General features: G+C 64.9%; 48 protein-coding genes, 1 tRNA gene and 1 riboswitch (1 of these 50 cut by a window edge). Of the genes, 18 read left to right on the top strand and 31 right to left on the bottom strand.

The annotated features are described in order from the left end of the window. Positions 1–727, bottom strand: the 5' portion of a protein-coding gene (locus QUV25_RS09910; RefSeq protein ID WP_300863486.1) for a pseudouridine synthase. Its footprint begins 209 nt before the window's first position; only the first 727 of its 936 coding nucleotides appear in the window; the start codon lies at positions 725–727; its stop codon lies off the left edge, out of view. A 107-nt stretch (positions 728–834) separates the two neighbouring features. Between QUV25_RS09910 and QUV25_RS09905 the strand changes: the two genes are divergently transcribed. Continuing rightward, positions 835–1,101: a hypothetical protein gene (locus QUV25_RS09905; RefSeq protein ID WP_300863484.1), complete on the top strand. Its 267-nt coding sequence runs from the start codon at positions 835–837 to the stop codon at positions 1,099–1,101. Positions 1,102–1,126: 25 nt separating this feature from the next. Here QUV25_RS09905 and trmB read toward each other — a convergent pair whose 3' ends face one another. The 4 genes from trmB to QUV25_RS09885 all read right to left on the bottom strand — a co-directional run bounded on the left by trmB (position 1,127) and on the right by QUV25_RS09885 (position 5,084). Further along, positions 1,127–1,858: a tRNA (guanosine(46)-N7)-methyltransferase TrmB gene (trmB, locus tag QUV25_RS09900; protein WP_300863483.1), complete on the bottom strand. Its 732-nt coding sequence runs from the start codon at positions 1,856–1,858 to the stop codon at positions 1,127–1,129. Continuing rightward, positions 1,855–2,793: a tRNA glutamyl-Q(34) synthetase GluQRS gene (gene gluQRS / locus QUV25_RS09895; protein WP_300863482.1), complete on the bottom strand. Its 939-nt coding sequence runs from the start codon at positions 2,791–2,793 to the stop codon at positions 1,855–1,857. The genes trmB and gluQRS overlap by 4 nt, the downstream gene beginning before the upstream one ends. 125 nt (positions 2,794–2,918) lie before the next feature. After that, positions 2,919–3,971 carry an FAD-dependent oxidoreductase gene (locus tag QUV25_RS09890; protein WP_300863587.1) on the bottom strand — a complete coding sequence of 351 codons (1,053 nt, stop codon included), beginning with the start codon at positions 3,969–3,971 and terminating at the stop codon, positions 2,919–2,921. Between the two features lie 168 nt (positions 3,972–4,139). Further along, positions 4,140–5,084, bottom strand: coding sequence for a LysR family transcriptional regulator (locus QUV25_RS09885; protein WP_300863481.1), 945 nt, complete (start codon positions 5,082–5,084; stop codon positions 4,140–4,142). Positions 5,085–5,239: 155 nt separating this feature from the next. Between QUV25_RS09885 and QUV25_RS09880 the strand changes: the two genes are divergently transcribed. From QUV25_RS09880 to QUV25_RS09845, 8 genes are all read left to right on the top strand, one after another. Then, positions 5,240–5,941 carry a pirin family protein gene (locus tag QUV25_RS09880; RefSeq protein WP_300863480.1) on the top strand — a complete coding sequence of 234 codons (702 nt, stop codon included), beginning with the start codon at positions 5,240–5,242 and terminating at the stop codon, positions 5,939–5,941. 37 nt (positions 5,942–5,978) lie between these two features. Then, a complete protein-coding gene (locus tag QUV25_RS09875) occupies positions 5,979–6,386 on the top strand; it encodes a DoxX family protein (RefSeq protein ID WP_300863479.1) in 408 nt (135 codons plus the stop codon). A gap of 65 nt (positions 6,387–6,451) precedes the next feature. Continuing rightward, positions 6,452–7,006, top strand: coding sequence for a flavodoxin family protein (locus QUV25_RS09870; RefSeq protein WP_300863478.1), 555 nt, complete (start codon positions 6,452–6,454; stop codon positions 7,004–7,006). A gap of 252 nt (positions 7,007–7,258) precedes the next feature. After that, complete coding sequence (locus QUV25_RS09865) at positions 7,259–7,972, top strand: DUF599 domain-containing protein (RefSeq protein ID WP_300863477.1); 714 nt, start codon at positions 7,259–7,261, stop codon at positions 7,970–7,972. Positions 7,973–8,003: 31 nt separating this feature from the next. Continuing rightward, entirely contained in the window at positions 8,004–11,570 is a 3,567-nt protein-coding gene (gene dnaE / locus QUV25_RS09860; protein ID WP_300863476.1) for a DNA polymerase III subunit alpha, read from the top strand. Positions 11,571–11,694: 124 nt separating this feature from the next. Next, positions 11,695–13,959 carry an ATP-binding protein gene (locus QUV25_RS09855; protein ID WP_300863475.1) on the top strand — a complete coding sequence of 755 codons (2,265 nt, stop codon included), beginning with the start codon at positions 11,695–11,697 and terminating at the stop codon, positions 13,957–13,959. Between the two features lie 262 nt (positions 13,960–14,221). Then, positions 14,222–15,736, top strand: coding sequence for a SulP family inorganic anion transporter (locus QUV25_RS09850; protein ID WP_300863474.1), 1,515 nt, complete (start codon positions 14,222–14,224; stop codon positions 15,734–15,736). 12 nt (positions 15,737–15,748) lie between these two features. Next, the gene (locus QUV25_RS09845) at positions 15,749–16,600 is read left to right on the top strand and encodes a universal stress protein (protein WP_300863473.1); all 852 of its coding nucleotides are present in this window, start codon (positions 15,749–15,751) and stop codon (positions 16,598–16,600) included. Between the two features lie 11 nt (positions 16,601–16,611). Here QUV25_RS09845 and tolA read toward each other — a convergent pair whose 3' ends face one another. The 16 genes from tolA to QUV25_RS09765 form a co-directional block, all read right to left on the bottom strand. Next, positions 16,612–17,502: a cell envelope integrity protein TolA gene (gene tolA, locus QUV25_RS09840; RefSeq protein WP_300863472.1), complete on the bottom strand. Its 891-nt coding sequence runs from the start codon at positions 17,500–17,502 to the stop codon at positions 16,612–16,614. 7 nt (positions 17,503–17,509) lie between these two features. Then, positions 17,510–17,956, bottom strand: a complete 447-nt coding sequence (locus QUV25_RS09835; protein WP_300863471.1) for an ExbD/TolR family protein — start codon at positions 17,954–17,956, stop codon at positions 17,510–17,512. A 153-nt stretch (positions 17,957–18,109) separates the two neighbouring features. Further along, positions 18,110–18,802, bottom strand: a complete 693-nt coding sequence (tolQ, locus tag QUV25_RS09830; protein WP_300863469.1) for a protein TolQ — start codon at positions 18,800–18,802, stop codon at positions 18,110–18,112. Positions 18,803–18,843: 41 nt separating this feature from the next. Next, complete coding sequence (gene ybgC / locus QUV25_RS09825; RefSeq protein ID WP_300863585.1) at positions 18,844–19,314, bottom strand: tol-pal system-associated acyl-CoA thioesterase; 471 nt, start codon at positions 19,312–19,314, stop codon at positions 18,844–18,846. A gap of 173 nt (positions 19,315–19,487) precedes the next feature. Next, positions 19,488–20,708: a pyridoxal phosphate-dependent aminotransferase gene (locus QUV25_RS09820; RefSeq protein ID WP_300863468.1), complete on the bottom strand. Its 1,221-nt coding sequence runs from the start codon at positions 20,706–20,708 to the stop codon at positions 19,488–19,490. Beyond that, positions 20,705–21,217: a transcription antitermination factor NusB gene (gene nusB / locus QUV25_RS09815; RefSeq protein WP_366945651.1), complete on the bottom strand. Its 513-nt coding sequence runs from the start codon at positions 21,215–21,217 to the stop codon at positions 20,705–20,707. Before nusB ends, QUV25_RS09820 begins: the two co-directional genes overlap by 4 nt. Positions 21,218–21,219: 2 nt before the next feature. Further along, on the bottom strand, positions 21,220–21,684 hold the full coding sequence (gene ribH / locus QUV25_RS09810) for a 6,7-dimethyl-8-ribityllumazine synthase (RefSeq protein WP_300863467.1): 465 nt from the start codon (positions 21,682–21,684) through the stop codon (positions 21,220–21,222). A 30-nt stretch (positions 21,685–21,714) separates the two neighbouring features. After that, positions 21,715–22,845 carry a bifunctional 3,4-dihydroxy-2-butanone-4-phosphate synthase/GTP cyclohydrolase II gene (gene ribBA, locus QUV25_RS09805; RefSeq protein WP_300863465.1) on the bottom strand — a complete coding sequence of 377 codons (1,131 nt, stop codon included), beginning with the start codon at positions 22,843–22,845 and terminating at the stop codon, positions 21,715–21,717. Beyond that, positions 22,842–23,489, bottom strand: coding sequence for a riboflavin synthase (locus QUV25_RS09800; RefSeq protein ID WP_300863463.1), 648 nt, complete (start codon positions 23,487–23,489; stop codon positions 22,842–22,844). The genes ribBA and QUV25_RS09800 overlap by 4 nt, the downstream gene beginning before the upstream one ends. 77 nt (positions 23,490–23,566) lie before the next feature. Next, positions 23,567–24,721 carry a bifunctional diaminohydroxyphosphoribosylaminopyrimidine deaminase/5-amino-6-(5-phosphoribosylamino)uracil reductase RibD gene (ribD, locus tag QUV25_RS09795; RefSeq protein ID WP_300863584.1) on the bottom strand — a complete coding sequence of 385 codons (1,155 nt, stop codon included), beginning with the start codon at positions 24,719–24,721 and terminating at the stop codon, positions 23,567–23,569. A 2-nt stretch (positions 24,722–24,723) separates the two neighbouring features. Further along, a complete protein-coding gene (locus QUV25_RS09790) occupies positions 24,724–25,203 on the bottom strand; it encodes a type IV pilin protein (RefSeq protein WP_300863462.1) in 480 nt (159 codons plus the stop codon). 34 nt (positions 25,204–25,237) lie between these two features. Next, positions 25,238–29,497, bottom strand: coding sequence for a PilC/PilY family type IV pilus protein (locus tag QUV25_RS09785; protein ID WP_300863461.1), 4,260 nt, complete (start codon positions 29,495–29,497; stop codon positions 25,238–25,240). A gap of 58 nt (positions 29,498–29,555) precedes the next feature. Beyond that, on the bottom strand, positions 29,556–30,035 hold the full coding sequence (locus QUV25_RS09780; RefSeq protein WP_300863460.1) for a PilX N-terminal domain-containing pilus assembly protein: 480 nt from the start codon (positions 30,033–30,035) through the stop codon (positions 29,556–29,558). Positions 30,036–30,097: 62 nt separating this feature from the next. Next, positions 30,098–31,117, bottom strand: a complete 1,020-nt coding sequence (locus QUV25_RS09775; protein ID WP_300863459.1) for a PilW family protein — start codon at positions 31,115–31,117, stop codon at positions 30,098–30,100. Beyond that, positions 31,114–31,623 (bottom strand): type IV pilus modification protein PilV, encoded by a 510-nt coding sequence (pilV, locus tag QUV25_RS09770; protein WP_300863458.1) that lies wholly within the window; start codon positions 31,621–31,623, stop codon positions 31,114–31,116. Before pilV ends, QUV25_RS09775 begins: the two co-directional genes overlap by 4 nt. Continuing rightward, complete coding sequence (locus QUV25_RS09765; protein WP_300863456.1) at positions 31,605–32,228, bottom strand: GspH/FimT family pseudopilin; 624 nt, start codon at positions 32,226–32,228, stop codon at positions 31,605–31,607. The genes pilV and QUV25_RS09765 overlap by 19 nt, the downstream gene beginning before the upstream one ends. A gap of 108 nt (positions 32,229–32,336) precedes the next feature. Here QUV25_RS09765 and QUV25_RS09760 point away from each other — a divergent pair, with 108 nt between their 5' ends. Next, on the top strand, positions 32,337–32,951 hold the full coding sequence (locus tag QUV25_RS09760; protein WP_300863455.1) for a GspH/FimT family pseudopilin: 615 nt from the start codon (positions 32,337–32,339) through the stop codon (positions 32,949–32,951). Positions 32,952–32,960: 9 nt separating this feature from the next. On the opposite strand, the gene nrdR is transcribed toward QUV25_RS09760, so the two are convergent. The 3 genes from nrdR to QUV25_RS09745 all read right to left on the bottom strand — a co-directional run bounded on the left by nrdR (position 32,961) and on the right by QUV25_RS09745 (position 36,035). Continuing rightward, positions 32,961–33,410, bottom strand: coding sequence for a transcriptional regulator NrdR (gene nrdR / locus QUV25_RS09755; RefSeq protein ID WP_300863453.1), 450 nt, complete (start codon positions 33,408–33,410; stop codon positions 32,961–32,963). 160 nt (positions 33,411–33,570) lie between these two features. Beyond that, positions 33,571–34,815 (bottom strand): serine hydroxymethyltransferase, encoded by a 1,245-nt coding sequence (gene glyA / locus QUV25_RS09750; protein ID WP_300863451.1) that lies wholly within the window; start codon positions 34,813–34,815, stop codon positions 33,571–33,573. A 50-nt stretch (positions 34,816–34,865) separates the two neighbouring features. Continuing rightward, positions 34,866–35,039, bottom strand: a riboswitch (ZMP/ZTP riboswitch). A gap of 75 nt (positions 35,040–35,114) precedes the next feature. Then, a complete protein-coding gene (locus QUV25_RS09745) occupies positions 35,115–36,035 on the bottom strand; it encodes a lytic transglycosylase domain-containing protein (RefSeq protein WP_300863449.1) in 921 nt (306 codons plus the stop codon). A 680-nt stretch (positions 36,036–36,715) separates the two neighbouring features. Between QUV25_RS09745 and QUV25_RS09740 the strand changes: the two genes are divergently transcribed. Then, positions 36,716–40,417 carry a DUF748 domain-containing protein gene (locus tag QUV25_RS09740; RefSeq protein WP_300863448.1) on the top strand — a complete coding sequence of 1,234 codons (3,702 nt, stop codon included), beginning with the start codon at positions 36,716–36,718 and terminating at the stop codon, positions 40,415–40,417. A 90-nt stretch (positions 40,418–40,507) separates the two neighbouring features. Beyond that, the gene (locus QUV25_RS09735) at positions 40,508–43,258 is read left to right on the top strand and encodes a DUF349 domain-containing protein (RefSeq protein ID WP_300863447.1); all 2,751 of its coding nucleotides are present in this window, start codon (positions 40,508–40,510) and stop codon (positions 43,256–43,258) included. Between the two features lie 19 nt (positions 43,259–43,277). Here the strand turns inward: QUV25_RS09735 and QUV25_RS09730 are convergent, their stop codons facing one another. The 6 genes from QUV25_RS09730 to QUV25_RS09705 are packed head-to-tail and all read right to left on the bottom strand — an operon-like array spanning position 43,278 to position 48,665. Continuing rightward, positions 43,278–44,150 (bottom strand): M90 family metallopeptidase, encoded by an 873-nt coding sequence (locus tag QUV25_RS09730; RefSeq protein WP_300863446.1) that lies wholly within the window; start codon positions 44,148–44,150, stop codon positions 43,278–43,280. Between the two features lie 46 nt (positions 44,151–44,196). Continuing rightward, positions 44,197–45,036: a UDP-2,3-diacylglucosamine diphosphatase gene (locus tag QUV25_RS09725; RefSeq protein WP_300863444.1), complete on the bottom strand. Its 840-nt coding sequence runs from the start codon at positions 45,034–45,036 to the stop codon at positions 44,197–44,199. 21 nt (positions 45,037–45,057) lie between these two features. Next, positions 45,058–45,564 (bottom strand): peptidylprolyl isomerase, encoded by a 507-nt coding sequence (locus tag QUV25_RS09720; RefSeq protein WP_300863443.1) that lies wholly within the window; start codon positions 45,562–45,564, stop codon positions 45,058–45,060. 4 nt (positions 45,565–45,568) lie between these two features. After that, entirely contained in the window at positions 45,569–46,159 is a 591-nt protein-coding gene (locus QUV25_RS09715) for a peptidylprolyl isomerase (RefSeq protein WP_300863442.1), read from the bottom strand. After that, positions 46,159–47,619, bottom strand: coding sequence for a L,D-transpeptidase family protein (locus tag QUV25_RS09710; protein ID WP_300863441.1), 1,461 nt, complete (start codon positions 47,617–47,619; stop codon positions 46,159–46,161). Before QUV25_RS09710 ends, QUV25_RS09715 begins: the two co-directional genes overlap by 1 nt. After that, positions 47,619–48,665, bottom strand: a complete 1,047-nt coding sequence (locus QUV25_RS09705; protein WP_300863440.1) for a tetratricopeptide repeat protein — start codon at positions 48,663–48,665, stop codon at positions 47,619–47,621. Before QUV25_RS09705 ends, QUV25_RS09710 begins: the two co-directional genes overlap by 1 nt. A gap of 239 nt (positions 48,666–48,904) precedes the next feature. Between QUV25_RS09705 and cysS the strand changes: the two genes are divergently transcribed. The 6 genes from cysS (at position 48,905) to QUV25_RS09675 (ending at position 54,529) form a co-directional block, all read left to right on the top strand. Next, a complete protein-coding gene (cysS, locus tag QUV25_RS09700; RefSeq protein ID WP_300863439.1) occupies positions 48,905–50,281 on the top strand; it encodes a cysteine--tRNA ligase in 1,377 nt (458 codons plus the stop codon). Beyond that, a complete protein-coding gene (locus QUV25_RS09695; protein WP_300863438.1) occupies positions 50,281–50,931 on the top strand; it encodes a DNA-3-methyladenine glycosylase 2 family protein in 651 nt (216 codons plus the stop codon). Before cysS ends, QUV25_RS09695 begins: the two co-directional genes overlap by 1 nt. 109 nt (positions 50,932–51,040) lie before the next feature. After that, positions 51,041–52,030, top strand: coding sequence for an acetyl-CoA carboxylase carboxyltransferase subunit alpha (locus tag QUV25_RS09690; RefSeq protein ID WP_300863437.1), 990 nt, complete (start codon positions 51,041–51,043; stop codon positions 52,028–52,030). A gap of 43 nt (positions 52,031–52,073) precedes the next feature. Continuing rightward, positions 52,074–53,012: a tRNA lysidine(34) synthetase TilS gene (tilS, locus tag QUV25_RS09685; RefSeq protein ID WP_300863582.1), complete on the top strand. Its 939-nt coding sequence runs from the start codon at positions 52,074–52,076 to the stop codon at positions 53,010–53,012. Positions 53,013–53,102: 90 nt separating this feature from the next. Beyond that, on the top strand, positions 53,103–54,383 hold the full coding sequence (locus QUV25_RS09680; protein ID WP_300863435.1) for an aspartate kinase: 1,281 nt from the start codon (positions 53,103–53,105) through the stop codon (positions 54,381–54,383). A 53-nt stretch (positions 54,384–54,436) separates the two neighbouring features. Beyond that, positions 54,437–54,529, top strand: a tRNA-Ser gene (locus QUV25_RS09675). A 538-nt stretch (positions 54,530–55,067) separates the two neighbouring features. Here the strand turns inward: QUV25_RS09675 and selD are convergent. Further along, positions 55,068–57,350, bottom strand: coding sequence for a selenide, water dikinase SelD (selD, locus tag QUV25_RS09670; protein WP_300863434.1), 2,283 nt, complete (start codon positions 57,348–57,350; stop codon positions 55,068–55,070). Positions 57,351–57,671: the final 321 nt, after the last annotated feature.

Below are 57,671 nucleotides of genomic sequence, written 5' to 3'. Positions count from 1 at the left end.
GTTTGCCGGTGCGAGGCAACAGCCGGTAGCGCGCCCACGGTCCGTGACGCTCCAGCCAGTGAATGGTGGTTTCGCTGTTGGCCGCGCGATGTTCGTCCTCGCACATGCGAAAAAAATCGATGGGATGCTCGGTCAGGTGGCTGACCCGGGTGTGGGGCCAGACGCCGTGCTCGGCATGTGGGGCGATGGCTTCGTAGGTCTTCTCCACCGTGCGTCCGCTGAACAGCGCGTGGTAAGCGCCACGCTCGGCCGGTTGCACCGCCAGCAGCACCAGCCCGGCGGTTTCGCGGTCGATGCGGTGCAGGGGCGCGAGCTGGGGCAGGCCGAGGCGGCGTTGCAGACGCACCAGCAGCGACTGCTGCACGTAGCGCCCGCCCGGGGTGACCGGCAGGAAGTGCGGCTTGTCGGCCACCACCAGGTGCTCGTCCTGAAACAGCACCGTTTCCTCGAACGGGATGAGGGTCTCGTCGGGCACGTCCCGGTAGTAATAGACCCGGGTGCCGCCTGCGTAGGGCGCGTCTGGCGACAAGGGGTCGCCGCTTTCCGCCAGCACCTGGCCCTGCGCCAGCCGCAAGGCCCATTTCGAGCGGCTGATGGTGGGCATCCGCTGAGCCAGGAAGTCCAGCACCGTGGCCCAGGGCGGGGTCTTCAGGTGCGGCAACGCCACGCAGCTGGGCGATACACCGTGTCGCGGCGGCACCGAAGCAGAGCGAGGGGAGCGTGACATGGGTCTCGGTGTGTGGGGTCATGCAACTTGCGGAAGGATGTGGTTACAGGCCCGCTGCGCAAAACCGTTATTCTGCGCTGACGACCCCTTGCACCCTTTGACCCGTCATGAACCTGCCCCATCGACCCCCTTTGATCGCACCCACGCTGGCGAGCGGCAGACGCACGCTTGGCGCCCTGCTGTTGGTCTGCGTGCTGGTCCTGCCAGGCTGCACGGTACTGGCCGTGGCCGACGTGGCGGCCTCGGCCGTGGTCGGTGCCGCGGGTCTGGCCGTGGACGCCGCGGTGGGCACGGCCAGGATCGGAGGCAAGGTCATCGGCAAGACGGCCGATGTGGTGATGGGGTCGGACGAAGCGGCCGCTGCGGCTGACTGAGCTTTTGGGCCACCAGCCGCGTGGTTCAGGCGCGGCGAAACACCAGGTCCCACACCCCGTGGCCGAGCTTGAGGCCCCGGTTTTCGAACTTGGTCAGCGGTCGGTAGTCGGGCTTGGGCGCGCAGCCGTGCGGGCCTGGTTCGGCGGCGGTGTTGGTCAGCAGCGGCTCATCGCTCAATACGGCGTGCATCTGCTCGGCGTAGGGCTCCCAGTCGGTGGCCAGGTGCAGGTAGCCGCCCGGCTTGAGGTGGCGCGCCAGCCGGTTGACGAACGGGCCCTGGATCAGGCGGCGCTTGTGGTGGCGGCTCTTGTGCCAGGGGTCGGGAAAAAAGATGTGCACACCATCCAGGCTGGCTTCGGGCAGCATGTGGTCCAGCACTTCGACGGCGTCGTGGCGCAGGATGCGGATGTTCTCGATGCCACCCTCGCCGATCAGCTTGAGCAGCGCACCCACACCGGGCTCGTGCACCTCGCAGGCGAGGAAGTTGTCTTGGGGGCGCGCCTGCGCGATATGGGCTGTGGCCGTGCCCATGCCAAAACCGATTTCCAGGAACAGCGGCGCGATGCGACCAAAGGCCGCCTCGGCGTCCAGCCGTTGCGGCGCGTAGTCCAGCAGGTAGCGCGGCCCATACTGGTCGAACGCGCGCTGCTGGCCCGGACCGATTCGGCCAGCGCGCAGCACATAGCTCTTGGTCTGGCGCAGGTAGGTCCCGTCTTCGGGCTGGGCGCGGGGGGCTTGGTGGCGGGGGTCGGTCATGAAGGCGGTGCAGAGGGTGCGGAACGGGGCGGGGCGCCGATTGTAGAAGCCCATTGCGTGACCCAGCTTGCCAGCGCGGCGGGGACGCTGCCTTTGGCAGGAGCAAGCTCCAGCACCGCAGCGGCCCGATTCAGAGCGGTCAATGGGTCGGTCAAGTCCAGTGGCGCGGCACCGGTTTGTTTGCTCAGCTTCTCCCCGCTGGCAGTCAGCACCAGCGGCGTGTGGCGGTATCGCGGTGTGGGCAATGCCAGGGCCTGCTGCAACAAGATTTGCCGCGCCGTGTTGTCCGCCAGGTCCTCCCCGCGCACCACATGGGTGATGCCTTGGTCGGCGTCGTCCACCACCACCGCCAGTTGGTAGGCCCACAGCCCGTCGGCGCGTTTCAGCACGAAGTCGCCCACGGCGGCGGCGACGTCCTGGGTTTGCGGCCCCAGTCGCACGTCGGTCCAGTCCACGCGGGCGTCTTCCCCAAGGTGAAAGCGCCAGGCACGCGGCGCCTGGCCCTGCAAGCTGCCGCGCCCGGGTCGGCAGGTACCGGGGTAGACGGGCGCGTGGTGGCGCTCGCGAGCCAGACCCTGCGCATGCAAGGCGGCTTCGATGTCTTTGCGCGAACAGGCGCAGGGATAGGCCAGGCCGCTTGCAATCAGGCGGTCCAGCGCGACTTGATAGAGCGCGCCGCGCCGCGACTGCCACACCACGGGCTCGTCGCTCACCAGGCCGCAGGCAGCGAGCTGGTTCAGGATGACCTGATCAGTGCCTGGCACACAGCGCGGCCCATCCACGTCTTCCATGCGCACCAGCCAGGTGCCGCCGTGCGCGCGTGCGTCGAGCCAGCTGGCCAGCGCAGCGACCAGTGAACCGGCATGCAGAGGCCCTGTGGGAGAGGGTGCAAAACGCCCTCTGCAGAGCGGGTCAATCCAGGGCGTGTTGGACATCGCTTCCGCGCTGGGTGAGAGATTTCCAGGATGATGGCATGTTCAGCACCCACCTCGCCCCCGGCCTGGCCGGGCAGCCAGAGAGGCCAGCCTTTCGGCACGGCGCGAAGCGGCGCAGGGAGGCGTCAAACCATGGCCAGTGCCATCTCCAGGCCGGACACAAAAGCGTCTTCCACCCGATGCCCCAAACACCAGTCGCCGCACAGGCCGATGCCGAGTTCATCGTCGTAGATGAACGGGCGGCCCAGCGGCTGCTGGGTTTGCGCGAAGCGCCAGCGGTGAACCACCGCGTGGGCCGGCGTGACTCGGATCCCGGTGATTTCTGCGAAGCCCTTGAGTAGCTTGGCCTTGACGCGTTCGGCGTCGTCTTCCAGGTGTCTGATCGACCAGGCCGGGCTGGCCTGGATGGTCCAGCGCTCGACGCGCTCACGCCCGGGCTTGCTGTTTTCGCGGGCCAGCCAGCTGATGCGGTGGTGGGTGCTGCGCGCGGCGTTCCATTGCGGCCCGAAATGGCTCAGTCCAGGCTGCATCGCATTGGGGTAGGCCACCATCAGCGTCCAGCAAGGGGCGACCTGCACGGGTGCGAGGGCCTGGCGCAGGTGCGGTGCGTGGCCGGAGGCGAGCAGCAGGTCGTGCGCTTGCAGGTGGGGCTGCGCGAGCACCACGCGGTCGAAGCCGCCGAGCACCACCTGGCCGCCGGCGCTGTCCTCGGCGCGCAGCTGCCACTGAGCGGAGTTGAGCGCATCGCGCTCGATGTGGGTGACGCGCGTTTCGGTCAGGGCTCGGGCGCCGCTCACGCCGTGCAGTTCGGGTTTCAGCAGGGGCTGCGCCCAGTGCGTCACCAGGGCATTCATGCCGGGGGTGGCCACAAAGTGCGGCTCGGTGGGCGGCGGTGCGCTGGCCAGCACATGGCCGAGCTCATCGAGCACGCGCACCGTGCTCACGCTCCAGGCACGCACGATGGGTTGCGCCGTCAGCAGCGCCTTGGCAAAGCGCGCATCGCGCACAGTGAAATACTGTGAGCCGTGGTCGAAGCCGCCGAACTCGGTGCGGCGGGTCGACATGCGACCCCCAAAACCCCGGCTTTTCTCCAGCACGGTGACTCGGTGCCCCGCTTGCAGCAGGGTGCGGGCGCAGACGATGCCGGCCATGCCGCCACCCACCACCGCCACGTGCATCGGCGCGGCAGAAGCTGGCCGGGTCGATCTTGCTGGTTTGGAGGCCGCTGGTTTGCTGGCGGTGCCGCGTTTTTTGGTTTTGTTCATGGCGTGTGGCGGTTGCGGGCTGAGGATGTGGGTGCAGAGGTGGTTTGACTGTAGCAGCCCCTCGGCTGATCGCCGGAGGACTCAGGCCTGGTGGTGGTTGTTGAGCAGCGCGGCGCGCGTGGTCGGGCTTTGCAGGCGCGCCAGCCACCAGCGCAGCGCCCGCCCGCCATCGGCCTCGCGCGGCTGGCGCCAGGCGTAGTGCACACGCACCACGCGGTTGGGGTTCTGCACCGGCTTGACCACCAGCCGACCCGTGTCGATGTAGGGCTGCGCCAGCGGCAGCGGCAGGAAACCGACGCCCAGGCCGCGCAGCTGTGCTTCGAGCTTGTGCTGCATGGTGGGGACGGTGAGCAGGTCCTGGCCAGGGGCGAGGTTGTACGTCAGCCCTTGACCGCGCTGGGTCGAGTCCGACACCGCCACCGAGCGGTACTGGGCGCGCTCGGCGTCGCTGAGCTTGTGGGTGGTGGCGGCCAGCGGGTGGTGAGGCGCCACTGCAAATACGAAGGCCACCTCGCCCAGCGGTGCTTGCTGCAGCTCCCCCTGGCTGGGCAAGGGGACGACACCCAGGGCCAGGTCGGCCTGCCCGCGCTGCAGCGCCTCCAGCGTGCCCGAGAGGGTTTCGGCGCGCAGCTTGATGCGCGTGGGCACGCCTTCGGCGTAGAACGCCTCGCACAGCTCGAACAGAGTCGCGCGCGCGATGATGGCGTCGGCCGCGATGGTGAGCAAGGGCTCCCAGCCGGTGGCCACCCGCTTGACGCGCTGGGCCACGGCGTCGAGTTCGTCCAGCAGGTGCTGGCCCGAGCGCAGAAGCTCGGCGCCGGCGGGGGTGAGCCGGGCGCGGCGCGAACTGCGGTCGAACAGCAGCACGTCCAGCGCGTCTTCCACCTGGCGCACCCGGTAGGTCAGCGCGCTGGGCACCATGCCCAGTTCGCGCGCCGCTGCCGCCATGCTGCCCAGCCGGGCCACGGCTTCGATCAGCCCCAGGTTGTCGGGTGACAGCGCGCTTCGGGGATTCTGTTGAGTCATGGCTTTCGGCGGATGATCATTCAAAGGAATTGAATGATGCCATCAAAGGCCTGCGGCCGTGGCGCCGCTGGCCCGACCCACAATCAGGCCATGTTCAACGCCTTTGGGATCGCTGCAGGGCAGCGCCCCTGCCACCGGAAAAGGACCCTCTCACCATGATGCAAGTTCGCCGTTCAGAAGCCCGCGGTCATGCCGATCACGGCTGGCTCAAGAGCCAGCATTCTTTTTCTTTCGCCGAATACCACGATCCGGCCTGGATGGGCTGGGGCAATCTGCGCGTGATCAACGAAGACCGCATTGCGCCCGGCACCGGTTTTGGCACCCACGGCCACCGCGACATGGAGATCGTGAGTTACGTGTTGCAGGGCAACCTGGCCCACAAGGACAGCATGGGCAACGTCAAAGGCATTCCGCCAGGGGACGTGCAGCGCATGAGCGCCGGTACCGGTGTGCAGCACAGCGAGTTCAACCACGCGCCGCAGCAGACCACGCATTTTTTGCAGATCTGGATCGAGCCCAAGGTGCGCGGTATCGCGCCGGGCTATGAGCAGAAGACCTTTGCCGATGCCGACAAACGCGGCCAGCTCAGGCTCGTGGCCTCACCCGATGGTCGAGAGCAATCCGTCACGCTGCATGCCGATGCCGCGATCTACGCGGGTCTGCTCAACGGAGCGGAACAAGCTGAGCTGGCCACCGATCCGGCGCGCAAGGCCTATGTGCACCTGGTGCGCGGGCAGCTGAATGTGAATGGCGAAACCCTGCACACCGGCGACGCCCTGGCGATTGCGCAGGAGTCGCGCCTGGTGCTGAACCATGGTGTGGATGCCGAGGTGCTGGTGTTTGACCTCGCGTCCTGACCCATCGGTCAGCCGCATGTCTTTTCCTGACTCCGTTATGCAAAGCCTTCAGAATTCCTTCGCCCTGTTGTCTCGCCTGCTGCTGGCGGCGCTGTTTCTGCCCGCAGGCATCAGCAAGATCGGGGGATTCGAGGGCACGGTCGGCTACATCGCCTCGGTCGGTCTGCCGTTGCCAACGCTGGGCGCGGCGATGGCCATTGTGGTCGAGGTGCTCGGTGGCTTGGCGCTGATCTTGGGCCTGGGCACACGGTGGGCGGCACTGGTATTGGCCCTGTTCACGCTCGTGGCTTCGGTGTTCTTCCACAATTTTTGGTCCATGCCAGCCGATCAGCAGTTCATGCAGCAACTGATGTTCATGAAAAACATCGGCATCGCAGGAGGTCTGCTGGCCTTGACGGCCTTTGGCGCAGGTGCTTTCAGCCTGGACGCGCGCCGCGCAGCTTGATCTTCTTTTCTTTCTCGTCGTTTTCAACTCCGCGCGCAAGCGCCTCTTTTCAGGACAGCTTCAACATGACACACATCGTGGTTGTTTATCACTCGGGATATGGACATACCCAGCGCTTGGCGCAATCGGTGGCAGACGGCGCTGGCGCCGATCTGCTGGCGATTGATGCAGAGGGCAACCTGCCTGATGGCGGCTGGGAGACACTCGCCGCCGCCGACGCCATCATCATGGGCAGCCCGACCTACATGGGCACCGTGAGCTGGCAGTTCAAGAAATTCGCTGATGCCTCCAGCAAGCCCTGGTTCAGCCAGCAGTGGAAAGACAAGGTGTTTGCCGGTTTCACCAACAGCGCCAGCATGAACGGCGACAAGCTCTCGACGCTGCATTACCTGTTCACGCTGGCCATGCAGCACAGCGGCATCTGGGTCGGCACCGGCCTGATGCCCAGCAACAGCAAAGCAGCCCAGCGCAACGACGTCAACTACATCGCCTCGTTCAGCGGCGCCATGGCGCAAAGCCCGTCGGACGCTGGCGCCAACGAAATGTTGCCCGGCGATCTGGAAACCGCCCGCCTGTTCGGCGCCCGCGTGGCCGAAGTGACGACCAAGTTCAAAGGCTGATTGCCGCCGGCTCGTCCCCAAGGCAGGCTCAGCCTCCTCAGGGGGCAGCGACCCGCGGAGCGTGGGGGCCAGGGGGCCAGCCGCCGGGCCGCCCCAAGGCAGGCCCGGCCCCCTCGGGGGGCAGCGACCCGCGAAGCGATGGAGCGTGGGGGCCATGGGGCCAGCCGCCGGGCCGCCCCAAGGCAGGCCCAGCCCCCTCGGGGGGCAGCGACCCGCGAAGCGGTGGAGCGTGGGGGCCATTACCATCGCCGCATGACCATCATCAGCATGCTTCCCTGGGCGGACTGGCTCGCGCTGTTCTGCTTTCTTGCACTCTGGACCGGCTACGCCTGGTTTGCCCGCGTCTGGGGTGCGAGAAAGGGCTCGTTGATCCACACCACCAACCGCTACCGCGGCTACTGGATGCGCCAGGCGGCGATGCGCGACCCGCGCATGCTCGACGGGCTCATCACCCAGACGCTGTCGAACACACCGGCGTTTTTCTCCTCCACCTCCATCCTGGTGATCGGTGGTCTGTTTGCGCTGCTCGGCACCACCGACAAGGCGGCCGAGCTCATGAGCGAGATCCCGTTCGCCCAGACCACCACGCTGGTGGTGTTCGAATTCAAGGTGCTGGTGCTGGTGGGCATCTTTGTGTATGCATTTTTCCGATTCTCCTGGTGCATGCGTCAGTACACTTTTGTGGCGCTGGTGATCGGCGCCATGCCGCCGCCAGAGGACTTCGTGTCGGGCAAATTCGACCAGCGTCAGTACGCCGAGCGGGCAGCGGCCATGGTGGGCGCGGCGGCCGAGACCTTCAACGACGGTTTGCGTGCCTACTATTTTTCGTTTGCCGCCATCGCGTGGTTTTTTTCACCGCTGGCCATGGTGGTGGCCACTGGCCTGGTTGCCGCGATCTTGTATACGCGGGAGTTCCGCTCTGAGGTGTTGAAGATTCTTCGCGACGACGGCAGCGCGCCTCCCTGATCGCCTGGGCCTGGGCTTCTAGAATGAGCCCATGTTTGTTCACCTTCGCCTGCACTCCGAGTTCTCCGTCGTCGACGGCACCAATCGCATCGACGAGGTCGTGGCCGCCGCCGCCGCCAATGCCCAGCCCGCGCTGGCCCTCACCGACCTGAGCAACCTGTTTGGCGCGGTCAAGTTCTACAAGGCCGCGCGAGGCAGCGGGGTCAAGCCCTTGCTGGGGGCCGAGGTCATGTTGCAGGGTTTCAGTGTGGAGACGCCAGGGGCCATGCCCGGCAGCCACCAGCCGCCCGCGCCACGCATGGTGTTGCTGGTGCAGGACCGGCAGGGCTACCTCAACCTGTGTGAGCTGCTGGCCCGGGCCTGGACACGCAACGACGGCCGCGGGCAGGCCGTGGTGCAGCGCGAATGGCTGGAAGAACTCAACGCCGGGCTGATCCTGCTCGCCGGCGCCCAGGCCGGCCCGGTGGGGCAGGCGCTGATGCAGGGGGACGAGGCGCGCGCGACCGACATCGCCCTGCAGCTCTCCAGCCTGTTCACTCATCGCTTCTATATCGAGCTGCAGCGCGCTGGGCGCGCGGAAGACGAGCGCCACGTCGCCGCAGCAGTGCAACTGGCGGCCCGATTGCGGCTGCCGGTGGTGGCCACGCATCCGGTGCAGTTCCTGCAGGCCGACGACTACGAAGCGCACGAGGCGAGGGTCTGCATTGCCGACGGCGAGATCCTGAGCAACAACCGGCGCGTTCGCCGCTTCACGCGCGAGCAGTACTTCAAGAGCGCCGAGCAGATGGCAACGCTGTTTGCCGACCTGCCGTCCGCACTGACGAACACACTGGAAATCGCCAAGCGCTGCAACCTCTCGCTGGTGCTGGACAAGCCGCAGCTGCCCGACTTCCCGACTCCGCTGATCGACGGCGTGCCCATGGCCATGGAAGACTTCTTCCGCCAGTCGTCTTTTGAAGGTCTGGAGGAGCGCCTGTTGCAGCTCTACCCTGACGCGAGTGTTCGCGATGCTGAGCGGCCGCGTTATGTGAGCCGGCTGGAGTTCGAGATCAACACCATCCTGGAGATGGGCTTTCCCGGTTATTTCCTGATCGTGGGCGACTTCATCAACTGGGCCAAGAAGAACGGCTGCCCAGTGGGGCCGGGTCGCGGATCGGGCGCCGGCTCGCTGGTGGCGTATGCGCTCAAGATCACCGACCTGGACCCGCTGAAATACAACCTGCTGTTCGAGCGCTTCCTGAATCCCGAGCGGGTGTCCATGCCCGACTTCGACATCGATTTCTGCCAGAGCAATCGCGACCGGGTGATCGACTACGTCAAGGACAAGTACGGCAAGGACGCGGTAAGTCAGATCGCCACCTTCGGAACGCTGGCTGCGCGCGCCGCGATCCGCGACGTGGGTCGGGTGCTGGACTTCTCCTACGGCTTTTGCGACGGCATCTCCAAGCTGATCCCCAACAAGCCCGGCATGTCGGTCACGCTGCAGTACCCGCCGGTACCCAAAAAAGAGGGCGACAAGAACAACTACGCGATCGAGATGGAGCCGGTGCTGGCCGAGCGCATCGCCAAGGAAGACGATGTCAAGACCCTGATCGAACTGGCGCAAAAGCTCGAAGGCATGACGCGCAACGTCGGCATGCACGCCGGCGGCGTGCTGATCGCGCCGGGCAAGCTGACCGACTTTTGTCCGTTGTACGCGCAGCCCGGCAGTGCCTCGGCCGTGAGCCAGTACGACAAGGACGATGTTGAAGCCATCGGCCTGGTGAAGTTCGACTTCCTGGGCCTTGCCACACTGACCATCCTGGAGATCGCGCGCGAAATGATCCAGCGGCGCCATGCTGGTCAGGAGGAGTTCACGTTTGACCACGTGCCACTGGACGACCCCAAGGTGTATGCGCTGTTCACCCGCGGCCAGACCGAGTCGGTGTTCCAGTTTGAAAGCCGCGGCATGCAGGGCATGCTCAAGGACGCCAAGCCCAGCCGGCTGGAAGACCTGATCGCGCTCAACGCGCTGTACCGGCCCGGTCCGATGGACCTGATCCCCAGCTTCGTCGCGCGAAAACACGGTCGCGAGCCCATTGAGTACCCGCATCCGCTGGTGGCCGAGATGCTCTCCGAGACCTACGGCATCATGGTCTACCAGGAGCAGGTGATGCAGACTGCGCAGATCCTGGGCGGCTATTCGCTCGGTGGCGCCGACATGCTGCGCCGGGCCATGGGCAAGAAGAAGGCCGAGGAAATGGCCAAGCACCGCAGCATCTTTCGCGCTGGTGCAGCCAAGAATCACATCGACGAGCAAAAAGCCGACGAGATCTTCGACCTGATGGAGAAGTTCGCAGGCTACGGCTTCAACAAGTCGCATGCCGCGGCCTACTCGCTGCTGGCCTACCACACCGCCTGGCTCAAGGTTCACTACACGGCTGAGTTCTTCTGCGCCAACATGACGGTGGAGATGGACGACACCGACAAGCTGCGCGCGCTGTTCGAAGACGCGCAGCAGATGGGCGTGGTGTTCGAGGCGCCCGATGTCAACCGCGGCGTGTACCGGTTTGAGCCCATCACCGACCAGTCGATCCGCTATGGCCTGGGCGCCATCAAGGGCACGGGGCAGCAGGCGATCGAAGCCATCGTGGCCGCGCGCGAAGGTCGCGGTGAAGGCCCCAGCGGTGGCGAGGTGGGACCGTTCAAGAGCCTGTTCGATTTTTGCCGCCGCGTCGATCGGACCAAGCTGAACAAGCGCACGGTCGAGGCGCTGATCAAGGCCGGCGCATTTGACCGCCTGCACCTCAACCGCGCCGAGGTGCTGGCCTCGGTGGAGCGCGCCTTTGACTTCGCGTCAGCGCAGCAGGCCAATGCCAACCAGGGTGGCCTGTTCGACCTGCTGGGAGCCGACGACCATGGATCAAGCACGCAGGAGCCTGATCTGGTGGAGACCGTGCCCTGGGGCGTGAAGGAGCGGCTCACGCTGGAGAAGTCCGCCATGGGCTTCTACTTCTCTGGCCACCTGTTTGACGAGGTGGCGCGCGAGGTGCGGCAGTTTGCGCGCACCCCGCTGGCCGATGTTCATGAAAGCCGGGACCCCTTCATCGTCGCGGGCATCGTGAGCGATCTGCGCATCATCAATGGCCAGCGCGGACGGCTCGCCTTCTTCAAACTGGACGACAAAAGCGCATCGCTCGAACTGCGGGTCGATGAGCAGCTGATCAACCAGCACCGCGGTTTGCTGAAGGATGACGAGCTCATCATCGTGCAGGCCACCGCCCAGCCCGACCGTTTCTCCAGCGGGCTGCGCGTCAAGGTGCAGCACATCTGGGACCTGGCGGCGGCGCGTTGCCGCTTTGGCAAGTTCCTGCGCGTGGCGGTCAACGGACACGCGCCCTCGGTGGCCCAGCTGGTGCGCGAGTTTCCGCCCAAGCGGGAGGTGACCGAGCAGGGCGAGCTGCTGCGCGGCTTGCCGGTGCGCCTGGCGGTGCTACGTGAAGGCGCGCAGTGCGAGCTGCAGCTCGATGACCGGGCATTGTTCTTCCCTACCGATGCCGCGCTGGCGAGCTGGATGGCGCAGGCACACGAGCAGCGGGCCGAGATCGAGTTCGACTGAAGCCGTTGCTGCCCGGCCATTGCCGGGCCACCCCCGAAGAACAGCCAGTTGCGTGAAGAATGGCTTGTCGGGGTTGTCATTCTGGTGTTCAGGGCGCCTTGGAAGTGCCGATACTCCAGACATCATGAAACTTCAACACAAGGCCTGGGCCCTGGTCCTGATCGTCGTTGCGATCGGCGCGGGCAGTGCCATGTTGGGTACCCGCTACCTGGTTGGTCAATCCTTTGATCGCCTCGAAAGCGAGCGCGCCGTGCGCGAGGGAGAGCGGGCCCGCCGGGTGCTCCTTCAGCAGCTTCAGGCATTGGCCGCCAGCGCGCGCGATTATGCTTATTGGGCGGATACCGTCCAGTTCCTGGCGGGGACTCGCCCCAACTTTGTCGATGAAAACTTCGACGCTGAAAATCTGGGCTACCTGCGCGTTGCCGAGGTGTTGATTTTCGATTCCAGGGGCCAGGCGCATGCCACGGTGGCGCGCGAAGGAGAGGACGCGCTGCGCGAGGTGAGCGCCGATCGCGTGGCCGCTTTGCGCGAACTGGCCATGACGGTGGTGGCCACGGGGGATGCCAAGCATGTGTTGCGCACCTTGCGGGTGAAGGACGGGCAGCTCGAGCTGATCGTGGTGTCCGCGGTACACGACCCTGACGATGAGAGCGGGCGTGTTCACGGCACGATCATGATGGTGCGCCACTTTGATGCGCAGGAGCTCACAGGATTGACAGAGGTGTTGATGACGCCCACCCGGCTGTCTTTCGATGCCGCTGCTCCTTCCGGCGAAGACACCTATGTGGTCCCGGTTGATGCGGGCAACGACGAGCTTTACGCTGCGCTCAAAGATCACCGCGGCCAGCCCGTGGCCGCGCTGGTGCTCACGCTGGATCGGCAATTGCAACAAAAAGCGCAGGAACTGACCTGGCAAGGCATGGGTTTGGCTGGGCTGGCGGGGCTGTTGGGCAGCGCGCTGCTGGTCTGGTTGCTGGATCGCCTGATCCTGACGCGCTTGCAGCGGCTGCACAGCGACATTCAGCGCATCACCGCGGAGGGACCGATGCTGGCAGCAGCTGCATCCTCCGAGGGCAATGACGAGCTCGCTCATTTGGGCGACGGGATCAACCGCCTGTTGATGCGGGTTCGAGATGACGCGGCGGTGCAGCAGGCCGCCAGGGATCGACAAGAGGCGCTGCAACTTCAACTGATGCAAAGCCAGAAGACCGAGGCGCTGGGGCGTTTCACCAGCGGCATCGCCCACGACTTCAACAACTCGCTGGCGGCCATTGGCGGCTGGGTTCGTCTCGCTGACGAAGATCTCGATCCCCAGCACGCCAGTCACGAGGCGCTGCAGCAGGCACTCAAGGCCACCCGGTACGCCAACGGCTTGATGCGCCAGTTGCTCGCCTTCAGTCGGCAGTCAGTGCCCAAGCTGGAGCCCTTGCAGGTGTGCCGCCTGATTGAGGAGTCGCGCAGTCTTTTGTCCTCGGGACTGCTGCGCGAGTGTGAGCTGGTGGTCAATTGCCCGCCGCAGGTGGTCTGGGCAATGGCCGACCTCACGCAGATGCAGCAGGTGTTGGTGAACCTGATCATGAATGCGGTGGACGCCATGGGCGGCCGGGGCACCATTGAGCTGGGGGTGGAGCGTGTTGTGCTGCCCTCTTCAGACCCGGCCTCAGGCTTGGGAACCGCCGGCACATTACCGGCTGGAGCCTACATTCGCTTTTCGGTGAAAGACCAGGGGCCTGGCATCCCGGAAGAACATGTCTCCAAGGTATTCGACCCGTTCTTCACCACCAAAGGCGTGGGCAAGGGGACAGGGCTCGGCCTGTCGGTGGCGCAAGGCATCATGGCTCGCCATGGGGGCGCAATCGGCCTCACCACTGCGCCGGGCGCAGGCACCACCTTCCACCTCCACCTGCCTGAGTCGTTGCCGCCGGTCGCCGAAGCGCCTGATCAAGGCAACGAAGGCAAATCGGGCGCCAGGCAACTCTTGTTTGCCGAGGATGACCCATCGGTGCGCCACGCCTGGGCCACACTGCTGGAGCGGCAGGGCTGGGCCGTGACCACGGCACGGGACGGTGAGGAGGCCTGGACCCTTTTTCAGAGCGGTCCATCGCGCTTTGATCTGGTGGTGACCGATCTGGCCATGCCCAGGCTGGACGGTGCCAGCCTGGCCCAACGCATTCGGGCGACCCAGTCGCCTCCGCCCATCATCCTGATGAGTGGCAACGTGAGTGCAGAGGATGCCGAGCTCTTGACGCGCACCGACTTTGTGGCGGTGCTGCACAAACCTGTGGAGATCGACAGACTCAACCGGGCGCTGCTGGCCGCTGTCGGTCAGAGTGAAGAGCCGGCGACGAGCGTGGAGAGTCCATCTGGCCAGGAAACGGTCACCGTGTGAGGGTGTCGTTAAAATGCACGTGGCGCGTTGGTGATTCGCTGATCCCCTGACTCAGCGCAGCGGTTTGATCGGCCAGCCGCACGCAGCGCCACTGAGTTTCGATAGGCAAGACGCCTGGGCACCTGTCGAGCGATTTTGACGGCGCTCGGCGAAGAGCCCCTGAGCCTTCTCGTGTCGACGCCGCCTGGCGTGCGTGAGAAGCTCCCGGCCGTTTGATCCCGGCGCCCTTTCAACCCGATGACCGTGGGTATCGCACCGAGCGATGTCCCGGCTGGAGTATTCCCTTTTGTTTTCGAACCTCAAGCAGGACTGGTTGTCCAATGTCCGCAACGATGTGCTCGCCGGCCTGGTCGTGGCGCTGGCCCTGATCCCCGAGGCGATTGCGTTTTCCATCATCGCCGGCGTCGACCCGAAGGTCGGTCTGTACGCCTCGTTTTCCATTGCAACCATCATCGCTTTCATGGGTGGGCGCCCGGGCATGATCTCGGCCGCTACCGGTGCCATGGCGCTGGTGATGGTCTCGCTGGTCAAGAGCCACGGGCTGGACTACCTGCTGGCCGCCACGGTCCTCACCGGCGTGTTGCAGGTGTTTGCCGGCTGGCTCAGGCTGGGTGTGCTGATGCGCTTTGTCTCGCGCTCGGTGGTCACCGGGTTCGTGAACGCGCTCGCCATTCTGATCTTCATGGCACAACTGCCCGAACTGAACCCGCAGACCCTTGGCGTGACCTGGCACGTCTACGCCATGACCGCGGCCGGCCTGGCCATCATTTACGGTTTGCCCTACCTCACCAAGGCCGTGCCCTCGCCGCTGGTGACCATTGTGGTGCTGACAGCGGTGTCGATCGCGCTGGGGCTGGACATCCGCACCGTGGGTGACATGGGCGAACTGCCCAGCAGCCTGCCCAGCTTCCTGATTCCCGACGTGCCGTTCACGCTGGAGACGCTCGCCATCATCTTTCCCTATTCGCTCACCCTGATGGTGGTCGGCCTGCTCGAATCGCTGATGACGGCGACCATCGTCGATGACCTTACCGACACCCGCAGCAACAAGAACCGCGAATGCGTGGGACAGGGCGTCGCCAACGTGGCCACCGGCTTCATCGGCGGCATGGCGGGCTGCGCCATGATCGGCCAGAGTGTGATCAACGTGAAGTCGGGCGGGCGAGGTCGTTTGTCCACGCTGGTGGCCGGCGTGGTGCTGCTGATCCTGGTGGTGTTCCTGGGTGACTGGGTGAAGCAGATCCCCATGGCCGCGCTGGTGGCGGTGATGATCATGGTGTCCATCGGCACCTTAAGCTGGGCCTCCATTCGCAACCTGCGCGAGCATCCTAAGAGCTCCAGCGCGGTGATGCTCGCCACCGTCGCCGTGACGGTCGCCACGCACGATCTGGCCCAGGGCGTGCTGACCGGTGTGCTGCTCTCCGGCTTCTTTTTTGCACACAAGGTGGGACAGTTCTTGCGCATCACCTCACTCGCCGAAGACCAGGGTCGCCTGCGCACCTACCGCATCACCGGCCAGGTGTTTTTTGCCACGGCCGACCGCTTTGTCCAGTCCTTTGATTTCCAGGAGGTGATTGACCGGGTGAGCATCGACGTGAGCCGCGCGCACTTCTGGGACATCACGGCCGTCAGCGCGCTGGACAAGGTGGTGCTCCGGTTCCGGCGCGAAGGCACCGAGGTGGAGGTGATCGGTCTGAACGAAGCCAGCGCAACGATGGTGGACCGTTTCGCTGTGCACGACAAAGACGGTGCGCCCGACCTCATCACCGACCACTGAGAGGAGTCTGCCGTGTCCACCACACCCCGTGTCATCGCCTGCGTCGACCAGTCGCTCTTTGCCGAATCGGTCACCGACCACGCCGCCTGGGTCGCGAAGCGGCTGGATGCGCCGCTGGAGTTGCTCCATGTGATCGATCGCCATCCCGAAACCGCGACCAGCAGCGACCGCAGCGGCACCATCGGACCGAACGCGCAGGAACTCCTGTTGTCGCAACTCAGCAGCGAAGACGAAATGCGGGCGCGGTCCGCTCGCGAACGGGGACGGTTGTTTCTGGATGCACTGCGAGAGCGTGCGCTGGCCGCTGGTGTCTCGGTGGTCGATGTGCGCCAGCGTCTTGGTCACCTGGACGAGACCCTGCACGATTTGCAGGCCGGCGCGCGGCTGTTTGTGCTCGGGCGACGCGGCGATCAGGCCGCGGCGTCTGGCCTGGGCGGTCAGGTGGAAGCGGTCGTGCGGGCGCTGGAGCGCCCCATCCTCACGGTGACCGATCGATTTCAGGCGCCGCGTCGCGTCTTGATGGCTTTCGATGGCAGCCGCATCACGCGCCAAGGCGTGGAGATGCTGGCCCAGAGCCCCTTGCTGCAAGGCCTTGGCATTGAGCTCGTGATGGCCGGCGCCGCACGGGCCAGTGGTCTGCTGGATGCCGCTGCAGCGCGTCTGCAGGCTGCAGGGATGGAGGCCAGCGGCCGGGTGGTGCCCGGCGAGGCAGCGCAGGTCATCCCTCAAGCCTTGAAAGAAACGGGGGCCGACTGGCTGATCATGGGTGCTTACACCCATTCTCCCTGGCGTTCCCTGCTGCGCGGCAGCCACACCCGCGATTTGCTGCAGGCTTGCCGCGTGCCAGCGCTGCTGCTGCGCTGAGTCTGCCCCGCTCAGTCCTGAGGGCGCAGCACCACGATCATGGGCGAGGGCACGCGGCCGTCGGTATCGCGCGGCAGCGCGCTGGTGCGGTCGATGGCGCGCAGCACCGCTTCGTCCCAAGCGGCGTTGCCACTGCTTTTGACCAGGCGGCGACTGCTGATGGTACCGTCGGGCTGGCTGCGCACCTCCACCTCGGCCTGCGGGTTACCGATGATGGTGTCGGTGAACACCACATTGGGCTTGATGCGCGCAGCCACTCGGGCGCCATAGCCGGGCGTCGGGCCGCTGGCCTTCTGAGCCGTCCCGGTGGCCTGCGGGCCGCCGCTGGCACCGGCCTGGCCCATGATGCGGCGCATCTGATCGTCACGCGCCTTGGCGGCCAGCTCCTCCTGCCGTTTTTCTTCTGCGGCCTTGGCCTGCGCGGCCTTCTTGTCGGCTGCCAGTTTCTCGGCCTGCTGCCTTTTCTCGGCGGCGGCCTTTTCCTGCGCCGCCTTGCGCGTGGCGGCTGCTTTCTCCCGTTCCAGGCGCTCGGCCTCGGCCTGCTTCTTCTGTGCTTGGGCAGTCGCGATCTCGGCCGGTGTGGGCCCGGGCGGCGGGGGCGCTGGACGGGCTTCGGCGGGTTTCGGTGTGGGCTTGGGCGCTGGGGGCGGAGGCGGCGGCTCGACCGCGCGCGGAGCTGCTGCCTGAGGCAGCCGAGACCAGAGTTCAGCCTCGAAAACCGCCGGGGCAGATTCGTGTTTCCAGCTCACACCCCAGGTGAGCGCCGCCACCAACAGGCCGTGGGCCACCAGCGCCAGGCCCATCGGCCCCAGCCAGCGACCGGGTGGCGGTGGTGCCAGGTCGCGGCGCGTCTGCGCCGGGAAACGCGAGGGAAAGACCGAGTGGTTGAGCGCGCTGTTCAAGGCGGTCTCAGCGGGTGGTCTGTACCGAAAGGCCAACGCGCGTGACGCCTGCGCGTTGCAGCGTGTCCATCACCTTCACCACGGTTTCGTACTTCACGCTCTTGTCGGCGCTGATCACCACAGGTGTCGCGTCGTTTCCGGCCGCTGCATTGCCTTGCAGCTCGCGCACACTGGCAGCCAGCCGGTTGAGAGGCACGGCAGGGGGCTCACCAGTGGCGTTGCCCAGCTTCACCTGGACCTGCTCATCGCGGTCGATCAGCACCTGCACGAAGCGGTCGGGCTGGCGGCTCGCCTGGCCCACGCTGGGCAGATCGATCTGGCTCGGCGTGATCAGGGGCGCGGTCACCATGAAGATGATGAGCAGCACCAGCATCACGTCGATGAACGGGACCATGTTGATCTCGTTCATGGTGCGCCGGCCGCGGCCGCGGCCGCGTGCAGAAAGCTTGGCCATTTCAGACCCCCCACCTGGTGAGGCAGCGCAGCCGCCGCGACGGTGCAAGACCAGGGGTGCCGTGGAACCGCCGTTCGACCAGCTCAGGACGGGCCACAGGCATCGTCCTCTCGCGGGGGGGAGGCGCGCAGCGACGCAGGGGGGAGAGTTTCATCAGTGCCCCGACGCCGAGCTGCTGCCCAGGTTGCGTTGCAGGATGTTGGAGAACTCTTCCATGAAGGTTTCCATGGCGTTGGCCACGCGGTCGATGTCGTGGGTGAACCGGTTGTAGGCCACCACGGCCGGAATGGCTGCAAAGAGGCCGATCGCGGTGGCCACGAGCGCCTCGGCGATGCCAGGTGCCACGGCGGCCAGGGTCACCTGAACCAGCGAGGCCAGCCCGGTGAAGGCGTGCATGATGCCCCAGACGGTGCCGAACAGGCCCACATACGGCGCCACCGAGCCCACGGTGCCCAGGAACGACAGGTTGGATTCCAGCGCATCGAGCTCACGCTGGAAGCTCGCCCGCATCGCACGGCGCGCGCCATCAAGCAAGGCGCCACTGTCGGTGATGCGGCGTTCCCGCAGTTTCTGGTACTCGCGCATGCCGCTGGCAAAGATGCGTTCCATGGGGCCGCCGTGGCGCGCGCTCTGGGCGGCAGCGGTGTAGAGCTCGTTGAGGTTGGTGCCCGACCAGAACTCGCGCTCGAAGTCTTCGTTGTGGGTTTTCACTCGGCGGATCGCGAACACCTTGCGGAAAATGGCTGCCCAGCTGATGACCGACATGACCACCAGCAGCGCCACCACAGCCTGCACCACCCAGCTCGCATCGAGCATCAGTTGAACAATCGACAGGTCTTGGTTCATGGAGGGGTGTGAGGCAAAAGAAAGAAAAAGGTTTCGCGCGATCAGCCAGAGCTGCCGAGCAGGGCCAGCAGGTCCGCTGGAATGCGTCGGGGGCGCAGTTGGAGGGGATCGACCCAGCCGACGCGGATGCGGCCTTCGCACAGCAGGCGGGAGCCACGATCGACCTCTTCCCCGTGGGATGGCTGAAGCATCACGCTCTGTTCGATTGTGAGCGAGGCGCGACCCGCTTCAAGAAGGCACGCAGTAACCAAAAGCAAATCATCCAGACGGGCCGGTCGGTGGTAACGCACATCGGTGTGCGTCACCACGAACTGACCCGTGCCCTGTTCGCGCAGGCGTTGCTGCGCCAGGCCGAGGGAGCGCAGCCACTCGGTGCGCGCGCGTTCGAAAAACTTCAGGTAGTTGGCGTAAAAAACAATGCCGCCTGCATCGGTGTCTTCCCAATAGACTCGCACGGGCCAGGTGAAGGTAGCCCCCACGCTTTCCCGCTGGCGCGGCACGCTGCCCCCCACGGGGGCTGACCTGGCTTGGGGCGGCCCGTCGCGGCGGTCGTTGGCCCCCACGCTCTCCCGCTGGCGCGGCACGCTGCCCCCCATGGGGGCTGACCTGGCTTGGGGCGGCCCGTCGTGGCGGTCGTTGGCCCCCACGCTCCCCGCAGCGCGAGGATCGCTGCCGCCGTTCACGCTCAAAGCGCCTGCTCCAGCCGCTGCACCGCTTCGTGCAACTGGGCCATCGAATTGGCGGTGGAGAACCGCAGGTAGCGGCCCGGTTCGGCCTGGCCAAAGTCGCGCCCCGGAGTGGTGGCGATCTGGCAGCGCTGCATCAGTTCAAACGCCAGTGCCCAGCTGCCGCCCTGATCGGGTTGTGCACCCGTTGGCGGAATACCCCAGCGTTCACACAGGCCACGCACGTCGGCCCAGGCATAGAAGGCGCCGTCGGGCATGACCGGCACCGACAGGCCCAGGCGGTTGAGCTCGGGGATAAAGAAGTCTTTGCGCGCCTTGAACTCGGCGCGCCGCCGCTCGAATTCGGCCAGGCTCTCAGGTTCGAAGCAGGCCAGTGCCGCGTGCTGGGCAATGGTGCTGGCGCAGATGAACAGGTTTTGCGCCAGTCGCTCAACCACCGGCACCAGCGCGGGCGGCAGCACCAGCCACCCCAGGCGCCAGCCGGTCATGTTGAAGTATTTGGAGAAGCTGTTGATGCTGATGACCTCTTCGCCCAGGCCGTCGGGCAGGCCCAGCGCGCTGTGGCCGTAGTCTTCCTCGTAGCTGAGCCCGAGATAGATCTCGTCGACCAGGGTCACGCCACCGCGCTCGCGCACCAGCCGGGCAATGCGCTCCAGCTCATCCCGCGCGATGCTGGTGCCGGTGGGGTTGGAAGGCGAGGCCAGCAGCACACCGCGCGTGGCCGCCCGCCAGGCCGTCTGCACCTGGTCTGCGCTGAGCTGGAAACGCTGTTCAGGTCCGCAAGGGATCAGCACCGCGCGACCTTCGGCCGCCTGCACAAATTGCCGGTTGCAGGGGTAGCAGGGGTCGGGCATCAGCACTTCGTCGCCCGACTCGATGAGCGCGAGGCACGCGAGCTGCAAGGCGGCCGATGCGCCCGCGGTGACCACGATGCGAGCGGGGTCCACATCCAGTCCAAAGCGGCTGCCGTACCAGCCGCTGATGGCGCGGCGCAGGGCGGGCAGGCCGGTGGCCGGGGTGTACTGGCTGCGACCGTTCTGGATGGCACGCTCGGCGGCGGCCTGCACCAGCGGCGGCGCGGTGAAGTCCGGCTCGCCGATGTTGAGGTAAATCATGGGCCGCTGGTCTGGGCCGCCCTGGGCCGCCATCTCGGCCGCGGCCTTGGCCAGCTCCATCACGTAAAATGGCTCGACGCGCTGAGCGCGCTGCGCAATCCTCATGCTGCGCCAGGTTTGGGTTTGCGGCTGGTGCCGGCCGCTGCGCTGGCCGCCACCTCGACCGGACGCAACTGGGCTGCCAGCCCGTGCAGAACGCCATTCACGTACTTGTGGCCGTCGGTGCCGCCGAAGGACTTGGCCAGCTCGATGCACTCGTTGAGCACGACGCGCCATGGCACATCGAGGCAGTGCTGGAATTCGTACACGCCGATCCACAGCACGCCGTGCTCGATCGGCGAGAGCTCGACCAGCGGACGGTCGAGCAGGGGCGTGATCAAGGCGTCGAGCTCGGAGGCCTGCGCGATGCTGCCGTGCAGCAGGGCGTCGTAGTGCACGCTGTCGGCTTTGTGAAAGCCGGCGAGGTCGCGGGTGAACGCATCAATGTCGGTGGCTGCGTTGCGACCCACCAGGTGTTGATAAAGCGCCTGCAGGGCAAATTCACGGGCGCGGGTGCGTGCCGATTTGTCGGCGGCTTTGCGCGGCTTGATGGTGGGTGTGCCGGTGTCGCTCATGGTCATCCAATCTGCGCCAGCACGTGGGTCATCTCGACCGCGACGCGCGCGGCATCGCGACCCTTGTCGGTCTGGCGTGCGAGTGCCTGAGCCTCGTTTTCGACGGTGAGGATGGCGTTGGCAATCGGGATCTGGTAGTCGAGCGACAGGCGGGTCACGCCGGCGCCCGATTCGTTGGCCACCAGCTCGAAGTGGTAGGTCTCGCCGCGGATGATGCAACCCAGGGCGATGAGGGCGTCAAAGTCGTCGCGTTCGGCCAGCGCCTGCAAGGCCACCGGAATTTCCAGCGCGCCGGGCACGCTCACGTGCGTGATGTGTTTTTCAGGCACGCCCAGCGCCAGCAACTCGGCGTGGCAGGCCTGGAAGAGGGCGTTGGTGATGCCTTCGTTGAATCTCGCCTGCACGATGGCAATGGAGAGTTTCTTGCCGTCGAGGAGCTGGGCGGTGCCCTTGTCTGCGCCAAACATGTGGAGTCCGTTCTTGGGTTTGTTTTGGTTTCAGGCGCCGCGGCTGAGGTAGCCGGTGATCTCCAGGCCGTAGCCGGTCATGCTGGGCATGCGCCGCGGCTTGCCCATGAGCTGCATCTTGTGCACGCCGCTTTCGCGCAGGATCTGCGCCCCCACGCCGTAGGTGCGCAGGTCCATGCGGCCGCGCTCCGGTGCCTGGGCCGAGCGGGCCGTGCCCTCGAACTGCGCCAGCAGCTGGGCTGCCGATTCGCCGCAATTGAGCAGCACCGCCACGCCCGCACCCGCCTCCGCGATGTGGCGGAGGCTCATTTCCAGACTCCAGCTGTGCATGGCACGCCCGACCTCCAAGGCATCCAGCACCGACAGCGGCTCGTGCACGCGCACCGGGATGCTGTCGTCCGGCCCCCACTGGCCCTTCACCAGAGCCAGGTGCAAAGCGCCGCTGGGCTGGTCGCGGAAAGCGGTGACCTGGAACTCGCCGAACGCCGTCTGCATGGCGCGCGAGCCCAGGCGAGTCACCAGAGATTCGGTGCGGCTGCGGTATTCGATCAGGTCGGCGATGGTGCCGATTTTGAGCCCATGCTCGGCGGCGAAGATCTGCAGATCAGGCAGGCGTGCCATGGTGCCGTCGTCTTTCATGATCTCGCAGATCACCGACGTGGGTGAGCAGCCGGCCATGGCAGCCAGATCGCAGCCGGCCTCGGTGTGGCCTGCGCGCATGAGCACGCCGCCGTCCACCGCCTGCAGCGGAAAGATGTGGCCGGGCTGCACCAGGTCGTGTGGCTGGGCGTTGCGCGCTACTGCCGCCTGCACCGTGCGCGAGCGGTCGGCTGCCGAGATGCCGGTGGTCACGCCCTCAGCCGCTTCGATGGAGACGGTGAACGCCGTGCCCTTTTTGTCGCCATTGCGCGCCACCATGGGCGGCAGCTGCAGCTGCTCGCAGCGCTCGCGCGTGAGGGTGAGGCAGATGAGGCCGCGGCCGAAGCGCGCCATGAAGTTGATGGCCTCGGGCGTCACATGGTCGCCCGCGAGCACCAGGTCCCCCTCGTTTTCGCGGTCTTCCTCGTCGACCAGGATCACGATGCGCCCGGCGCGCATGTCGGCCACGATGTCTTCGACCGGAGAGATGGCGACCGGCGCCAGGATGTCAGGGGCGTTCATGCAACGGGTTCCGGTGAGGGGGTTTGGGTGGCGCCGAGCATGCGCTCCACATAGCGCGCCACGGTGTCGATTTCGAGGTTCACCGCAGCGCCCGCCATGAGCGACCCCAGGGCAGTGTGGTCCACGGTGTGGGGAATGAGGTTGATACTGATCTCGCAGCCATCGGCATGGTCTTGCACCTGGTTCACCGTGAGGCTCACGCCATTGACGGTGATCGAGCCTTTGTAGGCCAAGTATTTGCCCAGTTGGGGCGGCGCCATCACGCGCAGTTCCCAACTCTCGCCGATCTGCGCAAAACGGGTCACGGTGCCGACACCATCCACATGACCAGAGACGATGTGCCCGCCCAGGCGATCGCTGGCGCGCAGCGCTTTTTCCAGGTTGATGCGGGTGCCGATCTGTGCCAGGCCGGTGGTGCGGGCCAGGGATTCGGCCGAAATGTCGATGGTGAACTGCTGGGCGGGCAGGTCGAGCGAGGTGACTGTCATGCAGGCGCCGTTGAGCGCAATGCTGTCGCCCAGGCCGACATCGTTCAGGTAACCTGGCGGCGCCTCGATGTGAAGGCGCTTGCCATGGTTCAATGAACTGCCCAGAGCGTCAAGGGCGGCGATCCGCCCCACGCCGGTGATGATGCCGGTAAACATGCGGCTATTTTCGCAGGGTTTGGGCGGCGGCGCCGCAACGAGGGCGCCAGCCACGCCGGCGCCGTGATCTCCAGGGGTCAGGGGTGCAGGAAAGCGTCCCGTCCGACGACCCGCGCCTGGATCCGCAGGTCGTCACCCACCGGTTCCACCGAATGGAACTTCAGCTGCACGCAATCCGACAAAGATTGCAGCGGTCCAAACCCGGCCAACCCCTGGCCAGGGCCCAGCAGCCGGGGGGCCACATAGAGCAGGCATTCGTCCAGCAGCCCCTCGCGGATGAACGAGCCATTGAGTTTGTGGCCAGCTTCCAGGTGCAGCTCGTTCACCTCGCGTCGGGCGAGGTCGCGTATCATGGCAGGCAGGTCCACTTTGCGCTGGCCGGGCGCGCCCAGCCCGGGTAGGGCGATCACGGTCGCGCCGCGCTTTTCCAGTGCGCTGCGGCGGGCGTCGTCGTCGCTGGCGGTGTAAATCCAGATCTCGCGGCGCAGTCCATGGGCCGGCGGGTCGAACAAACGGGCATCCAGTGGCGTTTCCAGCCGGCTGTCCACGATCACCAGATGCGGTTGACGCTGCACGACCAGCTCGCGCACGTCCAGCATCGGATCGTCTTCGACGACGGTTCCGATGCCGGTGAGCACCGCGCAGGCGCGCGCGCGCCAGCTGTGGCCATTGGCCCGAGCGGCTGGGCCGGTGATCCACTGGCTTTCGCCGTTCTGCAGGGCCGACGTGCCATCCAGCGAGGCTGCCATCTTCATGCGCACCCAGGGCGTGCCACGGATCATGCGACTGAAGAAACCGATATTGAGTTCGCGGGAGGCGCGGGCAGGCTCGCTGTCGGGCGGCAACACCTCCACCTCAATGCCCGCAGCCCGCAGCCGCGCCACGCCTTGACCTGCGACCAGGGGGTTGGGGTCGAGCGTGGCCACCACCACCCTGGCCACGCCCGCCTCAATCAGGGCGTCGCAGCAGGGCGGGGTGCGTCCGTGGTGGGAGCAGGGCTCCAGGGTGACGTAGGCGGTGGCACCGTGGACAGGTTCGCCACGGGCCTGCGCGTCTCGCAGTGCCATGACCTCGGCGTGAGGTCCGCCGGCCTGCTGGGTGTGTCCTTGGCCGATTGCCCGGCCGTCAGGTACGACCAAGACACAACCGACGCGGGGGTTGGGGTTGCTGAGACGTTCGGCGACCAGTGCGAGCGCCTGGGCAGCTCCCCAAAAGGGTGACCCGCCGCCGATGGTCAACGCCAGCAGCCTGCTACGCCGCTCGGCCCGGTTGCCCCTTTGGTGCCCGTTTGGTTGATGGACAGCGTGCCACATGCAGTATCTCCTGCTTGCGCCCCGCCAGGTGTTGCTTCAAGTTGGTAGGCATTGGTCGCAATGGCAGGCAAAGCCGCCACCGTGAAGGTGTATCTTGTCCCGAGGTCGGTTCTGCAGGCCAGAGCGGGCAGCTGGGCTGAGTCCACCGCCGTTGCACAGGTGGCCCCCGTTCGGTCGTAGCGCAGGCAGGTGGTGTAGTTGCGCTCCATCCACTGCGCCAACTCCAGCAAACACCCAGCGCCAATTGCACGGTTCGTTCGCTGCACGTAGCTGGTATAGCTGGGGTAGGCGATGGCCGTGAGGATGCCAACCACCGCGACCACGATCATCAGTTCAATGAGGGTGAATCCAGCATGCTTGCGATGTCCAAGCAGGAAGCTACCGGCGGATTGAGTGTTCATGGGGACATTCTCAGATCGTTTGGTTTGCATGGCGTTAGTCACGGATGATCTCTCGCCAAGACTGGCGTCCTCGCAGAGTAGGGCTTGGTGTCGGGATGCCACCGCCAGCAATGGTCCCTCTGTCTCCTCCGGTACCACCAGTGATGAAGAACCTACCGACCAGCGTTGTCTGACCAGGTATACCAATGCCCAGGTCGATCGAACTGGGGAAAACGCCATTGACGGTTTCGTCAGTGAAATTGCCATCGTTGTTGGCGTCCAGGCTGGGGTTAGCGGTCTGGGCGCCCGTGAAAGGGTCGATGAGGTTGATGTAGCCACGGCCGCCTGGCGTGCAGTCGCTCACCTGAGGTATGGCCGAGCTGAAGAACATCACAGGCTGGGTGGTGAACCCGTAGGTGGAGGCCGTCACATTGCGTTCCCCAGCTTCTGGGAGATCAATGAAGAAGCCACTCCTGCCTGTCATGTCGCCGGAGACGGCGCCAGACAATGAGCGCACTGCTGCACCGCCTTGGGTGTAAGAAATGCTGAATAGCCTTTGCACGAGGTTGCTTCGGTTGGGGATGACTGTGTTGTCGTCGATCAAACCGTACAAGGTCTGTGCTGCGGTGCTGGAGGGGTCGCCAGCCAGAAAATAACTTCCGGTACCGAAGTGCACAAACACGCTGTTGTAGTTCGGGTCCCCCGCGACCGCGTTGACCGTGGTGGTGATGGGCGCAGTGATCGGCTGGGGATTGTTCAGCGCATCTCTCGCCTGAAACATCGGCTGGCCGGAATTGGCCACTCCCCAGGCGAGAGGCGACGTGCTGGACAGATCAAACTTCCAGACATTGCCTCTCAAATCACCGGCATAGACGAATTCCACGCGCCCGGCTCCGTTGAGGCGAAGCCCGGGGGTGGCCAAGCCGTTGTCGCCCCGGTGCGCGGCACCCGTGTCGAGCTTGGCGACCACCGCGCCGGTCGCCAGGTTGAACACGTAAAGCGCCGCGCCTTCGTTGGTGCTGTTGTAGCCGTTGGCCACGATGGCTACCCAGTCGCCATTGGTCAGTTGCGCAATCTTGGGTGTGCCAATCATGTGGCCCAGGTCAGGATCCGCAGCATCTACGTACTCCCAACGCACGTTGGTCTGTGTAAACGTCGAAGGGTTGGTGACATCCAAGCCGAAGATTCCTTTGCTTCCACGACCCATCGTCGCAACCAGGTAGTTGCTGGTGGTTTGGGCCACTGTGGACACGGCAATGTCACCGTCAACGAAATACTCAGGGTTGTCGTTGAAGGCCAAAGTGGCCAGGTTGCCTAGCCTGGAGAGCATCGGGCTGGGCACATAGCCAAAGAGCTCGTTGCCTGTGGTGCCATCAAAAGCATGCAACATGCCATCGTTGGCGCCTACAAACACGGTGTTGCTGTCCTGCACATACGCCGGAGATGAGTGGATGATGCTGCCCAGAACGGTGTTGGCTGCTCGGTCGCGAAAAGTCCCGCCATTCTGAAGCTCGCGGCCTCGATCGCCACGCAGGTAGTTGAACATCTGCTCGTCGTTGTTCAACAGACCTTGTTCCGCGGTGGAAAGCTCTCCCCAAAGAAACGGCCTTCCCAGAACGCCAGGAGTATCAGAGCCGTAGAACAGTCTCCGAGCCGAAAAGGCCGGAATCCGTCCAGTGTCCGAGGTTCTCCACAAGGGAGTTGTATTGAGGCCAGATGCGCTGACCGGGTACGCCACCAACTCACCTGACCATCGCTGGCTGGCGTAAAGACCTTGAAACACCAGCGAGTTGGACGACACCTGGGTGCTGTTGGCGACCACGTTTCCGCCGCTACCGCTGCGCTCCAAAATGCTGTTGAATGCCTTCTGAAGGCTGTCGCGAAGCGTCGAAGGGTTTTGCACCAGGAAGTAAGTATCTGGCACGCCGTCTCCATCGGCGTCCCACTCGACATCGAGGTCTGGGGTCCTGCTGCCGTTGCGGTCCACAAAACCGCCGTACTTGGCTGCATACCAAAGGGGGTCTTTGAGCAGGGTGGCTCCACCGCTGCCAGCGCTGTTGGGGGAAAAAGTGAAGGTGGGCGCGGCCTCACCAATCCTGGGCAGCGATCCACAGGCTGCTGGCGGTGTGGCCACGTCGCAAAAGCCTGCAGATTCGCCAGCGGGAACGTTGAGAAAGTACCGGGGCCCACCAGCCTCGTCCTTGGCGACCAGGTAAACGCCATCGCGGTTGGTGCCCGAGATGACATAGCCCATGTTCTGTTTCATACCGCCGGCCTGGTAGGTCGGGATCACCGTGACCGACAGCGTGCTGTCGGAGTTGGCCTGAATCACGTACCGCGCGATGGCGTCCATGTCGTGATCGCCGCCTTGTTCCACGTCTTCGAAGTTGATCTGGAATTCGGCGTAGTACCGACCTCCGTTGATGCCAGGATTCATGTTGCCTGGACCCGAGTTGGCGATGGTCTCGACATAAAAGTCGACGATCTGGTTGGTTGGCTGATATTGTCCCTTGGCACTGTTAACCCCTGTGGCGCCGAACTCAACTGTCTTGGAAAACGGCACCAGAGTGATCACGCGCCCGTTGGGCAACGCAGCCTCGATTTTTGGCAGCGGTGAACTCAGCGCGACCACGTAGTTATCAATCGTCTGCGTCCCCTGTAGCGGATTGGATCCTGCCGGGCGAAGGTCGTTGGTGCGGGCGTAATAGGCAACGGACGCCGAGTAGTAGCTGCCCTGCTTGGAGGGTTCTTCCGGCGCCAATCCACGGATGTTGCCCAGCGAGGTAACGTTTTTTGCCGTCGGGGCGGAGTCGAACGTGGCGCCCACCTGTCCAATGAAGCGCTGCCCTGTGATCGAGGATACGCCGCTGTCTTCAATCCCGGTGATCGTGTTTCCCAACGCAGCCGCGTTGAAGCCCGGCAGTTGCCCGCCGTCACCAAAGCCGGTGAAGGCGCTCCCCGGCACGGTGTCCGAATCGTAGGAAGGGTTGATGTCGGAAATGGTCAGAAAACTGGCGCGCGAGCAGTAGGGGGCTCTTGCGGCGCTGGTGGCTGAATACGGGTCGTCCCAGGCGGCCGAGGTCAGCCCCACTTGCCCGTCGATCGTGGTCCCGGTCGAAAACGAAGCGGTAGGCGCACCCCGCCCAGCGAAATAGCGGGTGGCCTCGTACAGCATTTCCCCGATCGGGTTGCCCCAGTCCACAAACTGACCCTCAACCAGCGCCACTACCCCCCGGTTGTAGGGGTTGTTCCCGTACTCTCCACTGGTCACACCGTTGTTAAAGTCACGGATACGAAGTCGGTTGAATGTGGTGACGATCGGCGATGCGGCATTGAATATGCCGGTGTTGGCATCGACTTCGTCGGCAAAAGAGGAAACCACCTTGCGCAGCCGGCCGCCCGACATGTGCTGGTCGTAACTGCCCGTCATCAAGCCAAACAACATGGCATCGGTTTCGCCGTACTCGTGCAAAAGGCCAATCGGCTTGTAGCTCCCGTTCGGATATTGCTTGCAGCCTGCATTGAACGCAGCGGTACACACTCGAACCCGGACAGCGAAGTTCTGCTCGGCACCGGTGCCAGCCGGGAAGGCTCCAGAGGACAGTGAGTCGTGCAGTACCGGGCGCTCCTTAGAGGCCCACTCCCAGATTCGACGGTTGTTGCCAACGTTTTCGCGAATGCGCAGCACGGGCAGGATATCGCTGCAGTTGTCGAGCGTGCTGCAGTTGACATTTCTGTTCGGTGTCAGGTTGCCGAAGAAGTGCCGACGGTCGGTAGCGCTGGGCAGGCTGAGGGGCGTGTAGTCCTCGATGTCGTAGCCATCGGTGGCCACGCTGTGGTATTCCTTGCCCCAGCTGTGCGCATCCTGGGGGATATAGGCCCGCCTAAGAATGGTCAAGTTGGTGGTGTCCGTGTCCCTGTGGCCACCATAGAGCACCTTGCGCAACGCATCGATGCGGCTTGTGGTCATGTAGTTCAGCCAGTTACCAGACCAGTGCGTGCTTGTGCTGCAAACACCTAGAGCGCCAGCCGTTGCCGAGGGATTGAATCGGTTGTTGGTGGTGCTGTAGGAGTAGCACAGGGAGGAATCGTACAGACCGTAGTAGGTGATGCTGGGTTTGAAGCGAGTGTCCAAAGTGCCATCGCCATCGATGTCGCTGGAGTCGTTGTAGGCCTCATAAAACAGCTTGTGGTCCTTTCCAGTCACCAGCATCGTCATGGGCTTGGCGCTGATGTTGGCACCCAAAGGCGTGTTGGGCCACACCACCACGGCGCTGACCGTCAGGTTGACCGCAGCTATCGAGAGAATCGCCAAGGCCTGAAGGCCTTTGTTGATGAACTTTGAGTAGGGCATGAAGGACTCCGAGTCTCAATCAGGGGGTGGCGTAAATGGATTGCAGGATCACTGTGGCTCTGTCGGCGCCAGCATTGCTGCGAGCTGTGATCCGGTAGCGCTTGCACGCCAAGTTCGTTGGTGCGGCGAGGTCGCAAGGAAAGTTGTTGCCTAGGTGCTCGATGATGTATTGCGGAGTGACCGTGATCGGACCGCTGGTCACAGGGGTGGCGTTCTGCCAGCCGGCAAACGCGGCGTCTTCCCAGCGTGGGACTGCCCCGACAACGGGAGCGCCACAGATGCCATTGCCTGGACAAGTTCCTGCCGCCGGCGTCGGCGGCACGCCCGGTGGTTCCAGGAGTGCCTCGGCCTCGCGAAGCGTCGCCTCAGCTGCCTGAAACGAGATTCCTCGATCAAGGGTGTTGGAAGCCATCTTTTCTTCCAGCGTGACGGAACGCATGGCGCCCAGCCCAAGCAGCGTCATGACAACCAAAAGGATCAGCGCGACAACCAGCGCCACGCCTCTTTGCCTCGGCGCATGCTTGGCGCGAGAGCGGGTCGATCGGGTAGGCATGCTCTGCATCATTCGAGTCGGTTTCTGAGGTTGACCACGTAAATCAGCTGGCGCTGTATCGGCTGTTGATTGGTGCCAACGGTATTCAAGGTCTGCATAGTCAGGTTGAACCGCACTGCGACGACCTGAGCCAGTGCAGCAGCAGTCCAGTCGTCTGCTGGAGCGGCGTCGACCCAGTCAGCAGCAGGCGTCAGCACGGCCCCAACGAGCGTGCTGCGGAGGTACTGGATTTGCATGTCGGTGACGCCCTCGGCGATCTCTTCGGGCGCTATGCCCCTGCTTTGCCGGTACAAGGACCGTCCACCGCGGCTGTTGTTGCCGATGTACCAGAAGCTCGCCGTGAGCGGACTGACAAAGCCGCCCGGCGCAAAAGTCTTCGCGGGGGGGGTCACACAGTTGTTTGGGAAACCGAACGATGTTGTGCAGTTGGCGACCGTGTTGAAGGCAACGGTGTTGGTGCCTGCGACCGACGTGACTTGGGCGATCGCCGCGGAGGTGCTGTCGCAGATCATCACTGTGGAGCCCGCCAAACCGCCATTGGGCGCAGACAGTGTGATCTGGCCGGCCGCGGGGTCGTGCACAACGATGCCTGCACTGAATCCGATGGCGCTGCCGACCATTTGAATCGCATCGGTACCTGCCACCCGCTGGGCTACGGCAGTGCCTGTCGGTCTGAACGCAGCATCTGTGCCACTCTCGTAGCCGATGACAGTGCCTGCATCCCAGTCGGTGGACCAATCATTCGCAGCCAGCACGTTCGCGACAAATCCGGTGCCACAGGGGTTGCCGCCCGCCTGCCGCAGTTCCCTGGCCATCAGTTCAAACGAAATGCGGGCGTTTTCCTGGAGCCTGTTCAACGATTCGGTGGTTCGAAACGCCTGCTGATTGGTCACGTAAATGCTGATGACGCCTCCGATGATGATCAAGCCCAACGTGAGGGCAACCATCAACTCGACCAGGCTGAAGCCCATCTGCGCACGCGTCGATACCGGTCGTGGCCTTGAGCGCAAACTGGAAGAGGTTTTCATAGGCGGCTCGTTGTCACAAAGGTCTGGGCGCCAAGTCCACCAGCCCGGCTGTCGTCCCAGGTGATCGTGACGGTGACGTTGCCTGAGATCGCATCAACATTCACCTGGCCACAGGTGCCTGTATCGCCAAGACTCCCTCTCAGGCTTTGAACCCAGTGTCGCAAGTTGTTGTCACTGAGCGCTGCTCCGACAACGCCCGCTGGATTGCATATGGCTGCTCGGTTGTAGTTGCCGAGCTGCGCATTGACCGGATCGGCTCGCATGGCATCCATGATGTAGTAGCTCAGCATGACTGCCTGACCGCGTGCGTAGCTGCTTTGGCTGGTTCGAAGTGATTTCGACTGAAGACCAGCCATCCCAAGCAGCCCCAGGGCCAATATGAGCACAGCCACCAGGACTTCGATGAGTCCCACACCTCTTTGGCGTTTGGCTTCGGCTCCAATCCGTTGACGGCGTAGGCCGCGCGAGGCACGAGTGGTCGACAGGATCATGTTGGTGCTGCGCATGCGTTTGATACTGTGGCGGGTGTGCTGGTCTCAACGCGCCCCACTGAACTGATAGCAACATCCCTCGCACGAGTTGCGTCGGGCAGGGCTGTCGATGTTTCACAAACCCGCAGCGTTGCTACTGCCCCCCCGGGCAGAGCCCCTCCAGCGAGCGTTCTCGCTGTGCCGTCCGACGAAAAGGACACGTACTGAGCGACGGAGGCTCCTCCTCGCACGACCGTGTTGGTAGGCGTCGGTTGTGTGTAGCTCAGGACCGTTTCTCCGGCATCGACGGCGGCGGTGAGGCCAGCACGCGTGGTGTCAACAAAAACAATCCAGCCTGCGCTCCAGTCGCCAACGGTTGCACATGCGGTCCCGTTGGTACTCATGCACACGGTAATTCGAACGCCACGGCGAATGGCTTCTGATCGAGCTTGCGCCAGCGTTCCCACCAGGTCGTTGGTCAAACTGGTCAGACGGTTCGACGCAATGGTGCCGCGAAAGCTTGGTACGCCAATCGCAAGGATGACCGCAGCGACCGCAATCGTGACCAGCAATTCGACCAGGGTGAATCCTCTCTGCCGACCAACAGCAGATTGAAAGCGAGGAAAAATGAGATTGTTCACCATCCGATTTTGCTTTCGATAGGCAGCTCTCCACGAGCTTTGGCGCTGGACAGTCGTTTTCGAGGGATGAGCGGTTGAGTCGAGTGACTTTGCATCTCTGTACCTCGTTTGGATGATGATTTTTTCACGACCCTGGCATACAACGTGTACCAAAGCATTCACAGGGAGGCAAAGATGGGTAAACGATGCAGCAGAGGGGTGACGCTGGTGGAGATGTTGATGGTGTTGGTCGTGATGGGCGTTTTGGCGACCACGGTCATCCCTGGCTTCGCCCACCTCCTGCACCATACTCCACAGTCCACGCTGGGTAATCAGTTTCTGGCCGATCTGGCGCGTGCTCGCTCGGAGGCCATTCGGCGAGGCGCGCGCGTGGTGCTTTGCAAGTCCGCGGATGGAGTCGCTTGTATTGCAAGTGGGGATTGGGGGCAGGGATGGCTGGTATTCCAGGATTCCAACAACAATGGAATCAGGGAGGTAAGTGAGGATCGCATTTCGCGACTAGAGGCCCAGCCGATCGATTGGAAAATCCAAGGGACTTTTACGGGTGCTCACTTTATCTCGTACCACCCAACTGGTCGCACGATGCTGCCAACAGGCAGTTGGCAGGGCGGCACGCTGACGATCTGTCGGAGAAATGCTGCCCCAACCGAGGCGTTGGAGATCGTCATCAGCTTGTCGGGCAGACCGCGATCCCAGCGTACCCCGGTTGCTCAGTGCACCTAAGCCCAGCCTTCAGCGCTTCACCTCATCCACCAGTGCCCGAAAATCGTCGATGTCCTCGAAGCTTCGGTACACACTCGCGAAGCGGATGTAGGCCACCTTGTCGAGCTTTTTGAGCTCGCGCATGACCATTTCGCCCAGCCGTGTGGCGGGCACCTCGCGGGCGCCCAGGTTCATCAGCTTTTCTTCGATGCGTTCAATGGCGGTGTCGACCTGCTCGGTGCTGACGGGTCGTTTCCGCAAGGCCAGGGTGAAGGACGCTCGCAGTTTGCCAGGCACATAGTCGACCCGCCGGCCATCCTTTTTGACCACGGCGGGAAACGTCACGTCAGGGCGCTCGTAGGTGGTGAAGCGTTTCTCGCAATGGCCGCACTGGCGGCGACGGCGTACGAAGTCGGCTTCTTCCGATACCCGCGTCTCGACGACCTGCGTTTCCAGATGACCACAAAACGGGCACTTCATGGGATCACACCTCCGCTTGGCGCTGGCGATTCACTCCGCCTGAGGATCGACAGGACTGTCGCTCGGCCGCCCGCAGGCAGGTCCAGCCCCTTCTGGTTGCAGTGACCCGCGGAGCTGCGCGGCCGCAAGTCGCATCCGCAGGATGCGCTTGGCGAGGGGGTCACTTGTAGACCGGGAAACGCGCCGTCAGCGCATTGACTTTGGCGCGTACCGCGTCGATGTTGGCGGGGTCGCGCGGATTGTCGAGCACATCGGCGATCAGGTGGGCGGTGGCGCGAGCCTCTTCGTCCTTGAAGCCACGGGTGGTCATGGCCGGTGTACCAATGCGGACGCCGCTGGTCACCATCGGCTTTTCCGGGTCGTTGGGGATGGCGTTTTTGTTGATCGTCATGTGGGCGCTTCCCAGCACCGCCTCGGCTTCCTTGCCGGTGATGCCTTTGGCACGCAGGTCGACCAGCATGACGTGGCTTTCGGTTCGCCCGCTGACGATGCGCAGGCCGCGCTCGGTGAGCGTTTCGGCGACGATGCGTGCATTTGTCAGCACTTGCTGCTGATAAGCCTTGAATCCGGGCTGAAGAGCCTCCTTGAATGCGACCGCCTTGGCCGCGATCACGTGCATCAGGGGCCCGCCTTGCAGCCCTGGGAAGATGGCGCTGTTGATGGCTTTTTCATGCTGTGACTTCATCAGGATGATGCCGCCGCGCGGGCCGCGCAGGCTCTTGTGGGTGGTGGAGGTGACCACGTCGGCGTGCGGCACCGGGTTGGGGTAGACGCCAGCGGCGATCAGGCCAGCGTAGTGCGCCATGTCGACCAGAAAGATCGCGCCCACGTCCTTGGCTACCTTGGCGAAGCGCTCGAAGTCGATGCGCAAACTGTAGGCGGAGGCGCCAGCGATGATGAGTTTGGGCTTGGTCTCGTGCGCTTTCTTCTCCATCGCGTCGTAGTCGATGGCTTCATGGGCATCCAGACCGTAGCTGACCACGTTGAACCACTTGCCGCTCATGTTCAATGGCATGCCATGGGTGAGGTGGCCGCCTTCGGCCAGGCTCATGCCCATGATGGTGTCGCCCGGCTTGAGGAAAGCGAGGAACACTGCCTCGTTGGCCGAGGCGCCGCAATGCGGCTGCACGTTGGCGGCGTCGGCGCCAAAGAGCTCCTTGGCCCGGTCGATGGCGAGCTGCTCGGCCACGTCCACATGCTCACATCCGCCGTAGTAGCGCTTGCCGGGGTAGCCCTCGGCGTACTTGTTGGTGAGCTGCGTGCCCTGGGCCGCCATGACGGCGGGGGAGGCGTAGTTTTCGCTGGCGATCAGCTCGATGTGGTGTTCCTGGCGCGCGTTTTCGGCCTGGATGGCGGCAAACAGTTCGGGGTCGGTCTGCTCGATGAGGATGGTGCGGTCGTACATGCTGGCGGTTTTCGGTGGCGTGAAACCCTGGACGCGCACGCATGCACGGCAGGGGCTGCCCAGGCGAACGGCTGAACGCTCACGAATCACGTTGACGGAGCGGCGCGCTTCCCAGTGGTTGTCCCTGCGACGCCCCAAAGGTGGGACGCGAGGGGGGCCACGTCAACACCCCGTGCCTCAGCGGTCGCCGAGGAGGGTGCCTATCGCCAGTTGCGCACGGCCAGAGTTTATCCGACAGGGCGGGGAGTCGCTGCCCCGGGCGATTGGTGCAGCGCGGCCCGGTCGGCTTCAGGTTTGGGTCAGGACTGGAGCAGCGGCGACTGCGCGGGCACAGCCGGCTGGTTGGTCGCTTCGGCTTCGATCGCCGGTTCAATCGGCGCGGGCTTGGCTTCGGTCTCGGCCGGAGCCGTGACCGGAACGGTGGTGAACTTGGGGAAAGTCACCGGCATAGGCTTGCCCAGCGCCACGCTCTGGATGCGCAGGTGCTCGGCCATCACGCGATTCACGTACCAGCTGCCGTCGGTGGTCACCGCGCCGACGTAGAGCCGCAGTCCGCCTTCAATCGAGCCGGCGCGGCGGATGCAGTCCTGCAACACCTTCACGCCCACCCGGAGGTTGGTGACCGGGTCGAAGGCTGCGAGCTGGCCGCCGAAGTCCTCGTATTTGTCGGTGTGCACGCGGGTCAGCACCTGCATCAGGCCCTGAGCGCCCACAGGGCTCTGGGCAAAGGGGTTGAATCGCGATTCAATGGCCATGATGGCCAGGATCAGGGTCGGGTCCAGCTTGGCCTTCTCGCCGATCTCAAAGGCCTCAGCCACCAGCGCACCCAGGGGTTCGGGGGCCACGCGGTACTTGCGGCTCAGCCATGACGCCACCTTGGCCTGCTGCTGGGTCAGCTCGTGGGGCAAGGCTGCGGTGACACGGTCAACGACGGTGGGCTCGGCCTCAAAGGTCAGCACAGTGGGGTTGGTTTCTTCTTCGGTGACAGCCATGGCTTCCTGGCGCTCCATAAGCCAGCCGAGCAGCTTTTGCTCGCCGGCCAGACGCCATTCGGTGTTGAGGCTGAGGGTCACCAGGCCGACCATCAGAACCGTACCCAGCAGGGCTGCGCTGTTGTGGGTGACTGCGATGAAGCCTTGGTAGGTGTCGACCACGGTGGCACGAGCCGCGTTCAACGCGGAGCGCCTTCGTTCCCGCAAGGTAATGGGCAAGTTGATCATCAGTATTTCTCCTGGAGGCCCGGCCGACGCGATGTCCACTGGGCGGATGCAGAACGACCTCTTGGTGGCCAGAGGGTGCCGCAGGGTTCCGCGGCAGGATTCGGGTTTACCCGCAATCACAAGTTGTCGAATGGTAGGTTTGGCCAAATACGAAGTCAATGTTTTGAACGGCGTTCAAAACAACTAATGGCTATATAAGAATGGCGGTTGGGGTTGCGAAACCGAGTTCTCTAGCGCTGGCCCCAGCAACGGCGCGGTCTGCCAGCGCGTTCCGCCGTCGCCGCCGTTTGTCGCCTCCCAGGCACCGTTGACGTGGCAAAAAGCCCGAATCCCTGCGCTTGAATGGATGCGCGTTTTGTGATTGGAATTCCCCATCGACCAGCCCCGGGCCAAGGCTTGTGGGCCGGGCGCGTGCGGCGTATTCTGTGGATGCGTGTCGTGATGACTCGCATCGTCGGTCAACAGGCGAAAGCCACGTTCACCGGCAAACCTAGGGTGCAATACCTTGCGCCCCGGTTGGGGAGACATCCAACTCTCTCCGCCGACCCCCGATGGCAAGAGCAGTTTGCCCGCCATCAACCCCGGTGGGTTCAGCCCGCCGGGGTTTCTTGTTTCTGGAGCCTTGGGCCAGACATGGGTCTCGTCTGGCCGATCTGCCCCGGTTCGGCGACACTGCAGCCATGACCGCTTCGCCAGCCCAAGCGCCCCAATCTCGCCCGGCCTTGCACCGCTGGACGCGGCGCGCGCTGATCGCCATCGCCAGCCTGCTCGGGCTGTGGCTGGTCAGTTGGCTGGGTATGCCTTATCTGCTCAAGTGGCAGCTGCAGGAGCAGGGCACGGCCCAGCTGGGGCGCACCGTGACGGTCGAGCGCGTCGACTTCCGACCTTGGTCGCTGGAGTTGACCGTGCTCGGTCTGAGGGTGGCTGGTGCCAGTGGCGAGGGTGACCAGTTTCACCTCAAGCGCTTGTATATAGATGCCGAGCTGCAGTCCTTGTTGCGACTGGCGCCGGTGGTGGACGCGATCACGATCGAACAGCCGAAGATCTCCCTTCGGCATCTTGGCGAGGGCCGCTACGACATCGACGACGTCCTGCAGCGGCTGGCCCGACCCGAGCCGGCAGAGCCCAGCCAACCGACGCGCTTTGCCCTGTTCAACATTGTGGTCACCGACGGTGAGCTGCTGTTCGCCGACGACCCGGTGGGTGCCAGCCACAGGCTGGACAAGCTGAACCTGCAAGTGCCGTTTCTGAGCAACCTGCCCTCGCGCCGGGAAGTGTTCACCCAGCCACAACTCGCGTTCGAGCTCAATGACAGCCCTTTTGCCACGCGCGCCAGCACCACGCCGTTCGCCGACAGTCCACAAACTCAGGCCAGTCTGGACATCCCGTCGCTGGATTTGGCGCCCTATCTGCCCTATTGGCCGAGCGCCTGGCCGGTGCGCCCCACTGCGGGCGTGCTGCAGCTGGCCTTGACAATGTCGTTTGAGCAGCGCGAACAGCCCCAGGTGGTGCTCGCGGGCACCACCGCGCTCAACGGTTTGCGGGTGGTTCAGCGTGGCTCAGGCGAGCAGACAGCGGAGTTGCTGTCATGGGATCGGTTGGCGGTGGTGTTGAGCCGGGTCGAGCCGCTGGCGCAGCGGGTGGACATCGCCTCGGTAGAGCTCAGCGGACCAGTGGTTCGGGTGACGAGAGACGCGGCTGGCCAGATCAACCTGCAGACCGTGGCGGATGGCTGGGTCCGTGCGCTTCAGCCGCAGGCGAAGGATGCTCAGCCGGTGCCTCAAGGCTCAGCCGCGTCCGCCTGGAGCGTCCGGGTGGGAGAGGTCCTGGTCCAGGACGGGAGGGTGGACTGGGCAGATGCTGCAGTGAAACCCGCTGCGGCGCTGGCGCTGGATCAGTTGCGCGTGGCGGTGAAGGCGATCACCTGGCCCGTGCAGGCAGCCATGCCGTTTGAAATGACGGCGCTGGTGGGCACCACCACGCTCAGCGTGCAGGGCAGCGCCACCGATGCGCAGGCATCGGCGCAGATCGTGTTGGGAGACCTGCCGCTGTCGACGGTGGCACCGTACCTGGCGCAGTCCCTGGTGCCTCCCCTAAGCGGCCGAGTTGGGGCTGATGCATCGCTGCGCTGGCAGGCTGCACAGAGGGACCAGCCGATGGCGCTCATGGTGCAAGCCGAGCAGGTGGAGCTCAACGACCTGGTGCTGGGCGCCGCCCGATCCCCGCTGGCGGCCCTCAAGCAGCTGCGCGTGAGCGGTGCGACGATCGACCTGGTCGCGCAAACGGTGCAGGTAGACGCGCTGGCGCTGGACCGTCCGCGTCTGGACGTGGTGCGCGAGCCCGACGGCCGCTTTTCTCCGCAAGCCTGGTTCCCCGCCTCACAAGACGCGGCGACGCCGAGCGCTGGGGGCGCTGCTGTTGCCAAGCCCTGGGCACTGCGCATCAACGAGCTGGGCGTGAACAACGGCGACATTGGCTGGGAAGACCGGCAGCTGACCCGCCCCGCCGCCCTGCGGTTCAACGGACTGCAATTGCAGTTGAAAGACCTGCAGCCGCTGGCGAACGAGCAGCCGCTGATGCCGGTCAACCTGAAGCTGAGAATGGCGCCATCGCAGGCGGCCCAGGGAGATCCGGGGCGGCTGGATGTGCAAGGCACACTGCGCCTTCCGGCGTCTGGCAACCCGCGTGACCCCGGTCTGCAGCTCAAAGCCCAGGTGCAGGCCGAGCGGTTGCCTGTGCATGCGCTGGAACCCTATTTTGGTGACCGGCTCAACCTGGAGCTGTTGCGGGCCGACGCCAGCTACCGCGGCTCGCTCACGTTCGCCTTTCCGCCGCAAGGCATGGTGCTGGCGCTGGCTGGGGACGTGGCACTCGAGGACTTTCGCGCCAATACCTTGTCGCCCAGCGAGGATCTGCTGGCCTGGAAGGTGCTGAACCTCCGCCAGCTCGCGCTCGATCTGGTGCCAGATCAGCCGCTGCGCCTGGCGGTGGGCGAGACCGCCCTGAGCGACTACTTCGCGCGCATCATCGTCGCGGCCGACGGGCGCATCAACCTGCAAGGCCTGGTGAAAGGCAGCGAGTCCGGCATCGGTACCGCCACTGCCAGTGTGTCGGCGAGCGCCACCCCGACTGGCACGACCACGGCTGCGCTCGCTCCTATCCCGAGTGGTCCGGCGCCCGATATCCGCTTTGGGCCGATCAGCCTGGTCAATGGCAGGGTGTTCTTTTCCGACCGCTTCATCCAGCCCAACTACTCGGCCAACCTCAGCGAGCTTTCCGGTGGCATCAGCGCCTTTGCCAGCACCGCACCCTCCGCGGCGGGCACGCCGGAGCTGGCTGATCTGATGCTCAAGGGACGCGCCGAGGGCACGGCGCAGCTGGACATCAGCGGCAAGCTCAATCCGCTTGCTCGCCCACTGGCGCTCGACATCCAGGGCAAGGTGCGTGACCTGGAACTACCACCGCTGTCGCCCTACAGCGTGAAGTACGCGGGCTACGGCATCGACCGCGGCAAGCTCAGCGTGGACGTGAACTACCGCATCCAGCCCGACGGGCAACTCACCGCCAGCAACCAGATCATCCTGAACCAGCTGAGATTTGGCGACCGCGTGGACGGAAGCGATGCGCCCAACCTGCCGGTCAAGCTCGCGGTGGCCTTGCTGGCCGATCGAAGTGGCGTGATCGATATCAACTTGCCGGTCAGCGGCTCGATCAACGACCCCCAGTTCCGCATTGGGCCCATCATCTTCAAACTGATCTTCAACCTGATCGGCAAAGCCATCACCGCGCCGTTTTCCCTGCTGGCCAGTGCGCTGGGCGGTGGCGGAGATGAATTGAGCAAGGTTGACTTTGCACCCGGGCGCGCGGTGCTCGCCGACGAAGGCCGAAAGCGGCTGGATGCGGTGGCCAAAGCGCTGGGTGAAAGGCCGGCGCTGTCGCTCACGGTGGTCGGTCACAGCGACCTCGATGCCGAGCGCGCCGCCTATCAGCGCGCCCTGCTCGACCAGCAGGTGCTGGCGGAAAAGCGCCGTCGACTGGCACGAGATGGTGCGTCGATCAGCAGCACGCTGGTCGTGACACCAGCCGAGTACCCGGCACTGCTGCAGGAGGTTTACCGCAGGGCCGACGTTCCCAAGCCGCGCAATGTGATCGGCATCGCCAAAGACATTCCTCAGGCGGACATGGAAGCCTTGTTGCTGGCCGCCCAACCTGTCACGGCCGACGCCATGCGACAGCTCGCGGTGGCGCGCGGTGTGGCGGTGAAAGACTACCTGACCACCCAGGCGTTGCCCGAGGACCGGATGTTCCTGGGTGCGCCGGTGCTCAAGCGGCCTGATGACCAGTGGCAACCGCAGGCCGAGCTCAAGCTGGCGCCGCGCTAGCCCTGAACCGTGAGCGGCGCAGCCACCCTAGGTGGCAAGCGCAAAGGCGGCGACAATACCCGCTGGGCCTGCGCTGTGGCGGCGCGGGCCATGTCTCGTCTGCAGGGCCCGGCCCTGCACCCCTGGTTTTTTGTACCCACTGTTATGTCGCTGTTTTCCTTGCGCAAGTCGCCTCCTCAGTCCAACGCGTCCGATTCCGCCGCGAATCCGCCGGCCGCGGCGAAGCCGGCTGGCAGCCATCCACTCGATGCGCTCACCGGCGGCGCGTTTTCCGCGCCCACCTCTGGCGAGCGCGCCGCTCGCCTGCGCGAGTGGCTGGCCACTGATCCGGCGCTGGAGCAGATGAACGAGGTGTTCAAGGAGATGTCGCACCGCGACCGTGGCGCAGCCAAGCCGCTGAAGGAAAAGCTCGACGAACTCAAGCGACAGAAATCGCAAGAGCAGATCGCAGCCGAATGGGCCGAGAAGGCACAAGCCCTGCTAGATCACAAGCGCATGAACCTGGCCGACGCCCTGGCCTGGCAGCGCGATGCGGCCAGAGCGGGCGCGCCGCTGTCGCGCGAGCCGTTGGCCACGCTGAAGCAGTCTCTGGCCGAGCGCATCAAGGCGATCGAAGATCTGCAACACCGGGTTCAGGTCGAACGCGAGGCCGCGGTGCTGCTGGCCCAGCGCATCGAAGTGTTGTCCACCAAGTCCTGGCGCGAAGCCCAGCGCAGCGCCGACTCCTTGCTCGCCGACGTCACGCACTGGCAGCAGCAGGCCGACAGCTTGCAGAGCGACACCCAATGGCCGTGTGTGGAAACCAAGTTCCCGCCCATGGTTGAGGCCTCGCGACAGCAGCTAGCACTGGTCTGGGAAGCCTTTGAGGCGGCACTGGCGCAGGCGGTGGCAGCCGATGCGGATGTGGCCGCGCCCTTGCCCGCCGTGCCGGTGTGGTCGGACGAGCTGCGTCAGGCGCGCGGTGAACCCGCCGCTGCCGCCGCGGAAAAGCAGGCACTCAACTCGCAGGCGCAGCAAGAGCGGCGCGACCGCGTGGCCAGCGAGCTCGACAAGCTGCTGAGCGTGCTGGAACGTGAGCTGGCCGAAGGGCATGGCAAAGCCACGCCGAAGGCCGCAGCCGATGTGCGCAACCTGCTCAAGAGCCAGGGCAAGCTGGTCGGACCAGCGCTGGAAGCGCGTGCCCACGCGGCGATGTCGCAGGCCGGCGAGCTGGAAGGTTGGCAACGGTGGCGCGCCGACCAGTTGCGCGAAGAGTTGGTGGCCAAGGCCGAAGCGCTGCTCCAGGCGCCGGAAGGCCAGCGCCTGGGCGGGCGCAAGTTGCAGGAAACCCTGCGCACCCTGCGTGAGCAGTGGAAAACGACCGATCAGGGTGGGCAGCCGAACCACGCCCTCTGGAAGCGGTTCGATGAAGCCTGCAACGAGGCGCACAAGCTGGTGGAGGTCTGGCTGACCCAGGTGCGGCAACAGGCCGACCAACACAAGACGCAGCGCCTCGCACTGATCGAAGAACTCAAGACCTGGACCGCTGCGCACGCCGAGCTCGGCGACTGGAAACACCAGATGCGCGATCTGCACGCGTTTTCCGAGCGCTGGCGCCAGGCCGGACACCTGAGTGAAAAGGCCTTTGCCGAGCTGCAGCCGCTGTGGAAAGAGGCGATGCACGCCGCCCACGGCCCCTTGGAGAAGGCCCAGGCCGCCAGCCTCGCGTCTCGCCGGTCACTGATCGAAGAGGCGCAAGCCCTGGGGGCAGCGCCGCAGTTGCGCATCGACGCCGTCAAGGCGCTGCAGGCGCGCTGGCAGGCCGAGGCGCAAGCGGTGCCGCTGGACCGCAAACAAGAGCAAAAGCTCTGGGACGCTTTTCGTGAGCCGATCGATGCCGCATTTGCCCGCAAGAGCAGCGAGCGCGAGAAGGTATCGGCTTCGCTGAGCGCGCACGATCAGCGCGTGCTGGAGGCCTCACGTGCACTGGACGAGGCCAGCGCCAAGGGCGATGTGCAACAGATACGCGCGTCGATGGCTGCGCTGGAAGCAGCGCTGTCTGGCCAGGCAGAAGCGGTGCGCGCGGCCCCGGCCAGCGCACCTGCGCCGTTAGAAGCATCTGCTGAAGCAAAGTCGGAACCGACCGACGCGGCGCCCGCACCCTTCGCTGAAACCGCCCCCGAAGTGGCGAGTGATGAGACGGCCCAAGTTTCACCCGAACCCGTCAGCAAACCCGCGCCCGCACCGAAAAAAGTGGTTGCGGTGCGAGGTGACGACCGCCCCGGCCTGAAGAAAGCGGAACCGGCTGGACGGGACGCGCGTCGAAGCGACCGGCCAGGCCCCCGCCGCGACGGCGCGGCAGGGGGCTGGCGCGATGCGCGCGAGGACCGCGAGCCGCGAGGCCCACGCCTGGGCGATGCGGCGTTCCGTGCTCAGCGTCAGGCCCTTGAGGCGGCTCAGGCCAGCTTGCGCAAACTGGCTGAGCAAGCCCATGGTGAGGTGCTGACCCAGCTCATGGCCGCCTGGGAGCATCGCGATCCGCAGCAGCTGCCCAACGCTCAGGCGCTTGGAGGTCGGCTCAGTCCGGCTGCACGAGGCCAGTGGGTGGCGGCACTGTCCAAGCCAGCTGCCGCATCCCCGCCGGATGCGATGCTGCGCCTGGAAATGGCAGCCGAGGTGTCGAGCCCGGCCGATGCACTCAGCGAGCGGCGCATGCTGCAGTTGCAGTTGCTCACGCGGCGCAACGACCCCGGCCCGGCGCAGACCTGGGGCGAGGATGTGGCGCGCGTGCTGGCAGGCGGCTTCGAGGCCACGCTCGCGCGGCGTTTGCAACAGGTGCTCAAGGCGCTGCTCAAGCGCTGAGCGAACCGACGGCGGGCTCTCAGCGGCCCGGGCGGAAAAAGCCGTCGTACAGCGGCATCAGCGCCGGGAACTCGGTGGCAAAGCGCTCGCGGTTGACGAAGTAGGCCTCGCAGGTCACGGCGAAAAACTCCGCCGGGTTCGTGGCCGCGTAGGGATCTAGCCAGGGCGCTTCGCCGCCAAAGCGCTCGGCCAGCGACACGGCCTCACAGAAGATTTCAAAGGACGGTTTCATCACCGCCTGCCAGCGTGCGCGCGCCTCTGCCTCGCTGCGGGTACCGAGGAAGCCGGGTGGCAGCGGCGGCGCGCCAGCGGGGTGTTGACCAAGCTCGATGCCTCGCATGTCCATCTTGTGCACAAACTCGTGGATGACGACGTTGTGACCGGCCTCGGCACTCCCATCGGCCTGCGCCACCGCCTCCCAGCTCAGCATGATCGGGCCGCGGTCCATCGCCTCACCTGCCAGCACCTCGCGGTAGCGGTGGACCACACCGGCGCCGTCGGTCACTTCGCGCTGCGCCACCGCTGCACCGGGTTGCACCACGATACCCACAAAATCTTCGTACCAGTCCAGCGCGCGCAGCGCATCGCCGTCGGGCGAATGGCGGACGCCGCCCAGGTGCAGCAGCGGCAGACATGCTTGGGCAGCGATGGCCAGGGCGATGGCGTCGGTGATGACAAACTCGTGCGCGCCGTGAAACTCTTTTTCGGCAAGGAAGTGGGTGCAGAGCTGCCGCAGCCGGGCTTGCTCGCTTGCGCTCAGGCTGTGCAAAAAGCGGTGTTGAGTCAATGTTTTGCGCCACAGCGGCAAGGGAATTGGCGTGGGCGTACGCCAGCGGCGCGGCAGCCAGGCCTGGGCGAACTGAGGCAGCCGGGCGGCGAAGCCAGGGATCATGGGGGCGGGCGGCCAAGGCCGCTGGGGGCGGAGTCGATCAAGCCGCTCACATGGTGGCCAGATCGAGCCGATTCAAGCCCTGATCGCTCAGTCGCAGCAGATCGGCGCGAGGAGGCCGCGCGGCCAGATCCCAGTCGCTGAGCACCACACGTTGCAGGAGCGCACTCTGGCGCTCACCCAGCACATGGGTGGCCGGCCGGTGGGTGTGGCCGTGGATCAAGGTGGTGGCATCGGCTTGCTGCAACCACTGCCGTGCGGTGGCGGCGTCGACATCGGCCCACAGTGTGGGGTCTTGCCCTTGCTCGCTCTTGCGCGCCTCGCTGCGCGCACGCAACTCGCGCGCCAGAGCTTCCCGGTCGGCCAGCGGACGGTGAAGAAACGCCTGCTGCCACGCAGGGCTGCGCACCTCGGCGCGAAAGGTCTGGTAGTCCAGGTCATCCACACACAGCGCGTCGCCGTGGCTGAGCAGCCAGCGCTGCTCATGCAGCACCAATACCGTCGGGTCGGGCAAGCCAACCATGCCGGCGGCTTTCAGGGCCGCCGGGCCAAGCAGGAAGTCCCGGTTGCCTGCCATGAAGTAGGTGGGCGTGTGGTGGGCGTGTTCTTGAAGCAGGCGCATGCACTCCCGCTGAAAATGCCGCTCCGGGTGTTCATCGTCGTCGGGGTGGGGCAAGAGGGCGTCGTCGCCGACCCAGACCTCGAACAGGTCGCCGAGGATGAACAAGGCGCTGGCGCGGGTCTCGGGCGGGCGCAGCAAATAGCGCCTCCAGCCCGCGAAGGTGGCCAGGTCGCTCGCTTGCAGGTGCAGGTCAGAAAAAAAATCGACCGCTTGCCAGTGCGCGGGCGCGCGCAACTCGGCGAAGCGGTCGTCTGCCTGGTCAGGCATGAGGGGCAACGCCCCGCACCGTCAAATGGCCACAGCCTTTTCGATCACCACGTCGTCCTTGGGCACGTCGTCATGAAAACCTTTGCGCCCGGTCGGGACGCCTTCGATCTTCTTCACGATGTCGGTGCCGCCGACCACCTTGCCGAACACGGCATAGCCCCAGCCCTGTGAGCTGGGTGCAGTGTGGTTGAGGAAGCCGTTGTTGGACACGTTGATGAAGAACTGGGCGCTGGCCGAGTGCGGGTCGCTGGTGCGCGCCATGGCCACGGTGTACAGGTCGTTCTTCAGGCCGTTGTTGGCTTCGTTGTTGATCGGTGCGTCGGTGGGCTTTTGCGTCATGCCGGGCTCAAAGCCGCCGCCTTGCACCATGAAACCAGGGATGACGCGGTGGAACACCGTGTTGTCGTAGTGACCCTTGCTCACATAGGCGAGGAAGTTGGCGGTCGATAGCGGCGCCTTGTCGGCGTCGAGTTCGATGGTGATGACGCCGTGGCCGGCGATGTGCAGTTCTACTTTCGGATTGGCCATGGGTTCATTTCTCCAGTGTGGCTTTGAGGATGGTGACAGGTGTCTTGGGCACGTTCTGGTGCGGCCCCTGGTTGCCCACCGCGACGGCCCTGATCTTGTCGACCACGTCCATGCCGCTGGTGACCTTGCCGAACACCGCGTAGCCGTGTCCGTCGGGACTCGGGGCGTTGAGCGCGCTGTTGTTCACCAGGTTGATGAAGAACTGGGCAGTGGCTGAGTTGGGGTTGGGTGTGCGTGCCATGGCGATGGTGCCACGGTCGTTCTTCAGGCCGTTGCTGGCTTCCAGCGGGATCGGCGCGCGGGTGGGCTTTTGCTGCAGGTCTGCATTGAAGCCGCCTCCCTGGATCATGAAGCCGTCGATCACCCGGTGAAACACCGTGCCGTCGTAGTGCTTGTCGCGCACGTACTGCAGGAAATTCTCGACCGATTTTGGTGCCTTGTCGGGATACAGCTCGAGCACGATGTCGCCGGCTGAGGTAGCCAGCCTGACTTTGGCGACTTCGCCGCTGGCCTGAGCCGCCAGTGGCAGACCAAGCGCGAACAGGGCGCTGACAGCGGTCAGGATGAAGCGCCGAGACCAGGAAAAAGCATGCATCACACGGGTCCTTCGTAGAAAATTTTCCATTGTGCGTCTTCGCGGATCCAGTACTGGCGCTTGGTCGTACCGCGTCGTGCGCCTTCGGCCACTTCGCCAAAGGTGACCACCATGGTTTGATCCTGATCGCGCCATTGCAGCACGGACAGATCCTTGATCTGCAGCTCGCGTGAGCCCTTGGACTTGATCTCGCTCTCGACACGCGGCCACCAGTCGGCCAGCTTCTGGCCCTGAATGGTGAAACGGTCGGAGTACAGGGCTTTGAGCTGCTCGAGATCGCCAGCGCTCTTGAGCGAGCGCCAGGCCTCGAGCGATTCCTGGAACTGCTGGCGGTCCAGGTCCAGTGCTTCGGGCTGCACCCAGTGCAGCTCGGAGGCGATCACCACCGGTGTCGTGCGGATGCTGACCTTGGCCAGCAGGCTTTGCAGATCGGGGTTGGACAGCACCACGCAGCCCTCGGAGGCCTGGGGTGGGCGTGCGAACTGCTCGGACGGCGAGCCATGCAGCCAGATCCCGCTCCCAGTCTTGCCGCGCTTCAGGTCAAGGGCATTGGGGTAGTTGATCGGCAGGGCCCCGGCACCATAGAGGTCGGGCAGCTTGTTGGGGTCCAGGCTACTGGTGATGTAGTACACGCCCAAGGGCGTGCGCAAATCGCCTTCGATCAGCTTGTCGACGCCCGAGAGGCCAACCGAGATGTAGTAGTCAGCCACCAGCTTCATGCGGCTTCCCGGCTTCGTGCCTTCACCGCTGTTCGAGGCCTTCGTGTTCTCGAACAGGTACAGGCGGGAGCGCGACGCATCGACCGCGATCGCGTGCCGGCTCTGGGTGGCGAGAGTCAGGAACTGAGTCGGCACGCTGCCCTCGGGTGGTCGCTCGGTGAGGGCCATCAGGCGGCGGCGCGACTGCTCGCGCAACTCCTTGAGTTGCTCGCCTGCCGCCAGGGCTTTGGTGTCGGCGACATCGCCGAGCTGGCCGACCGGGCGGGTCTGCATGGTCAACAGGTCGCCCAGCACGAGCTGCGCCAGTTGGAAATTGGGATGGTCGCGTACCAGGGCTTCGGCTTCGCGCAACGCTTCGCGCGGTCTTGCCTGGCCGATCAGGTGGTACACGCCGATCAGCCTCGCCTCTGCACGCCCCAACTTGGGCAGGGTCTGCGCCAGCGCATCGTCAGAAATGGGTTGCGGTACCAGTCCCGACACCGAGGGGGTAGGATCGCCTTGGATCTTGGCCATGGCGCTGGTGAGCAAGGAGGGCGCTTCGGTGGTGATCGCTGCTGCCGAAGGGGCGACATCGTGCTCGGCGTCAGGCGCCAGCCAGGCGTTGACCGCCAGCGCGCCAGCGCCCATGAGCACCGCGACCAAACCCCAGGGCGCCAGCCGCTGCAGATTGGCTGGTTCCGGGGTCAGCGATGCGGTGGCAACGCCGGCGTGCCCCCGCTGAAAGAAACGTCGTCCAAGCATCAGGAGCCGGTGGCTTCCCGCACGATCAGCCAGCGTCCGCCATTGCGCACGAAATTGAGGGTCTTGCGGCTGGACACATTCAGGTTGTCCGAGCTGTAGGCTTGCAGGAACCGGGCTGTGGCAAGGTCACCGTCGACGTCCACATTGAGATCGCTCACTTCGACTTCGATGCGGTTGCGTGGCACGATGCGGGCCTTGCGATCGGCCTCCCAGCCGCTGCGGCTTTGACCACCGGCGGGCGTGAAGTTCGGTGCGTAGGCGCCGAGGTAGGCGCTGATGTTCTTGCTCGACCAAGCTTTGGCCCAGGCGGCCACGGCAGCCTGTACGTCCGCCTGCGCGTTGCCACTGCTGGCAGCTGGCGCGGGTGCCGGGGCTGGAGTTGCTGGTGCCGCAGCCACTGGTACAGCCGGTTTGACGGCTGGCACTGCCGTGGCGGCGGCGGGGGTGGCAGCCGCCGCCACGGCAGTGCCCTGAGTACCGTTGCTGAAAATGTTGCGGATCAGGCTCAGTTTGGGTGCCACCGCGGTGTTGGCGGTGTCGAGCTGCAGGGCTTTGCTGTAAGCCTGGCTGGCCAGCTTGGCGTAGACGTCACCCAGGTTTTCGTGCGCGGTGGCGTAGCTCGGGTTGGTCCGGATCGCCATTTCCAGCGCCGCGCGCGCCTTGTCGAACTGGCTCTGGCCCGCGTACAGCACGGCGAGATTGTTGTAGGGCTCGGGCAGCTCGGGAAAATCTTCCGTCAGTTTCGAAAAGGTGGCGATCGCATCGGCCGGCTTGCCGCTTTCGGTCTGGATCACGCCCTTGAGGAAGCGCATCTGCGGGTCACGGGGCTTGGTGCTCAGATATTGGTCGACTTTGCCCAGCGCTTCATTGAGCTGACCGGCGCGCACCAGGCGGTTGACTTCGGCGTATTCGTCGGCTTGAGCAAAAGCGGCCGTGCTGCCCAGCGCAGTGCACACCGCGACGCTCAGCGCGAGCTGACGCAGGCGGGGCATGAAAGAGCGGAAGCCCTGGCTGGATGGGTGCAGGATGGATGTCGGTTGCAACATAGGACCTCAAACGTCGGGCTGAGCCACATGGGCGCCTGGCAACAGGCTGTTTTTCGCTCGACACAGACCTCGGGCCGAAGCCCAGTCTGCCATCGTGCTGGCTATACTGCGGCATTGTATCTGAGGGGTCCGGGCCCACCGGGCGATTCCCCCGACAGCCACGGCCCGGGCCGCTCGCCCGCCCGGCGGCGCTGGCGCCGGCTTCGCTCCCCAGATCCGGCATCGGATCTCCACCTGTCATGACCCTTCGAATCCACAACACCCTGACGAGGCGCCTGGAGCCTTTTGAGCCGCTGGAACCCGGCCATGTGCGCATGTACGTGTGCGGCATGACGATCTACGACCTTTGCCACATCGGCCACGCGCGCATGATGATGGCGTTTGACATCGTGCAGCGCTGGCTCAAGGTCAGGGGTTACCGGGTGACCTACGTTCGCAACATCACCGACATCGACGACAAGATCATCCGTCGGGCGCTGGAGCGGGGCATCAGCCTGCGGGCCTTGACCGAGGAAATGACCGCCGCCATGCACCAGGACATCGCTGCCCTGGGGATCGAGCCGCCGACGCTGGAGCCGCGGGCCACCGAATACGTGCCGCAGATGCTGGGCCTGATTGACCGGCTTGAGGCCAGAGGCCTGGCGTATCGGGCTGAAGGCGGCGACGTGAATTTTGCGGTGCGCAAGTTCCCCGGCTACGGCAAGCTGTCGGGCAAGTCGCTCGACGATCTGCGCGCGGGCGAGCGCGTGGCGGTGGACAGCGACAAACTCGACCCGCTGGACTTCGTGCTCTGGAAGGCCGCCAAACCCGACGAGCCGGCGGAGGCGCAGTGGCCCAGCGATTACGGCCCGGGCCGCCCGGGCTGGCATATCGAATGCTCGGCCATGTGTGGCTCACTGCTGGGCGAAACCTTCGACATCCACGGTGGCGGCGCTGACCTGCAGTTTCCGCACCACGAAAACGAGATCGCGCAATCGGAAGGGGCCAATGGCCAGCCGCTGGCGCGTTTCTGGGTGCACAACGGCTTCGTGCGCGTGGACAACGAAAAGATGTCCAAGAGCCTGGGCAATTTTTTCACCATCCGTGAAGTTTTGCAGCAGTACGACGCAGAAACGCTGCGGTTCTTCATGGTGCGCACCCACTACCGCAGCCCGCTCAACTACAGCGACGCCCACCTGGACGACGCGCGCGGCGCGCTCAAGCGGCTGTACACGGCGCTGGCTTCGGTGCCACCCGCGCCGCTCGACGCGATCGACTGGTCGAACCCGTTTGCACAGCGCTTTGGTGCGGCGATGGACGAAGACTTCGGTACGCCCGACGCGGTTGCAGTGCTGTTTGAGCTGGCCAGCGAGGTCAATCGCGAAAAAGATGCGGCTTTGTCTGGTCTGCTGCGCACGCTTGGCGCCACCCTGGGTCTTCTGCAAAGCGATCCGGTGGCCTACCTGCAAGGCGGTACGGGTCTGGACGAGTCGGCTATCGCTTTGCAGATCGCTGCGCGCGCAGCTGCCAAGGTGCAGAAGAACTTCGCGGAAGCCGATCGCATCCGCCAGGCCCTGCTGGCGCAAGGCGTGGTGCTCAAAGACAGCCCGAGCGGCACCACCTGGGAGCGTGCCTGATGGTGACCGCCTCATCGCTGGACTTCGGACTGAATGCGCCCGCCTACTGGGCCGACGCCTGCAAGCACCTCATGAAGCGCGACCGCGTCATGAAAAAACTCATCCCGAAGCACGAAGGTGTGTGCCTGGAGTCGCGGGGGGACGCTTTCGTCACGCTGGCGCGCAGCATCGTCGGACAACAGATTTCGGTGAAAGCGGCGCAATCGGTCTGGGACCGTTTCCAGGTCTTGCCGCGCAAGCTGGTGCCTGCACAGGTGCTCAAGCTCAAGGTCGATGACATGCGCGCGGCGGGCCTGTCGGCGCGCAAGGTGGAGTACCTGGTCGACCTCGCCTTGCATTTCGCCAACAACCAGGTGCATGTGGATGCTTGGGGCGAGATGGATGACGAAGCCATCATTGCCGAGCTGATCGCCATCCGCGGCATCGGTCGCTGGACCGCAGAGATGTTCCTCATCTTTCACCTGATGCGACCCAATGTGCTGCCGCTGGACGATGTGGGACTGCAAAACGGTATCAGTCGCTGCTATTTTTCTGGCGAGCCGGTGAGCCGCAGCGAGATCCGCGAGGTGGCCGCTTCCTGGGCACCTTACGCCAGCGTGGCGACTTGGTATATTTGGCGCTCGCTGGACCCCACTCCCGTGTCGTATTGAACCGAAAAAGACGTCGTTGAAGAAGTCCTGGGCGACCAGGACCTAGACCCTCGGAGCCTCCAGCGCGTGTGCCGCCAGCGGGTCGCCACCAGACCACAGGAGCCTAACCTTGGCCAAAAAGAATTTTCTCGATTTCGAGCAGCCCATTGCCGAGCTGGAGGGCAAAATCGAAGAGCTGCGATACGTGCAGACCGAGTCGGCGGTCGACATCTCCGAAGAAATCGAGCAGCTCGCTGGCAAGAGCCTGCAGCTCACCAAAGACATCTACAGCAACCTCACGCCGTGGCAGATCACCAAGATCGCGCGCCACGCCGACCGGCCCTACACGCTGGACTATGTGCGCGAGTGCTTCACCCATTTCCAGGAGTTGCACGGTGATCGGCATTTTGCCGACGACCTGAGCATCGTCGGTGGTCTGGCGCGTTTCAACGGCCAGCCCTGCATGGTGCTGGGTCACCAGAAGGGGCGAGACACCAAGGAGCGCGGTCTGCGCAACTTCGGCATGACCAAGCCCGAGGGCTACCGCAAAGCCTTGAGGCTGATGAAACTGGCAGAAAAATTTGGCCTGCCGGTGTTCACGTTTGTGGACACGCCGGGCGCCTATCCTGGCATTGACGCCGAGGAGCGCGGCCAGTCCGAGGCGATCGGGCGCAACATCTTTGAGATGGCACAGCTCGAAGTGCCCATCATCTCCACCATCATCGGTGAGGGTGGCTCGGGCGGTGCACTGGCCATCTCGGTGGCCGATCAGGTGCTGATGCTGCAGTACTCGGTGTATTCGGTGATCAGCCCCGAGGGCTGTGCGTCCATTCTCTGGAAAACCAGCGACCGCGCCAGCGACGCGGCCGATGCCCTGGGCATCACGGCACACCGCCTCAAAGCGCTGGGCTTGGTGGACAAGATCGTCAACGAGCCTGTGGGCGGCGCGCAGCGCGATCACAAGCAGATGGCGGCTTTCCTGAAGCGCGCGCTGGGCGACGCTTGGCGCCAGGTGGCCGATCTTAAGACCAAGGAATTGCTGGAGCGGCGCTACGCCCGCATCAACAGCTACGGCCGCTTCAACGACACGAAGGCCGACAGCAAAGCGGACAAGCGTTGAGGTGAGCGCCGCCTTCGCGCCAGCCCATCCCGCGGCTCGCGCGCTGGATCGGTGGTGCGAACGCCACGCCGCTTCTGCGCCGCCGGGACCGGTGGCGGTGGCGTTCAGCGCTGGCGCCGATTCCACGGCCTTGCTGCTGGCCGCACACCAGCGCTGGCCCGGTCACGTGATCGGGCTGCACGTACACCACGGGCTGCAAGCCGCCGCCGACGCGTTTGAGGCGCAGGCACGCGTCGCAGGCCAGCAACTGGGCCTGCCGATCGAGGTGCGGCGAGTGGATGCCCGCGCGCAGCCGGGCCAGAGCCCAGAAGATGCGGCGCGCCAGGCGCGTTACCGCGAGCTGGCTTCGATGGCGAAAGCCGGCAAGGTTTCCTGGGTGCTGCTCGGTCACCACGCCGATGACCAGGCCGAAACCCTCATGCTGGCGCTCAGCCGGGGCGCCGGCTTGCCGGGTCTGGCGGCCATGGGCGAGGTGTTCGAGCGCGAGGGGGTGGCCTTTGGGCGTCCGCTGCTGTCGGTTCGCGCGGCCGAGCTGCGCGACGCGTTGCAGGCCACAGGCCAGACCTTTCTCGACGACCCGACCAACGCAGATCCGCGCTTCACGCGCAACCGCATCCGTGCGGAGTTGCTGCCCGCCTGGGCTGCGTGCTTTCCCGGCTTCGAAACACAGCTGGCCCGCAGCGCACGCCATGCCGCACAGGCACAGCGGCTGTTGGATGAACTGGCGGAGCTTGATCTGGCACGAACTGGCCAGCCGCCGGCGATCGCAGCGCTGCAGACGCTGAGCCGGGATCGCCAGGGCAATGCGCTGCGGCGCTGGCTTCGGCAAAGCGCCAATGCCGCGCCCAGCGCCGCACAGCTCGACGAACTGCTGGACCAGATTGCTGACTGCCGCACGCGGGGGCATCGGATCCAGATCAAGGCGGCACACGGGATGGTGAGCCGGCTGGGTGAGCGGTTGCACTTTGCCCCCCCGATATAATTTCCGGTTGCTCGCGGCCCGCCGGGTCGCCTGGTCCAGATGGAGCCCTTAGGCTCTGCCCGGCGTTCTGAAACAACCTTTTTTCTTCCGATGGCCTTGATCGTTCACAAGTACGGCGGCACCTCCATGGGGTCGACCGAACGCATCCGCAATGTGGCGCGTCGCGTCGCCAAATGGCACCGCGCCGGGCATCAGATGGTGGTGGTGCCCAGCGCCATGAGCGGGGAGACCAACCGGTTGCTGGGACTGGCGAAGGAGCTTGCACCGTCGAGTACTGGCAGCGCCTATGGGCGCGAGCTTGACATGCTGGCCGCCACTGGTGAACAGGCTTCTTCCGCACTGTTGGCGATCGCGCTGCAGGCCGAGGGTCTGGAAGCGGTGAGCTACGCCGGCTGGCAGGTACCGATCAAAACCAACAGCGCGTTCACCAAGGCGCGCATCGAATCGATCGACGACGCCCGCGTGCGCGCCGAGCTGGATGCCGGGCGCGTGGTCATCGTGACGGGTTTTCAGGGCATTGACCCCGAGGGCCACATCACAACCCTGGGCCGCGGCGGCAGCGATACCTCGGCGGTGGCGGTGGCAGCGGCGCTGAAGGCGGCCGAATGCCTGATCTACACCGACGTCGATGGCGTCTATACCACCGACCCGCGCGTGGTGCCGGAAGCGCGCCGGCTGCTGCGCGTGAGTTTTGAGGAAATGCTGGAGATGGCCAGCATGGGCAGCAAGGTGCTGCAGATCCGATCGGTGGAGTTCGCCGGCAAGTACAAGGTGCCGCTGCGTGTGCTCTCCAGCTTCACGCCCTGGGACATCGACCTGAATGAAGAAGCCGCCTCCGGCACCCTGATCACTTTTGAAGACGAGGAAGACATGGAACGAGCTGTTGTGTCCGGTATTGCGTTCAACCGCGATGAAGCCAAGATCGCTGTGCTGGGCGTGCCCGATACCCCCGGCATTGCTTACCAGATCCTCGGTACGGTGGCCGACGCCAACATCGAAGTCGATGTGATCATCCAGAACGTGAGCAAGGGTGGCCTGACCGACTTCAGCTTCACGGTGCATCGCAACGACTATCAGAAGGCGATGGACCTGCTCAAGGACAAGGTGCTGCCCAAACTGGGTGCGGCTGATGTGGTGGGAGACGCGCGCATCTGCAAGGTCAGCATCGTCGGCATCGGCATGCGCAGCCACGTGGGCGTGGCCAGCCGCATGTTCAAGTGTCTGAGCGACGAGGGCATCAACATCCAGATGATCTCCACCTCCGAGATCAAGACCTCGGTCGTGATTGACGAGAAGTACATGGAGCTTGCGGTGCGCGCCCTGCACCGGGAGTTCGACCTCGACCAGACGACCGACACCATTGCCGGCTGAGTCATCGCCTCAGCGAAGAGGCGAGGGGAGTTGAGGCATAATGCAGGGCTAATGGAGCGATGACCGAGTGGCCGAAGGTGCTCCCCTGCTAAGGGAGTATGGGGTGTAGAGCCTCATCGAGGGTTCGAATCCCTCTCGCTCCGCCAAGATTGGGTTCAGGATGTCCCACAGGATTTCCAAAGCCCCCCTGAAAGCCCCGCAGTGCGGGGCTTTTTTGCGTCTGGATGTCCCGCGCGCTCCATCGGGTTTTTCTGCCGGCCCTCCCTTCTGCTCCCCCTCTCTCGCGAGAGCGAACTGCGCCAGGTGCAGGGTCTGCCTATTGCTCATCCATCCTGAGTTGGTGACGCGAGCATGCGACGAGTGGGCTGGTTCCGGTCCTCGCGCGTGAAGCAGCCAGAAAGGCGGGCTGCGCATCAGCATGGCGAGATCGCATGCACACATGCTCAGGCTGCGCCAATCAAGCAGCCTGAACCGGGAGTCCGAGAAAATTCGCTCGCCTCACCAAGGCCGCACGGCTTGCTTCTCTTGTTCACGAGGTACCCGGCTTCGCAATGGCCCGGATCGTGCAAGCAGGACTTCCCATTTCATGGGCTGAGCTGTGGGTTGACCGTGGCGTCACCCATCAGGACCTTTGGCGATTCGGTGCCTGTACATGGGCCCGCTCGCTCGCACAGCAACGCAAGGTCAAGCCCTGAGCACCACGGGTTCCAGCGCGTCCGAAGCACCGCTGATTCGGCCAATGACCTCGGTGTGCGGGTAGCCCGCCGACTTCAGCGCCGCCACGCAGTCGCTGGCCCGTTCAGATGGCACGCTGGCCAGCAGACCGCCGGCGGTCTGCGGATCGAAAAGCAAGGGGTAGCGCGGATCGTCCACAAAGGTCTCGGCGTTGCGCAGCGCGCGGCGCAGGCGCACGTTGGCTGGCTGCAGCGAGCTGACGATGCCGGCCTGGACGCACTCTACGGCACCATCCAGCAGGGGCAGGGCGCTCAGCTGCAGTTCGGCGTCAACGCCGGAGGGACGTGTCATTTCCACCAGATGCCCGAGCAGGCCGAAGCCAGTGAGATCGGTGCAGGCGGTGGCGCCGTGGTCCCGCAGGATCTGCGCGCCGGCCTGGTTGGACACGACCATGGATTGCAGGGCCGCATCGATCCACCGACCTTTGGCTGCGTGTTTTGCATGGGCGGCGAACAGGGTGCCGGTGCCAATCGGTTTGGTGAGCAGCAACACGTCGCCCGGTTGCATGCCACCCTTGCGCATCACGCCGGTCATCTGTTCATCGATTAGGCCGTTGATGGCGAAGCCCAGAGCCAGCTCTCGGCCTTCGCCGGTGTGACCGCCCACCAGACTGCAACCGGCGGCGTTGAGTACCTCGACGGCGCCGGTCATCATCTGCAACAGCAAGTCTTCCACCTTGGCCTCCAGCCCCGGCGGCACGGTGGCGACGGCGGTAGCGGACTGCGGCTCAGCACCCATGGCGAAGATGTCTCCCAGCGCATGGTTGGCGGCGACTTTGCCGAACAGGTAAGGGTCGTCGATGAAGCTGCGGAAAAAATCCACGGTGTGCACCATTGCCTTGCCCGGCGGCACGCGCACCACGGCGGCGTCGTCCGGCGCGTGCAGACCGATCAGCACGTCGTCGCGCTCCACCGGCTGCAAGCTGCCCAGTGCGCGGCTCAGGATGCTGGCTCCCACCTTGGCGCCGCAGCCGCCGCATCGCATGGCGATGGCCGAAATCGCCTGGAGCGATTCTTCGGCGCTGAGCGCCAGGCTGGTCAGTGCGGCGGACGCGGCGGTGCCTGGCGCCATGGCGGGCAGTTCGGTGAACTGGCGCATGAAGCGCCGATCGATCCAGTCCTTCCAGGTCCAGACCCAGGCGCCCGCGAAACCCAGGGCGCCACGCGATGCCACGGCGTAGCGATCACCCGTGGAAATCAGCGCCAGCCAGCTGCGTTGAGGTGTGTAGGCCACCAGCGGCTGGCCGCGCAGGCTCAAGCGCAGATTTTTTGCCAGTGGTGGACCCATGCGAACGGCGAATACGCCCGCCTTCTCCAGCGGGCGCGTGCCGAAAGAGGCCACGTCGCCCGCCGCAAAAATCTTCGGATCGCTGACGGTTTGCAGTGTCTCGGTGACTTGAACAAAGCCCTGCGCGTCCAGCGCCAGCCCGGTTCGTTGCAGCCACTCGGGACCACTGGCCTGCGTGACCCACAGGGTCTCATCGGCGTCGAATGTGCGACCGTCTTTCGTCAAAAGACATCCGGGCAAGACCTGCGACACCTCGGCGCGGTGGTGTACGTCAATCCGACGCGTGTGCAACACGCGGGCAAAGCGCGCGCGCACCGACGGGTTGTGTGTCGGCAGGATGGTGTCGCCCGCCGTGAGCAGAACTAAGCGAAGCAGGTCGGGGCTGCGGCCTTGCTTCTGCAGCTCGTGGCGCAACCGGTGCTGCATCGACAACACCAGCTCAACGCCACCTGCTCCACCCCCGACGACAGCTATGGTCAAGGGCAGGTGCAGCCCGCGCACGCGCTCAAGCAGCCGCAGCCAGCGCTGATTGAACTGGGCGATGGGCTTGACGGGCACAGCATGCGCTTGTGCACCATCGACCTGCCGGACATTCGGCGTGGAGCCGGTGTTGATGGACAGCAGGTCGTACGGCACCGACGGTCGACCTTCCACCATCACGCGCTGTTGGGCTCGGTCCAGGCCGCTGACTCTGCCGTGGATGAAGCGCGCTCCGGCAAACGAGGCCAGACGGCCCAGGTCGATGTGCACATCGTCAAAACGGTAGTGGCCCGAGATATACCCCGGCAACATGCCAGAGTAGGGCGTGTCGATGTCGGTGCAGATCAGGGTGATGCGAAGACCCGGTTCTGGCTGCATGGCCAGCATGCGCAGCACGACCACGTGGCTGTGGCCGCCACCCACCAGGACCAGGTCGCGCAGGATGGGTTGTTCCGGAGATTGCATGAGGAGTCGGGAGGGGCGGGACCCCAGCGGAGGACAGTGGCGATGGTGAATTGTGCCCACTGCGGACGCGGGACGTTCAGGCGGGGGTGTTCAGAGCTGGCGCGGAATGCCAGCTCAGAGCGCGAAGGTCAGAGTGCAGGCCCAGGATCGATTTGACCAGCTGAAAATGGGGCGACTCATCAAAGTCCAAAGTCGCCGAGGTCGCGCGGCGCCAATACGCTGTGGTGGCGCACCTGCAGGAACTCGCCGGCGCAGGTCAGTCAGTTCGGGCTGTCGCGGTCTATGATTCTGATCAGCGGAAGAGTGGAGTGGTGCCCGGAC

The organism is Hydrogenophaga sp., from assembly GCF_030373245.1.
Classification (GTDB): Bacteria; Pseudomonadota; Gammaproteobacteria; order Burkholderiales; family Burkholderiaceae_C; genus Hydrogenophaga.
The sequence above is the reverse complement of the archived record's forward strand: the minus strand, read 5'-3'. Positions and strand labels throughout refer to the sequence as shown.

Coding starts and splice junctions, on each gene's coding strand:
- QUV25_RS09905 (WP_300863484.1), top strand. CDS start 835: ATGAACCTGCCCCATCGACCCCCTTTGATCGCACCCACGCTGGCGAGC.
- trmB (WP_300863483.1), bottom strand. CDS start 1,858: ATGACCGACCCCCGCCACCAAGCCCCCCGCGCCCAGCCCGAAGACGGG.
- gluQRS (WP_300863482.1), bottom strand. CDS start 2,793: ATGTCCAACACGCCCTGGATTGACCCGCTCTGCAGAGGGCGTTTTGCA.
- QUV25_RS09890 (WP_300863587.1), bottom strand. CDS start 3,971: ATGCACGTGGCGGTGGTGGGTGGCGGCATGGCCGGCATCGTCTGCGCC.
- QUV25_RS09885 (WP_300863481.1), bottom strand. CDS start 5,084: ATGACTCAACAGAATCCCCGAAGCGCGCTGTCACCCGACAACCTGGGG.
- QUV25_RS09880 (WP_300863480.1), top strand. CDS start 5,240: ATGATGCAAGTTCGCCGTTCAGAAGCCCGCGGTCATGCCGATCACGGC.
- QUV25_RS09875 (WP_300863479.1), top strand. CDS start 5,979: ATGCAAAGCCTTCAGAATTCCTTCGCCCTGTTGTCTCGCCTGCTGCTG.
- QUV25_RS09870 (WP_300863478.1), top strand. CDS start 6,452: ATGACACACATCGTGGTTGTTTATCACTCGGGATATGGACATACCCAG.
- QUV25_RS09865 (WP_300863477.1), top strand. CDS start 7,259: ATGACCATCATCAGCATGCTTCCCTGGGCGGACTGGCTCGCGCTGTTC.
- dnaE (WP_300863476.1), top strand. CDS start 8,004: ATGTTTGTTCACCTTCGCCTGCACTCCGAGTTCTCCGTCGTCGACGGC.
- QUV25_RS09855 (WP_300863475.1), top strand. CDS start 11,695: ATGAAACTTCAACACAAGGCCTGGGCCCTGGTCCTGATCGTCGTTGCG.
- QUV25_RS09850 (WP_300863474.1), top strand. CDS start 14,222: ATGTCCCGGCTGGAGTATTCCCTTTTGTTTTCGAACCTCAAGCAGGAC.
- QUV25_RS09835 (WP_300863471.1), bottom strand. CDS start 17,956: ATGGCCAAGCTTTCTGCACGCGGCCGCGGCCGCGGCCGGCGCACCATG.
- tolQ (WP_300863469.1), bottom strand. CDS start 18,802: ATGAACCAAGACCTGTCGATTGTTCAACTGATGCTCGATGCGAGCTGG.
- QUV25_RS09820 (WP_300863468.1), bottom strand. CDS start 20,708: ATGAGGATTGCGCAGCGCGCTCAGCGCGTCGAGCCATTTTACGTGATG.
- nusB (WP_366945651.1), bottom strand. CDS start 21,217: ATGAGCGACACCGGCACACCCACCATCAAGCCGCGCAAAGCCGCCGAC.
- ribH (WP_300863467.1), bottom strand. CDS start 21,684: ATGTTTGGCGCAGACAAGGGCACCGCCCAGCTCCTCGACGGCAAGAAA.
- ribBA (WP_300863465.1), bottom strand. CDS start 22,845: ATGAACGCCCCTGACATCCTGGCGCCGGTCGCCATCTCTCCGGTCGAA.
- QUV25_RS09800 (WP_300863463.1), bottom strand. CDS start 23,489: ATGTTTACCGGCATCATCACCGGCGTGGGGCGGATCGCCGCCCTTGAC.
- QUV25_RS09790 (WP_300863462.1), bottom strand. CDS start 25,203: ATGAACACTCAATCCGCCGGTAGCTTCCTGCTTGGACATCGCAAGCAT.
- QUV25_RS09775 (WP_300863459.1), bottom strand. CDS start 31,117: ATGAAAACCTCTTCCAGTTTGCGCTCAAGGCCACGACCGGTATCGACG.
- pilV (WP_300863458.1), bottom strand. CDS start 31,623: ATGCGCAGCACCAACATGATCCTGTCGACCACTCGTGCCTCGCGCGGC.
- nrdR (WP_300863453.1), bottom strand. CDS start 33,410: ATGAAGTGCCCGTTTTGTGGTCATCTGGAAACGCAGGTCGTCGAGACG.
- glyA (WP_300863451.1), bottom strand. CDS start 34,815: ATGTACGACCGCACCATCCTCATCGAGCAGACCGACCCCGAACTGTTT.
- QUV25_RS09745 (WP_300863449.1), bottom strand. CDS start 36,035: ATGATCAACTTGCCCATTACCTTGCGGGAACGAAGGCGCTCCGCGTTG.
- QUV25_RS09740 (WP_300863448.1), top strand. CDS start 36,716: ATGACCGCTTCGCCAGCCCAAGCGCCCCAATCTCGCCCGGCCTTGCAC.
- QUV25_RS09735 (WP_300863447.1), top strand. CDS start 40,508: ATGTCTCGTCTGCAGGGCCCGGCCCTGCACCCCTGGTTTTTTGTACCC.
- QUV25_RS09730 (WP_300863446.1), bottom strand. CDS start 44,150: ATGATCCCTGGCTTCGCCGCCCGGCTGCCTCAGTTCGCCCAGGCCTGG.
- QUV25_RS09725 (WP_300863444.1), bottom strand. CDS start 45,036: ATGCCTGACCAGGCAGACGACCGCTTCGCCGAGTTGCGCGCGCCCGCG.
- QUV25_RS09720 (WP_300863443.1), bottom strand. CDS start 45,564: ATGGCCAATCCGAAAGTAGAACTGCACATCGCCGGCCACGGCGTCATC.
- QUV25_RS09715 (WP_300863442.1), bottom strand. CDS start 46,159: ATGCATGCTTTTTCCTGGTCTCGGCGCTTCATCCTGACCGCTGTCAGC.
- QUV25_RS09710 (WP_300863441.1), bottom strand. CDS start 47,619: ATGCTTGGACGACGTTTCTTTCAGCGGGGGCACGCCGGCGTTGCCACC.
- QUV25_RS09705 (WP_300863440.1), bottom strand. CDS start 48,665: ATGTTGCAACCGACATCCATCCTGCACCCATCCAGCCAGGGCTTCCGC.
- cysS (WP_300863439.1), top strand. CDS start 48,905: ATGACCCTTCGAATCCACAACACCCTGACGAGGCGCCTGGAGCCTTTT.
- QUV25_RS09695 (WP_300863438.1), top strand. CDS start 50,281: ATGGTGACCGCCTCATCGCTGGACTTCGGACTGAATGCGCCCGCCTAC.
- QUV25_RS09680 (WP_300863435.1), top strand. CDS start 53,103: ATGGCCTTGATCGTTCACAAGTACGGCGGCACCTCCATGGGGTCGACC.
- selD (WP_300863434.1), bottom strand. CDS start 57,350: ATGCAATCTCCGGAACAACCCATCCTGCGCGACCTGGTCCTGGTGGGT.